We start from the raw sequence: 57671 nt of genomic DNA, 5'->3' as shown, positions 1-57671 counted from the left end.
GTGAGAGAGAAGAAAGAAAATATACAGGAATGTAAAGCCCAAATATTGGGCTTTTTTCTATGTTGTATATCGGTTGAATATGTAAGGAAGAATTATTAAGGATACTAAAATACTACTTATAATACGTAGAATATAGACAAGTAAACAAACCTTTTTCTACTTTCAAACATAGAATATGATGAATACTATTGAAGGGAGAGTCATATTCATGGGAAACAATTGTCGTTGTAGACAGTTCCGGGATTGTAATAGATTTTGGGATGATCTAATGTTTGGAAGATGCAGACGTAGAGATTGTGATGATTGTGGTTGTAAACGAAAACGTCATTGTGATTGTGATGATTGCCGTTGCAATCATAAACGTGACGATGATGACGATAAATGCCGCAAGTGGTAATTGTTTTGAAAGAGTACTTATAAGTAAGTACTCTTTTTTATATGAGCCTTTTACATTCCATCCTGAACTAATTTCCTTTCAATTTCCCATGAATCTCGCTTTTTAATTGTAATAGCGATATTAGTTCCAGTAGATTCCTTATAAAAAATATATCCATTGTTTGCGTTCACATATGTCAATGGTTCACCTATGCAATCTCGTGAACAAGAAGTATTGATAATCTCAATTAATGATAGTTCGCTCGGATCAGTCCTACTTGCATCTACAATAGTATCAATGTCTGTTTTACGATAACCTTGTAAGTTCACATGGAAATTCTGTTCAATTTCACCTGTAATACTAGTATTCATTACTTCAACTGAATTTTTCTTTTCTTGAAGAAATCCGTTCTCATAAAGTAATTTTGTATATCCAAGCCATGCAATTAAAACTAGCATGATAAACATACTACATATTTTAAGTGTTCGAAGTCGTTTACTAACAATTGTTTCTGAGTATTTCATTCAATTTAATCCTCCATTGTTTTTAATTTAAGTTATGCCTAGATACATATTTTTAGAAGAAAGATAGAAGTTAACGAGCCCTTGAACCAAAAAAGAAAGCATCTGAAGTTAGATGCTTTCTTTTTTGAGTATTTTTCACTATCTGTTCGTTACTTGTTTCATAAGTGGTCTTATTTCTTTAACGGGTGGTTTTTTATCATAGGCATCAACGTAAGAAAAGTAGTAGTTTAAGTTTCTGAGAAGTCCTTTTCCTATTTTAGCGCTTAAGAATGGGAATACTTGTCCAGTATAATCATCAAGAGATTTACAGTAATATTTTTCATCTAAATATATACTATATTTACATGTTAGTTCTACTAATGAGTTTCCTTCATCATCAATTACTTCCTTAGAATCAATAATGTCTATTAATGCAAATTTTTCATTCAGATATACCTTCTTCTTTTTCTCGTGCTTATTTGTAAGGATAAATACGAGACCAATGGCGTTAATCAAACTATTTCCTCCTATAAAAAACGGATATTAATAAAATATATCGATATACGTTAAATGTAAAGAGGGGGCGTGAAATATCATTGATAGAAAGCTTAATAAGCCGATTTGTTTTTTCAAATCGGCTTATTGTTATTGAAAAACTTGCGGGAATTGTTTTACGATTGCGTTTGTTATCATATCAGCCATTTCTAATGCTTCTTTTTCAATTTTATCGTATAGTTTTACGCTTGCTTCAAAATCTTTATTTAGGAAGGCAAGCGCTTCTGCTTTCGTAAGTGCTAAATGTTCATAAAACATTTTTCTGAATTCTTCTTTTTCTATATATGGATTGATGCTAGTAAGAAATGCTACAATTTCATCACCGTTAGCGTACCATTTTTTCTCTATAGCGGCAGCTGCATTTTGATCACCAGCTTTTGCGGCTTTAACTAGATCCGCTGCAATGACTAAGTGGTCTTTAATTAGTGCACTATATTTTTTTACAGCATCATCACCATAGAATGGTTCAAGTGATAGTCCCATATGTGTTGCATTTTGAAGAAGACGCCCAACTGTAACGTTAACGTCTGGTAAATTAAAGACAATACTTATAATAGCTAATCTCGTCCAAGCGACATGTTGTTCCCATAAAGAACGCATATAACCTTTTAAAAAGTTCTCGTTTTTACTAATTCGGTAATTACGTACAGATGTATCAAAGTGTACATAAGGGTTATGATAGGGGGAGTAATACGATTGCCAATAAGAATACATAAACGGTAACACTCCTTTGAACATGTATAACTCAAAGTATGATGGGAATTTATTTTTAGTTACGTGTCCTAGATTAATTTCAGAAATAGATATGGAAAAAGATGAAGAATTTTATTGTGGTATATATAAATAAAATGAATATGATATTAAACAAGGCTCTGCAAGGGAAGTTGCAGAGCCTCAAAAGGGTATTGCCGAGATGTCGGACTCGACTAAGTAATGTTATCATAAAATTCTATTAAAAAAACCTGGTAAATGTGTCCAAATGAAAGTGGATCTTTAATAAAGTCAAAGGGATCCGCTTCCCGCAGCAGATCCCTTTAACTAGATAATGTTGATGAGCAAAAACTCATCTGGAGTACTTTTATAGTAACAAGTGAAATTCGTTTTGTGTATTGAGAAAAAAAGAATTACTTCAATAAACGTTTAGAACTTATATTTTACTTCTTGTTATTATCATCATTTGTTGTGAGTGGAGTATGGTTATAAAATGGAGAAAAGAATTGCAAGCATCTAAAAGCGTAATGAAATATATAATAATCAAAAAAGACCTGCTTATATAAGCAGGTCAAATTAAGGGGTTTTATCCAACAGAATATGTCATATGATATCAACTGTATTGTATTAAGTCTATAAGGTTTATATTGAGAAAAGTTTTGTGAATGGATATATTTCGCACACGTATTAACGTTTAAAAAGTTGAGAAAGAAAATGAAAAAGCTTTTTATAAGAAAATAATGGCTGGTATTTATAATACGATTCATATTTCCACGCATCATGATTCGAGAATTGGAGTTGGTTCGGTACTGTTTTCTGATTGATGGAACTAATATTCTGCTGCTTCATATAGTAACCTCCTGAATTCATATGTATAAGATTAGTAGTATTCAAGGAAGAGTAATAAAATGTATATTTATATTGTAATTCATTTTATATTTGCTTTATTTATGTTTTAAAATTTATAAACATAAATAGCCATTAAAACACCGTTGCTAAACAACCTTTAAAACGTAGAGAAGCATAAAATAATGAAAAAGCAAGCTGTTAGTCATGTATTGATTACTTTCAAGTCACATAAGTGATGATATAATAGGAATAGATGAAAGATAAAGAAAAGCAGGTGACTCTTTTTTGTTTACAAAAGCACAAGAACTTTTAGCGTCTTATTTCGGTTATTCGTCATTCCGAAGAGGACAAGATGAAACAATTAAAAATGTATTAGATGGGAAAGATACTGTCTGTATTATGCCTACAGGTGGTGGTAAGTCAATTTGTTATCAAATTCCCGCATTAGTATTCGAAGGAACGACATTAGTTATTTCACCATTGATTTCACTTATGAAAGACCAAGTAGATACATTAGTACAAAACGGTATTTCAGCTACTTATATTAATAGTTCTATTTCGATTGCGGAAGCGAATCAACGAATTCAATTAGCAAAACAAGGACATTATAAGTTACTTTATGTGGCGCCGGAGCGTCTTGATTCAATGGAATTTGTTGACCAACTTATCGATATGAAAATCCCGATGATTGCAATTGATGAGGCGCACTGTATTTCGCAGTGGGGACATGATTTCCGTCCAAGTTATTTACATATACATCGCATATTAGATTATCTTCCAGAAAAGCCGCTCGTATTAGCGTTAACTGCTACGGCAACACCACAAGTTCGTGAAGATATTTGCAACACGCTTGGAATTAATCAAGAAAATACGATTATGACAACGTTCGAGCGCGAGAACTTATCATTTTCTGTAATTAAAGGACAAGATCGTAATGCATATTTAGCGGATTATATTCGTCAAAATCAAAAAGAATCTGGAATTATATATGCAGCTACTAGAAAAGTAGTTGATCAGTTGTATGAAGATTTAATGAAAGCGGGAGTTTCTGTTTCAAAATACCATGCTGGTATGAGTGATAACGATCGAAATGAGCAGCAAGAACTCTTTTTACGTGATGAAGTGAGTGTAATGGTAGCGACATCTGCGTTCGGGATGGGGATTGATAAATCGAATATCCGTTATGTTATCCATTATCAACTGCCAAAAAATATGGAAAGTTATTACCAAGAAGCAGGACGTGCAGGACGTGATGGTTTAGATAGTGCATGTATATTGCTATATTCTTCTCAAGATGTGCAAGTACAGCGCTTTTTAATTGATCAATCGACAGGGAAGTCTCGTTTTTCAAATGAACTTGAAAAGCTGCAAAATATGACTGACTATTGTCATACAGAACAATGTTTACAATCATTTATTTTGCAATACTTTGGAGAAGAGCCGAAAGAAGATTGTGGCCGTTGCGGTAATTGTACGGACGACCGCGAAAGTATCGATGTGACGAGAGAATCACAAATGGTTCTATCTTGCATGATTCGAACGAACCAGCAATTTGGAAAACAAATGATTGCACAAGTTTTAACTGGTTCGAAAAATAAGAAAGTTATTGAATTTAATTTTCATACTTTACCAACATACGGATTACTATCAAATCGTAGCGTAAAAGAAGTCAGTGAATTTATTGAGTTTTTAATTTCAGATGAGTTAATCGCAGTTGAACACGGTACGTATCCGACACTAAAAGTAACGGAAAAAGGGAAAGAAGTGTTAATTGGTAAAGAGAAGGTTTTACGTAAAGAACGAGTAGAGACAAGACAAATTGTTCAAGATCATCCTTTATTTGAAGTGCTTCGCGAAGTACGTAAAGAAATTGCGCAAGGAGAAGGTGTCCCTCCATTCGTTATTTTCTCTGACCAAACGTTGAAAGACATGTGTGCGAAAATGCCGCAAAGTGACTCTGAACTTTTAACTGTAAAAGGGATTGGCGAACATAAACTTGTGAAGTATGGTTCGCACTTCTTACAAGCAGTTCAGCACTTTATTGAGGAAAATCCAAACTATGCTGAAACCATTAAAACAGAAGTAGTGACAGAGCGGAAAAAGTCTGGGAAAGCTTCAGCGAATTCTCATTTAGAAACGTATGAAATGTATAAACAAGCTATTGACCTAGATGAAATTGCGAAAGAACGTGGCTTATCAAGACAAACGATTGAAAATCATTTAATTCGCTCTTTTGAAGATGGAATGGAAGTAGACTGGAACAGTTTTGTTCCTGCAGAATACGAACAACTGATTGAAACTGCTGTGCAAAATGCAGAAGGTGGTTTGAAATCGATAAAGGAACAACTTCCAAATGAAGTAAGTTACTTTATGATTCGTGCTTATTTACAAATTAGAAAGTAGAGACATATAAAGGGGATATGGATATATGCATCACGTTTTCGTGTATGGCACGTTAAGAAAAGAGCAAATGAATGCTCATTTTATGCAAGGTGCAATATGCATCGCAGACGGAGCATGGACGTATGGTAAATTATTTGATACAAACGAGGGGTATCCGGCAATGATTTGTTCAAATGAGGACAAAGTATACGGAGAAGTTTATGAAGTAAATGAGGTTGTTCTGCAAAAATTAGATGAACTTGAAGAATATACAGGTAATGCAGAAAGTGATTTATATGACCGAATCACCGAAACGATTTATTTAGGTGATAGAGAAATACGTGCATTTGTGTATGTTGCTCAAGATAAAGAGATGCTAAAAAAAGTTATCATTTCTGGTGATTGGATGAAGTATCAACAAGGATAATAAAGGCAGCGTAGAAGCAGATAGTGGGAACATCCATTATCTGTTTTTTTAATTGATACTTTCAAAATTCTGATTATTTCGATAAAATGTAAATAAAGGGAAATCAAAAGGAGGATTTTTTCATGGGTGTCAGAGATTTAGTTTTTCACCTGTAGAAGAAAAATCTATTGTAGGAGGAGAATAATAATGAACGAATTAGATGTGAGAGAATTTTACGAAAAACAATTCAAACTATCCAATTACGATATCAATACAGAAAGCTGGTTAGAGCAAGTTGCTAAAGAAGTTAAAGAACAAGTTGGATATCCATTTCAGTCGATGTTGGAACTAGGTGCAGGAAATGGTGGATTCGCAAGGGCGATGGCTAAGTTAGATGTAAAAATGACTACTGTTGAGCTTGTACCAGAGTTAGTTATGTTTGCAAAAAAACATTCTACTAATGATATAGATATTCATTGCGCTGATTTTTATAAAATTAATTTTGAAGAAAAGTTTGATGTTGTTAGTTATTTAGATGGATTTGGTGTAGGAACAGATGATGAACAATTGATTCTATTAAAACGCATTAAAAACTGGATGAAGGATGATGGATGTGCACTTATTGATATGTATCAACCATTGTATTGGAAAAAAGCAAGTGGACAAGAAATGACCTTAAGTGCAGCTATGCGAAAATACGAATATGATAGTATAAATGAAAGAATGTTAGATCATTGGTGGCATCCGAATAATCCCAACGATATAGTTACACAGTCTTTACGATGTTATACGGTAGATGAGATTAGCAATCTATGTGCTGAAGCTGGATTAAGTATTGTAGGGTTCTTCCCAGGCGGAGCATATGATTTTGAAAAATCGCTATATAAAGAGCAAGCTTCTTTGCATGAGTGCTTATCGTATCGTATAAAAGTAAAAAAAAATTAAAGAAAAGATAGAGCTTATCCCTCATACACATTAAGCTAAGTTTATGTGTATGAGGGGAATATTTGGTGTTCATTGTTGGTTGAGTGCTTCCGTACTCATATAAATATATTTGTTAGCTTCTAATCGACTGAAAGGTTGGATGAATGAACTATGAGCTATGTTTTGGCAAAACCAAACACATAGGTTTACTTGTTTGTAAAACGGATCAAATCTTTTTAACTAATCACTTCAAATTATTAGGCGGCACATACGGTTGTGATTTATTTGGAAACTAATACTAGTTCATTAAAAATCGATAAATTTATATTAAAAACGCTATCCTTTATATATATTTCTATAAAAAGGATAGCGTTTTTTTGTTATGTGGATACAAATTTACATTATCTTGATAATAGTATTAGGACGAGAATACTATGTGTAACCAATAATAAAATGTCACAATTGACAATACTAGTATCGGTGTTATAATAATACATTGTTATCAAGGTAACAATGTAATACTTGCGTTAAGGGTGTGGAATTATGAAACAAAATAATGAACAAATAAATGAAAAAAATACAAAAATTAAAGTTGAACGTGTGCAAACTGGTATTAGGATGGAAAAAAGAATGGTAAAGGTTTTGAAAGCAATGGCAGAATATCATGACATTTCGCTAGGCGTTCTTCTTGAAAGAATCGTTCTACATTCTTTTGAAAATAAACCTGTGTTTAGCGATGCAAGTCTTGAAAAAGTTAAAGCTATAAAAGAAGTTTACGATATGGATTATGGCCTAGAAATAAGTCGTCAGTGGAATGATTCAGATAACTAGAATGATTATTTTTATATACAGTGCCATTTAGGTATTTTGTAAGCAATCTATGAAGTGAAGAAAATAAAGAGAGAGAACACATTGTTTTAAGGATTATTCAAAATTTTAGATAAAAAGGTATATTTTTTCTTATTTCGGAAAATTCTAAATCAAACTATTGACTTTACGAATGGATTTTTAATACAATTGTATCTCGACTGAAAAATTAGAACGGACAGGAGGGAATCATCAAATGAACAGCATTTTTGAAGAAGAGTTACAAAAAATGAAAGATACGTTAAGTACGATGGATGATCAATTAGAAAAACTTGAAAAAATTCCAGTTTATTATGGGGAAGATTTTAAAGAACAAATTCTAGAAAGTATGAGAGAATCTAATAGACAAAACTTACGTATTGGAGTGCATGAGCCATACTTTGGAAGACTAGACTTTCAAGAGGATGGCAAGGAAGAAGTTATGCCGATCTACATCGGTAAAGTAGGTGTTTCACATAAAGATACGATGAAACCAATTGTAATTGATTGGCGGGCACCTGTCGCAAGTATGTTTTATTCGTTTACCGGTGGTGACGAATTAGCGTTTTATCAATCGCCAGACGGATTAGTAGAAGGTGATGTGTATTTAAAGCGAAACATTTCTATCCGAAAAAGAGAACTAGAACGTGTTGTTGATACATATGTGAAAGGAAATGAAGATGTATCGCATGCCGATGATTTTCTTCTATATCGATTAGGTGAGAATAAAGATAACAAATTGAAAGATATTGTTTCAACGATACAATCGGAACAAAATGATATTATTCGTGCGGAAAGAAACTTACCATTACTTATTCAAGGGGTTGCAGGAAGCGGAAAAACAACGATCGCTTTACATCGCCTTGCTTTTTTAATTTATGAATATCGTGAACAGCTAGAAGCTGAGAGAATGATTGTATTCGCTCCGAATAGTCTGTTTTTAGACTATATTTCGAGTGTACTACCTGAATTAGGTGTAGGGAATATTAGTCAAACAACATTTCCAGATTGGGCATTACGTACGTTAGATGATTCGGTGAAACTGAAGCAGACAGAAGAAAAGTTGAAAGAAGCCTTTTCAATTAATCGTGATGAAAGAAAGGTTATGCTCGGTAAATTGAAAGGTACGCTGGAATTTAAGTCGTTCATTGAAGAGAGAATGGTTCAATTTGAAAAAGAATTAGTACCAACAAGTGATTTTGAGGCATGGGAAAAAGGTATTATTCCAGTGGAAGACATAAAAAAATGGATGCAAGTGGAATATAAACATTATCCATTAAAGAAAAGAAGAGAAAGATTAGTCGGCCGAATGAAGCGCTGGATTGAAATTGAACTGAAAAAGTATGGAGAAACAAACGAGAAGAAATTATTAAAAAAAGAAGCGACAAAGAGATTGAACACTTATATGAAGTTTTGGCCGAAAATGAGCCCACTTTCACTATATAGTTCAATATTGAAAAGTAAAGAAATACTCGAAGTATTGCCTGAAGAACTTGTGAAAGAAACTGAAAAGAATTGTCGTAAAAAAGAAGTGTATGGAGAAGATTTACCAGCTCTAATTTACATACATCATCGAATAACTGGAATTGAAATCGGACAGAAGTTTCATCACGTCGTTATTGATGAAGCGCAAGACTTCTCACCATTCCAAGTTTATGTACTAAAAGAAATTACACTAGGTAATTCTTTCACTATATTAGGTGATTTATCTCAAGCGATTTATGATTATCAAGGGATTGAAGATTGGGGTGCTTTTAAGGAAGTGTTCCAAGAAACAGGTTATTATGAATTGACGAGAAGTTATCGTTCTACAAAAGAAATTATTGAATTTGCGAATGAAATAATAAAGAATGCGGAAATACCAGTAGGACTTGCTACACCTGTTTTCCGTAGTGGTGAAGAAGTAAAGGTAATTCATGCAGAGGATCAATTTACTGAAGTTTTGAAGACATTACAGCATTTGCAAAATGAAGATGTGAAAACAATTGCAGTAATTGGAAGAACGGATGAAGAGTGCCGACAAATGTATGAGAAATTAACAAATGCAGGATTGACTGTTAACGTCATTGAAGCAGATCAAAGCAAATATGAAGGTGGTATTTCGGTAGTACCTGTATACTTGGCGAAAGGGTTAGAATTTGATGCAGTACTTCTAATCGACGTTGATGAGGAGCATTATAAAAATACAAAACATGATGCGAAGTTATTGTATGTCGGATGTACAAGGTCGCTGCATGATTTATGGCTTTTCTATAGTGGGGAAGTATCTCCGTTAATTAAGAGATAAAAATATATAACAAATTCAAGAGGTTTTTCTAGTGATGAACAGAAAATCCTCTTGTTTTTCTATATAAAGATAGGGGAGAGAATGAGTATGATTACAAAAGTAATAACAAAAAGAAATTGGGAAATCGCAAAAACAATTGGAGAGATTAATGAAGCCTCCCTTAAAGAAGAGGGATTTATTCATTGTTCATTATTAGACCAAGTTTTAGAAGTTGCTCAAAAACATTTCAATCATGAAAAAGATGTTTTATTACTTACAATTGATCCATCTCGAGTAAAAGCAGAAATAAAATATGAACTTGCTTCTAACGGTCAAGAATATCCGCATGTATATGGAGTAATTCATATTGCGGCAATTGTAGATGTTACCCCATTTACTAAAGAAAAAGGAGAGTTTATATTATTAGAGGTACAAAATTAAGATTGTAATAGCCGTTTAAATTAACAAAAAAAGCACAAATAATATAGTTTGTGCTTTTTTATTATCTATTTTTTGTAAATACGCATTGTTTTTATCACACTAATACTGTACGATACATAGTATAAAACATATACTGTATGACATATAGTAATGGAAATGAGGTGAGTGAATGGATGCTTTATTAAATTCGTTAATTACTGAATTAAGAAGAGGTACATTAACATTAGCGGTTTTAAGCCAGTTAAGAACACCGCAGTATGGGTATTCACTTGTCCAATTATTGGAGCAATCAGGGATCACAATCGATCAAAGTACTTTATATCCACTACTTCGCCGATTAGAAAAGCAAGAGCTAGTGACGAGTAGTTGGGATAAAACGGAGAGTAGACCTCGTAAGTATTACGTTTTAAGTGAATATGGATTAGAGATATTTTTGCAGTTAAAAAAGGAATGGATAAAGGATTCGAAAGAACTTTATAACCTATTAAAGGAGGAGGACAAGAATGAACTTGATTGATATGTATGTCGAGGAAGTAGCGAAGAGATTACCTGAAAAAAATCGTGAAGATATTATTCTTGAACTACGGTCAACTATCGAGGATATGTTACCTGATGAGTATAATGAGGAAGATGTAAAGAGTATCCTTGAAAAATTGGGAAGCCCAGTTTCATTGGCTAATGGGTATTTGGATAGACCGATGCATTTAATTGGACCACGTTATTTTGATGTATATACGACGTTATTAAAAATGATTATACCAATTGCAGCTGTAATCGCACTCATTGCAATGGTTGCAGAAAATTTTGTAGGATATAATGGTGAGCAAGCGGTATTAAATGTTATTTTAAATTTGATAGGTAAAGGAATTGGGGAAATTGTCGAAGTAGGCCTCCATGTATTTTTCTGGTTGACACTTGTATTTGCAATTTTAGAAAGAACAGATAGAGACAAAGGAACCCAACCGTTGACGACAAGTTTAAAAAAATGGACGCCTGATGATCTGAAAAATACTTCGTATATTCCAAAGAAAAAATCAATCTCAAAGTTTGAAGTTTTTGGAGGTTTGATGTGGACTGCAATATGGGCCACACTGTACTTTTATGCGAATCATCTTGTAGGTGTATATCATGGTACAGAAAGCGGATTGAAGTTTGTCGCGCCAACTTTTAATCAAGATGTGTTACTTCAGTATTGGCCAATCGTTGTAATTATGATCGTGTTTGAAGTAGGTATATCTCTTTATAAGTTAGTACAAGGACAATGGACGAAAAAGTTGGCAATTGGGAATGCTATACTCCAAATAGCTGGAACAATAGTATTCATTGTAATTGTAGTAAATCCGCATTTATTTAACGAAGGATTTATTTCGTATATGGCAAATGTGTTTACTACTTCTCCAGAGGAAATTAAAAAGTGGTTAATTGGTGGAGGTATTCTTATTTATATAGTATCTGCTGCATTAAACATTTATGATGGCTTCCGAAAAGCTAGTGTTCGTGTAACGAATAGGTAGTAAAAAAAGATAACGTATATGAAAGGAAGAAAACTATGATAAGGGAAGCAACGGAAAAAGATATAACATATATTTTAGATATTTATAATGATGCCATACTGTATACAACAGCCGTATATACGTATAAACCTGTAACCCTTGAAAATAGAATAGATTGGTATGAACAAAAAAAGGCTGATGGCTATCCGATTTTTGTATACGAACTAGATAATAAAGTAGTAGGATTTGCGACATTCGGGCCGTTTAGAGCTTGGCCTGCCTATAAATATTCAATTGAGCATTCTGTGTATGTTCATAAGGAATATAGAAAAAATAAGATAGGAACTTCTTTAATGAAGGCATTAATCACAGTTGCAAAAGAAAGGGAATATATGACCTTAATTGCTGGAATTGATGCTGAAAATGAGAAAAGCATTGCCTTACATGAAAACTATGGATTTGTTCATGCGGGGACAATAAAGAAGGCCGGTTATAAGTTTAATAGGTGGTTAGATTTAGCTTTTTATCAATTGGAGCTTAATGGTCCTAAAAAGCCTACGGAAGAGTAGATGTTTGCGTTATGCGTAATATTTATTTTATAAAGGTAGCATGAGGAAATTTCATGCTATCTTTTTTATTGTATGCATAAATATCATGTAACAAAAAAGGTTTTTTATATTCTATATCGAATTTTGAGAAGACGATAAAACAATATAAAAAGAGGTATGAATATGCAAACGATGATAGAAAAAAATGAAAGAAATACAATGTGGTCAACTTGGAGTGGTTGTGTACTCAAAAAAATATGATAATATAATTACTCCTATAATAATGAACTGCATGTTCCTTTAGCATCAGCAGTAAAAGTGGCAAGGGGTGAGAGGTTGAAAAGAAACTTAAAGACATCAACAATCATTATATTAATTTTAACAATTATCGCTTTGGAAGTTGGAATCTCGATTTACGATCATACTCTGTCAATAGATACGATTTACTTTGCAGCGATACTTATTTGTATTGTATTGCTTTTTGGCACACGTGTTTCTGAAGAGAAAGAAAGTACATCGAAAGAGAGACGAAGAAAAACAGCTCTTATATTTTGGCCATCTATTTTATTGTCTATCGCTTGTTTTGCCGTTATTAGTTATATAAGAACAGGTTATGTCTCTGTGCCAGGGATAATTGGTTTTTCATGCTTTGTTACTTATGGTGGATTCGTGTTTATTAGTATTTTAAAAAGGAAAAGTAAAAATTAAAGGTAGCTTACTAAGTTGAAAGGAAGAAATATATGAAACGCATAGAGAATGGTACTAGAGCTGAAGGAGAATACATAAAAAATAAAGTAATTCAATATAACATGTCGATTTTAACAGATGAAGCAAAACAGCCGATGGAGCAAGTAAGTTTCGTAGTAAAAGATGAGGATGGAAAAATATTTGGTGGAGTAACAGGAACGATGTATTTTTATCATCTTCATATAGATTTTTTATGGGTTGATGAAACAGTTCGTCATGATGGTTATGGCAGTCAATTGTTACATAAAATCGAAGACATTGCGAAGGAAAAAGGGTGTAGATTAATATTATTAGATTCATTTAGTTTTCAAGCCCCAGATTTTTATAAAAAGCATGGCTACCGAGAATATGGTGTTGTTGAAAATCATCCTAAAGGACATAGTCAACACTTTTTAGAGAAGAGGTTATAGTTAGTTTCCGTGTTCTACAAGGAAATTGGATTTTAAAGGCATCACCAAACAAGGTGATGCTTTTTAAAATTTAAAGCAACTACTCAAGCTGATGTAATTATGGGGACAAATAGTACGATTCGTATAGCTATGATTTTCTTTTTTAATGGAAATGAGTTACTGTCTTTGTAGAAGACACTTGTCGTATTTACTATATGTACTAGCAAATACTATTGAATTTTTAGGAGAGGAAGAGCAATAAGACGAGCTCTGAATATAATACTAATAAAGGAGGTGTTAAGCAATGGGTTACATTGTAGATATTTCAAAATGGAACGGTAACATTAACTGGGATGTAGCCGCTCCACAACTAGATTTCGTAATCGCTAGGGTACAAGATGGGTCAAATTATGTAGATCCTTTATATAAAAATTATGTCCAAGCAATGAAAACTAGAAATATTCCATTTGGTAACTATGCATTCTGTCGCTTTATTTCAATTGCTGATGCGAAGAAGGAAGCACAAGATTTTTGGAATCGTGGTGATAAGAGCGCTACAGTTTGGGTGGCTGATGTAGAAGTAAAAACAATGGATGATATGAGAGCCGGTACACAAACTTTTATTGATGAATTACGTCGATTAGGTGCTAAGAAAGTTGGTTTATATGTTGGTCATCATGTATATGAGCCTTTCGGTATGGCGAACGTAAAAAGTGATTTTGTATGGATTCCTCGATATGGCGGCAATAAACCAGCATATCCTTGTGATATTTGGCAATACACTGAGACTGGTAATGTACCTGGTATCGGTAAATGTGATTTAAACCAATTGATAGGAAATAAGCCGCTTTCCTGGTTTACTGGAGCAGTACCTAAACAAGAAAATGTACAAGCACAAGTCTCTAAACAAAATGTTATCCAATCGGGTGCCTTTTCACCATATGAGGCTCCTGAAGCTATGACGGCTTTAACATCAGTAAAAATGACTGCGACTTTCATTTTACAATCAGATGGCTTAACGTATTTTATTTCTGATCCAACTAGCGATGCGCAATTAAACGGTATGAAAGGTTGGCTTGATCGGAAAGGTTGGTGGTATGAAGTTAAATAATAAAAAAATAAAATGCTACTATTTGTGCAAAAAAAGAGACGTCCTGTTGGAGGGCTCTTTTTTTCTATTCAAATAGCTTATTCATTAAATCTTGGATTTCACGTCTTCTTTTATCTGTTTCGTCCTTATCAATTGTATACTTATCATCCTTGATTATAAGAACATCACCTTCTTTTGCAGTGGAAGGGAGTAGGTACATCAATTGTTACGTTATTCACTTCAATAACTGCTAGTTCGCCTTCAAAACGGTCAATAATACCTCTTTTCATAATTATCTCTCCGTTCTTACAGAAATATTTGAACCATCACTATTAATTACTACAGTTCCATTTAAATCTGTTCTATATACCTTAACAGACATTGCATTTAACTTTGCTAAAGTTTCCTGTGTAGGATTGCCATAGCGGTTACCTGCACCGGCACTGATCACAGCGATACTTGGTTTCACTGCATCTAAAAATGGCTGAGAAGAAGATGTCTTACTTCCATGATGACCTGGTTTTAATACATCAGATTTTGGGTTAGAACCATGTGCTGCAACCATATCTTTTTCACTTTTAGATTCAGCATCACCAGTAAATAAGAAAGATTTGCTACCGTGTGTTATTTTTAATACCGCACTCCACTCATTTAAATCGTTACTATATTCTTTAACGGGAGCTAAAAATTGTGAGTTTAAACCGTTGATTGGTAAAGTTACTCCAGATTTCGCCTCTTTAATTGTTAATCCTTTGTTAGCTACTGCAGTTAGGAAGTCTTTAAACGTTTGTGTCGTATGACTTACTTTATGGGCGTAAACGTTTTTTACATTCATAGAATATAGGACTTCATCTAATCCACCTACATGATCAGCATCAGGGAAATTGACATCGGCACCTGTAGGTTTCAAATCAAAAGTTTTAACAAGAACTACTGCCATTTCTGCACGAGATAATGAACGATCCGGGAAGTAATTTTTTTCACGTTGTACAATATTGTTGTGTGCTAACTTATGTACAGAATCGTAATAATAGATACCTTTAGTTACATCAGAAAAAATATGATTATAACTAGATGGTTTTTCTAATTTTAAGGATAAATCTAGCATTAAAGCCATTTGCCCACGCGTTACATGATCGCTTGGCTTAAAATATCCTTCTGGAGTACCATTAATAATACCTTTATCCGATAAATAGTTAATTTCTTTAACTGCCCAATGATTAGATTGGACATCTGGAAAAGCTTTAGCACTTGTAAAATTAGGGATGCATAACGATAAGATTATGACAAATGCTGTTAGTAATAAACTAAACTTTTCAAAAAATCGCCACACTTTATGTATTTTTTACGTAATTAACTTTACCAGTTCTTGAAAGAAATTCAAAGTTTAATAGATAAATATCTTAAGTAATTGTTTATATTCACAAATTCATCAAATTTAAACATAATAATGAATTAGAGGAAATATGGAATAGAGCCGGGAACTATATATATTGCAATTGTAAAATTTGTATTATAAATTAATCTTATGAAAGTTTGGTAACAGTTTGGATTCCAAAACTATATAGTGAAGGAAGGGAAGTAAGGAAAAATAAATACGAGGAGAAACTGCACTGTGTAGATCGTATTGAGGAATTCGCTGAAATATAATTGTAGTTACTTAATGAAAAGTGCTAACAAGTATGCAAACGAACTTGTTAATATTGAATTTAAATATTCATAAAATTAATTATAATAATTTATATTCTATTTAATGGGAGAAAGAACATGTACACGTATAAATTACAATATGAAAAACCAATCTGTGCAGAACAATTAAAGAAGCTTTACGATTCTGTCGGTTGGTGGCCAGAAAGAAAAGAAATCGATATTGAAAAAATGTTAAAGAATAGTATAGCAATTGGGGTATGGAAAGAAAATGAGTTAATTGGGTTTGCTAGAGTTGTGTCTGATGGTGTTTTTCGAGCGTACATAGAAGATGTTGTTGTACATGAGAGTGTGAGAAATCAAGGCATTGGGGAGAAGATGCTTATAATGTTGCTTCAAGAGATATCTCATGTTCATATTGTTAGTCTATTTTGCGGAGAGAAACTAATAAAGTTTTATGGTGAACAGCAATTTCAAACGACGAAGCAAATTGTGATGCATCGTAATCAAATAGGGAAAGAATAAGAGGTGTGAATTAGAATGAATGCAACAAGAGCATATTGTTTATCGAAAAGAAAAGCGACAGAAGATTCACCAGATGGTTGGAATGCAACATGTATGAGGCTCAACAATAAAATATTTGCGATAGTAAGCCATGAAGAAGGAGAAAAAGCGGCAATTACATTAAAATGTGATCCAGAACTTGCAATAAGAATAAGAGACGATTATCCAGATGCAATCATTCCAGGCTATCATATGAATAAAAAACATTGGAATACAGTTTATATACATAAGGATGTAGAGCAGGAGCAAATTCATAAGATGATTGATTGGTCATATGATTTAGTTCTACAGTCATTTTCAAAGAAAAAACAGCAAGAGTTATTAAATTAATATGTATGAGGGGTGGATATATTGAAAGACACGATCAAAGATACATATGATAAATTAGCAAGTACATATAAAGAAAATGTAGATGTGGCAAATCCATATAACAGTTATTATGAAAGACCAGCGATGATGGAGATGATTCCAAAGAATTTAGAAGGGAAGAGTATACTAGATGCTGGATGTGCAGCTGGATGGTATACTTCTCAATTTATAGAAAGAGGAGCATATGTTACTGCAATTGACGTAAGTTCTGAAATGGTAAAAGCAGCAAAGGAAAGTATGGGTGATAATGCAACGTTTCTTTGTCATGACCTGCAAGAAGTATTACCATTTGAAGATAATACATTTGATATTATTGTAAGTTCGTTAACGCTGCATTACTTAGAAGATTGGAAGAAAGTATTTAATGAGTTTCGCCGAGTATTGAAGCCTGGTGGAAAATTTATATACTCCATTCATCATCCTTTTATGGATTTTACAAAGTTTACTAGTAAAAATTATTTCGAAAAACAATTATTAGTAGATACTTGGGTTAAACCAAATATTACAATAGAAGTTAGATTTTTTAGAAGATCACTCCAAGATGTAATTAATGAAACAACAAATTATTTTGTGCTAGATAAAATGGTAGAACCGAGGCCTGTTGAAAAGATGAAAGAAGTAAACGAAAAGTCATATCATTATTTAAATACAAATCCACATTTTCTTATTATGAAAGCCATTAAAAAATAGGTAGTAAAATAATTATATTTTACTACCTATTTACAATTTAAGATTACATATTAGGAGATCTTGAGATGAAAACGAAACGAAATAGGCTATTATATGCACTGTTTACTATCGTTGTAATTATTTTAGGGCTTTGTTCTAGAAAATTTGCATTTGCTTTACCTCATTTATTAAACGAGTACTTAGGCGATGCTTTATGGGGATTGATGATTTTTACTGGATTTGGATTTTTATTTCCTAAAATAGAAACGAAGAAATTGGCTTTTATTAGTTTGCTATTTTGCTACGGGATTGAAGTGAGCCAATTGTATCATGCTGAATGGATAGATAGCATTCGTGCAACGACTTTAGGTGGACTCGTATTAGGTTACGGATTTTTGTGGAGTGATTTAGTTGCTTATACAATTGGTGTTGGGATTGGAATGTTTTGTGAGTTTATGTTAAGGAAGAAATAAAAGATGTAAAAAGGGGTATTTATGAAAAAAAAAATATTAATAGGTTCTGGTGGTTCAGGGAAATCTACATTAGCAAAACAGCTAGGAAATAAACTAAATATTAAAGTGCATCATCTTGATGCACTTTTTTGGAAACCGAATTGGGAAGGTGTACCGAAAGAAGAGCAAAGAAAGGTTCAAAATGAATTAGTTAAAGAAGATGAGTGGATTATTGATGGGAATTATGGCGGGACAATGGACATAAGAATGAACGCAGCTGATACAATTATCTTACTTGATATTCATAGAACAATATGTGTTTATCGTGCTTTTAAAAGGATTGTACAATATCGGAATAAAACAAGACCGGATATGGGTGCTGGATGTGAAGAAAGATTTGATTTGCAATTTTTTAAATGGATATGGGAATATCCTAAAACGAAACGGCCTTCAATTTTAAAAAGGCTAAATCAATTGAGTAAGGAAAAAGAGGTTATTATTTTAAAATCTTCAAATGAAGTAAGACAATTTTTAGAGAAGTACGATACCATAGATAGTTAAATTATAAAAAGAAGTAACATGGGGGGATAGGATTGAATAGATTCATTGGCCCGGTTGATTCTAATATGGTGAAAATTCCAGCAGGAAAAGTAGAATTAAGAGATGATCGAATAAAAAAACAATGGCAAGTTCAAGTTAAACCGTTTCTTCTTGCAAAGTATGTTGTAACGATGGAATTATATGATGCTATTGTGGATAATAAACCAAGTTTATTGAAAGATAAAAATAAACCAGCTGTAAATATCTCATGGAATGATGCCATTATGATTTGTAATTTACTTTCAAAAAAAGCGGGATTAAAAGAATATTATTCTATTAGTGACGGTGGTCAAATTGTTAGTTGTAATTTAGATTCAACTGGCTACCGATTACCTTCAGAAGCAGAGTGGCAGTATGCATGTAAAGCAGGAACTACTGGATACATATATGGAGAACTGAAAGAGATTGCCTGGTATAATGAAAATTCAGATGGACATATTCATGAGGTCGGAAAAAAAGAACCGAATGCATGGGGACTGTATGATATGTTAGGAAACGTTTGGGAATGGTGCTATGATTTGTATGATGAAAAGGTATATGGATCATACCGAATTTTTCGAGGTGGTAGCTGGGCTGAAGCAGCTAGAGGTTGCGGTGCGACTTGTCGCCGGCGTAGCCATCCAACATTTCATATAGATGATCTTGGGTTTAGGCTTGCAAGATCAATTTAATAAAAGCATGTTATATATAACAAAGATTTTGGAGAGTAACCATATTCTTAACAGTATAGAAAAGATTTGACGTAAGGAGTGTTTAAAGTGGCACGTGTGTTATTCATTAATACAGGATCAGAAGGTCATATAAATCCAACGTTGCAAGTTGTAGAAGAATTAGTTTCACGCGGTGAAGAGATCGTTTATTTTTCAATAGAAGCTTTCAGAGAGCGAATTGAGAAGACAGGTGCGACGGTACGAACAATTGATGATCAAAAATTTATAAAAGCTTTTCTCTCTGGTGGCCGAAATTATTTACCAGAAAGAATAAATGGTCTTTTATATACAGCAGATGTTATTATACCAGGTGTTCTTGAGCAAATTGAAGGCGAACATTTTGATTACATCATTCACGATTCGATGTTTGGCTGCGGTCGTATAATTGCTCAAATTCTAAAGCTTCCAGCAATAAATTCTTGTACATCCTTTGCACAGGATGAAAAATCATTTGAACAAATGTTAGACCACATGTCTAAAAATATCCCACTGGAAATTCAAGATAGAATACATAATGATTTTCAAACCTTAACAAAAGGAATTGCAGAAAAATATAGTGTTGAAATAAACTCACCGTACGAAGTTTTTTGTAACCCAGCACCACTCACTATTGTGTATACAATTAAGGAGTTCCAACCTTTTGGGGATACATTTAATGAAACATTCAAATTTGTGGGTCCATCTATCTCTACACAAGTGAAAAATGAAGGTTTTGATTACACTTCAATTGAAGAAAAAAGCCTGATTTACATTTCATTAGGTACTGTTTTTAATGAAGCGCTTGATTTTTATAAACTGTGTATGAAGGCGTTCGAGAATAGTAAGCATACAATTGTTATGTCTATTGGCAAGAAAATGGAAATAAGTGATTTAGGTAATATCCCTAAAAACTTCATTGTGAAAAACTATGTACCACAAACTGAACTTCTCAAATATACGAAACTATTTATTACACACGGCGGTATGAACAGTACGCATGAAGGGATATATAACGGTGTTCCACTCGTTGTAATTCCGCAAAGTGCAGATCAGCCAGTAATCGCAAAGCAAGTGGAGAATCTAGGGGCAGGAGTTAAATTGCAAATGCAAGGATTAACTGCGGATCAACTAAGTGAAAGTATAGAAATAGTATTAAATAATCCGTCATGTAAAGAAGCTACTTTGAATTTGAAGGAGTCTCTCCGAAAATCAGGTGGGTATAAGCAAGCAGTTGATGAAATTTTTAAATTTACAGGCTGTTATTAAAACTATACATGTGAAAGGGTGTCTATATTAAATGATATAGACACTTTTATGTTATATGAAGCGAGGAATTGATGAAATGGAAAGAATGAAAATACTAGATGTAAATTTTTCTGACATGACAGCTACACCATTTTTTCAAGTGGAGGCGAAAAATAAAATTAGATTCGATATAGAATTATTTGAGGGTAATTTGAGAGGGTTAAGAGGGATTTTGACTGAACTTTTTAAAAGTCCTGATACAATTGATGTTTCATTTATTTCCGGTTACATAACATATGGTAAAAGTAAGAGAATAAATGAGAAAACAAAAATTGGAAGGTTCATGAAGATTAAGAATTGGGCAGAAACGAAAGTAGACGTTGATGATCTTGAAAGTACAATCATATTTACTACGATTAAAGGTGTACATGAAGATGAAGTATATAAGTATTGCAAGTATGCCGTTAATGGTGGTTAGCAAGCGTATATTTCTTTTTATAACGATACTTATTTATTGTATATAAGTACAGACGTTATTGACATTATTTCACCAGATACAAGTTTAATAGAAAAATTAAAAATCCAATACTGTGAAGAATATGATAAGTTTTATGAAACTATATTGACGGATTCGGAAATGTTTACAACTGATAAGTAATTTCAAAGTATTGATAGAAAGATATATGGAAAATGGAGATGGCACGTTGTTTTAAAATAATGTGATTTCACATTGCCATGCGTTTTAAGTTAACGATGAAGGGTTTCAAGACGACTTGGTGCAATTCATCCATATATATACCTAAAATTTTTCATTACAAGTACTACAATTTCTATTGCTTACTTTTACTTTATAAATTTAGGATGTAGTTTTACGTGTTAGTAGTAATTTCACTGTTTCTGCACAACTTCTGCACACGTTTAGGTGATTTCTATGTCATGATATATTCAGTAAGTGAAATATATCACAAGAAATGAAATGTTTCTTTACGACGGTGTATGCATATTTACGCATACACGAAATAAGATTGTCTCTTGTTATTCTTTTACATCAAAGCCCACATTACACTACGAAGTATAACAAGAAGGGGACAGGAACATGAATAATCGATTTATAAAACAACTACAAAACATGAAAATGAACAAAAAAAGTCTAGGAGCTGTTGCATTAACAGCTGGAATTATTGGCATGACACTTATTCCTCAAAACGCATACGCGCACGGTTTTGTTGAAAAGCCTGGCAGCCGATCTGCTTTATGTAGTCCAACCTATGGTGCACTAAATGTAAACTGCGGAAGCGTTATGTACGAACCACAAAGTTTAGAAGCTCCAAAAGGTTTCCCGCAAGGTGGCCCAGTTGATGGGCAAATCGCTTCTGCAGGTGGTAAATTTGGTGGTATTTTAGATCAACAAACAGCCGATCGTTGGTTTAAAAATACAATCACTGGTGGAGAAAATACATTTACTTGGAAGTATACAGCGCCTCACTTAACGAGCAAATGGCATTACTATATTACCAAAAAAGGATGGAATCCAAATAAAGCGCTCACAAGAGCAGATTTTGAACCAATTGGAACTGTACAACATGATGGTTCTGCGGCCTCAAATCATTTAACTCACAAAATCAATGTACCTACTGATAGAAGTGGATATCATGTGATTTTAGCAGTATGGGATGTAGCTGATACAACAAATGCATTCTATAATGTAATTGATGTTAATCTCATCAATGATGTGAAACCAGATACAGAAACTCCGAGTATTCCAAATGGAATTCAGGCACAAAAAGTAACAGCGAATAGTATAGAACTAGCATGGAACGCTTCTATGGATAATGTAGGGGTAAAAGGATATCAAATCTTCCGTAACGGAGAGATGATTGATACAGTACTAGGCACTCATTTTATTGATAAGAAATTACAACCAAGTACAGAATACTCTTATACTGTAAAAGCAATTGATGCAGCTGGCAATGTATCGAAAGAAAGTACAGCGCTTACAGTGAAAACAACAGTTGAGGCTCCTGATACAGAAGCACCAACACAACCAAAAGGGTTACATAGTATGGGAACAACAGCGTCAAGTGTGGATCTAATGTGGAGTCCTTCTGACGATAATATTGGTGTAGACCATTACGATATTTATAGAGAAACAGAAGGATTAATGAAAAAGATTGCAACATCCAATACTACTTCTTATATGGATAAAAATTTACTCCCTAATACTACTTATAAATATGTAGTGAAAGCAGTGGATGTAGTTGGAAATGAATCCGTACAAAGTGATACGTTCACAATTACTACAAAAACTGAAAGCGCTTCATATGAAGCGTGGGATGCAAAGAAAGCATATAAAAAGGGAGATAGAGTTTTACACGAGGGAAAAGTGTATGAAGCAGTCCAGAATTATGAAGGTCATGGGGATCCAAACTGGATTTTTGCTTTATCCTTATGGAAAACAGTGTAAGCTTTACCTCAAAATGAAATGAAAGATGATGGGCTTTGATGCAAAAGGAAATCTTGAAAATTCACTTTTCTATTAATAAAAAAGGGTAGTATATGAATACAGAAAGTAGTTTCATATACTGCCCTTTTTATAATGATAACATTTTTGTCATAAGTATATGTGGAATACCATCTTCCATAAATACATCAGAAGAAGTTTGATAACCTAGTTTTTTATAAAATCCCTCAGCTTGTGTTTGACCATGTAATTTTACTTTTGTAGCATCTTTGTTGCGAGCAATTTCTTCCAACGCTTGAATGATTACTTTTCCTAATCCATATTTTCGATAGTCTTTTAAAATACAAATGCGTTCCAATTTTCCTGCGCCGTCAACAAATCGTATACGACCTGTACCTACAGGAATTTCATTATAATAAACTAAAATATGTATACATTTCTCTCCGATTTCATCAAACATATCGAATTCATCTTCAAGAGGGACATTTTGTTCTTTTACAAATACTTCTTTTCGAATGTGAAAGGCAGTTTCTAAATCTGTAAGTTCTGTTATAAGTTTGGATTGCAATTTGTTCAGTCCTTTCTAGTGTGAAGTGCTTTTGTTTTCATAGTATATCATAATGTTACGTAATAAAGAGAAAATATAAAAAGCTGACTGTAAGAGTCAGCTTTCATTATAATTCCTTAATACCATTTTTTGTTCCAATAATCGCCTTACTAGTCATATTAACAAACAATCCGGTTTCAACTACACCGGTAATCATTTTTAATTGTTTGTGTAAATCGGAAGGAGTAAGTATATGATTAGGGAATATACAATCGACAATCATGTTATTATTATCGGTTATAAACGTTTCATTATTTTTTAAGCGTAATGTTGTTTGACATCCTAAAGATTGGATTTTACTTTCGGTTTGTTTCCATGAAAAAGGTATGATTTCAACAGGTAATGGAAAAGTACCTAAATGTGTTACTAGCTTCGATTCATCAGCAATTATAATTAGTTCCTTGGATGAAGTGGCAACAATTTTCTCGCGAAGTAATGCGCCACCACCACCTTTTATAAGTTGTAAATTTGAATCAATTTCATCTGCTCCATCAATTGTGAGATCGAGTATATCAATTTCATTTAAGGAGATTAATGGAATTGATAGTTGTTTAGCTAAAGCTTCCGTTTCTTTTGATGTCGGTACAGCTTGAAATGATAATCCTTCTTTTACACGCTTACCTAATTTTTGTATCGTCCAATATACAGTAGAACCTGTGCCAAGCCCAACTGTCATTCCATCTTTTACAAAGTTGGCAGCATAGTCACCTGCGAGTTGTTTTAGATTCATCGCTTTATTCCGCCGGACGTGGTCCAGCATCAAGACCTGAATTCTCAACTGTAAGTACCGGACGAACGACTAAATCTTTATGTACACGCATTTGACAAGATAATCGTAAATGATCCTCAATCCCTTTTTCCGTCATCGCATTTTTTTCATTCGCACTCGCTTCACAAAAATCACCCGCTATAATTTCTACTCTACAAGTTGTGCAACGTGCTTTTCCGCCGCAACGATGGAGTATGTTTATACCGTTGTCTTCAATCGCTAATACTAACTTTGTGCCTTCTTTTACATCAAAAGTTCCTGCACCTTCAATTGTTAATTTTGGCAAATTTGTTCCTCCTCACGTAAAATTGTACATAACATATTTATGACCGCGAATTCTTGAACATAAACATTATTTTTTTAATGCCCCGTAACTTTTTCGTTTCATCAATCGTTTATTAAGTAAGCGCTGAAAAGGAGTGGTTATTTTGTGCACAAAAGTAACTCGTATTTTTAAAAATCATATCGATATGAATCATTCAAATATAAACTTTTTAATTGAGCAATATGGTGAGTTGAAAAGGTATTGTACATTTTTAACGAAAGATAAATGGGACGGCGAAGATCTTGCCCAAGAAACAATTTGCAAAGTTCTTCAAAAATATAGTAATAAAGATATTTGTATGACGCTTGTATATAAAATAGCTCGAAACCGTTGGATAGATCAGATGAAATCAAAATCAGTTCATGAAAAAATAAAGGAACAAATTACTTTTGAAGAACCACAAGAAAATATTGCAGATTTGCATGAAATGGTAGGGAAAGTATTAGCGTCACTAAATGTACAACAATCCACAATTTTATTATTAAAGGATGTTTTTCAGTATAGTATCGCTGATATTGCTAAAATATGTTCCGTATCGGAAGGTGCAGTGAAAGCTTCTTTATTTCGGAGTAGAAATAGGCTGAAAACTGTAAGTGAAGAAGGGATTGAGATAGTCGAATTCACAGATGATATTGAAGTTGTAGTAACGTCTATTCGTGAAGAAAGACCGGAATTATTAACCAAACTTCTTCCGACAATTGATTTTACTAAGTTACCATCTAAACAGCCAGTCTTATTATTTAATGCGAAAAACCCTTCTTCCTACAGTTGTATGCTTTGCACGGCATAACAATTATTGGAGGGATTTAAAATGAATGCAATTCCATATGTAGTAGAACAAACGAAATTAGGAGAACGTACCTATGATATATATTCAAGATTATTAAAAGACCGAATTATTATAATCGGTTCAGAGATTAATGATCAGGTTGCGAGCAGTGTAGTAGCGCAATTATTATTTTTAGAAGCGGAAGACGCGGAGAAAGATATATTCCTGTATATTAATAGTCCTGGCGGCTCAACGACAGCGGGATTTGCAATATTAGATACAATGAATCTTATTAAACCGGATGTGCAAACGCTTTGTATGGGCTTAGCAGCATCATTTGGTGCCCTTTTACTATTAGCTGGCGCAAAAGGAAAAAGATTTGCGCTTCCTAATAGTGAAATCATGATTCATCAGCCACTTGGCGGTGTAAAAGGGCAAGCAACAGAAATCGAAATTACAGCAAAAAGAATATTGAAATTAAAGCATGACATTAATAAAATTATTGCTGACAGAACAGGACAGCCAATCGAAAAAATAGCACATGATACGGAAAGAGATTATTTTATGACAGCAGAGGAAGCTAAAGAATATGGGATTGTTGATGGGGTCGTTGAGAAAAAATAACATAAAACAGGCTAGAGAATATGCTAATTCTCTGACCTGTTTTTTTTAATCTTTAATCCATTCATCAACTAACGATTGATTCTTTTTAATCCATTTTCGCGCCGCTTCTTCGGGATCTTTCGTTTTATTTAACTCGACCATTAATGTACCAAGTTGTTCATCATTCATTTTCCATTTGTCAAAATATTTTATGATATCCGGATGATCTTTTTCGAAACCTTTACGAACAGAGTAATAAATGTCATCTTTTTCACCATATACTTTCTTAGGGTCTTTTAAATATTTTAAGTCAAATTCCGAAAAGCCCCAATGCGGATTCCAAAGCGTGACAGCGATTGGTTTCTTTTTCGTATATGCTTTCTTTAGTTCACTCATCATCGCAGCTTCAGAAGACTGGACAAGTTTTAGTTTAATATCATATTCCTTCATTGCTTTATTTGTTAAATTCATAAGACTGCTGCCAGGTTCGATTCCGACAATTTTGTTATCTAGCTCATCTTTATGCGCATTTAAATCCTCAATACTGTTAATATTTTTCATATAAGAAGGGACGACGAGGCCAAGTCCAGTTCCTTCATACCATTTTGATTTTAAGACAATATCATCTTTATAACGATTATTTAGTGGTTTATCCGTAACGGGTAGCCACACTTCTAAATTAGCATCAACATCACCACGAGCGACACCAGTCCAAATTGCCGCTTTTTCTAAGTACATGAGCTCAACTTTGTAACCTTTTTGTTCTAATAAAACTTTCCACATGTTTGCCGTTGCAATATTTTCTTTCCAACTTGTTACACCTAGTTTAATTTTTCCTTTCGAATTTGCATTTGTTGCATTACACGAGGTAAAAATCATAGTAATAAATAATGCAAGGCATATAAGCCATATTTTCTTTCTCATTGAAAACCTCCTAAGGAACGTTTGCCTTTTTAAATAAATGTATAAGTAAGCATTCTTATTATGAACGGAAACGAGAATTTTAAAGAAATCTTATGAATGTCATTTTTATGTAATATTTCTTTGCAAAATCGCAACACTATGTGAATAGATGGGTAGAAAAGGAGTAGTGACATGGATAATACAAAGGTGCGTGTTGAAAACGTAACAAAAGTATTCGGGAAACATCCGCAAAAAGCGCTTACCTTATTAAAAGAAGGAAAAAGTAAATCGGAAATTTTAAAAGAGACAGGAATGAACGTTGGTGTAAAAAAAGCAACGTTTGAAGTATACTCTGGAGAAATTTTCGTTATTATGGGTTTGTCTGGTAGCGGGAAATCTACACTAGTTCGTATGTTAAATCAACTGATTAAACCAACCGCAGGTCATATATACATAGATGGTGAAGACATCGCAACGATGGGAAAAGAAGAGTTACGGAGAGTAAGAAGAACGAAAATGAGTATGGTATTTCAGAAGTTCGCTTTATTTCCTCACCGTACAGTGATACAAAACGTTGCGTACGGGTTAGAAATTCAGGGAGTTCCAGTTGAAGAGCGAGAGAAAAAAGCGTTAGAATCGCTACAGTTAGTAGGACTCGATCATCATAAAGATAATTATCCGAGTCAACTTAGTGGTGGTATGCAGCAGCGCGTTGGAATCGCAAGGGCACTAACGAATGACCCAGATGTTTTATTGATGGATGAGTCATTTAGTGCGTTAGATCCACTGATACGAAAAGAAATGCAAGATGAGCTGTTAGAGTTACAAGATAAAATGGAAAAAACAATTATTTTTATTACGCATGATTTAGATGAAGCGCTTCGAATTGGCGATCGAATTGCATTAATGAAAGATGGAGAGGTTGTCCAAATTGGAACGCCGGAAGAAATTATGATGAGTCCTGCGAATGAATTTGTAGAGAAATTCGTGGCGGACGTAAATTTAGGAAAAGTAATTACGGCGGAATCTATATTAAAACGACCAGAGACATTATTAATTGATCGTGGACCTCGTGTAGCACTTCAAATTATGAGGAACGCCGGCGTTTCAACTGTATATGTTGTTAATAAAAAGTATGAGTTTTTAGGTATATTAACTGCGGATGATGCAAGTAAAGCCGTTCAAAAACAGTGGCCAATTGCCGATTTATTACTTAATGATATTCCACACGTGTATTTAGATACTTTACTGGAAGAAACGTATGCAAAAATGGCGGAGATGAAATATCCGTTACCAGTAATTGATGAGAAGAAAAGGCTAAGAGGAATTATTAAACGCGAAAGTGTCATTCAAGCTCTTGCAGGTAATATTGAGGAAGAGGTGAAAGACGATGAGTAGTATACCACGTATCCCATTAGGCGAATGGGTCGATTCATTTGTTGCAAGTTTATATGAGCACTTTGAAGGCTTATTCCGAGGGTTCTCTTATATTATTGGCGGATTCGTTGATTTACTCACTAATTTTTTAACAATAATACCTGCCATATTGATGATTATTATCTTATGTTTCCTCATTTGGTACACAACGAGGAAAGTATCTTTAGTCATTTTTACGCTCATCGGATTATTATTTATTTTAAATATTAACTACTGGGCACAAACGATGCAAACATTAGCACTCGTCCTTACATCTGTTATTATTTCAATCATTGTAGGAATCCCAATCGGAATTTTAGCTTCTCAAAATGAACGTTTTTCAAAATTTTTAAAACCGACATTAGATTTTATGCAAACAATGCCGGCTTTTGTATATCTTATTCCTGCGATTACATTTTTTGGAGTAGGTGTAGTGCCTGGGATTATTGCATCGGTAATCTTTGCAATGCCGCCGACAATTCGCTTTACAGACCTAGGGATTAGACAAGTTCCAGAAGATTTAATTGAAGCAGCGAATGCATTTGGATCCACAGCATCACAAAAACTATTTAAAGTACAATTACCACTCGCAACTGGAACGATCATGGCTGGAGTGAACCAAAGTATTATGCTTTCTTTATCTATGGTAGTAACAGCATCTCTTGTAGGAGCACCAGGTCTTGGGGTTGATGTATACCGCTCTGTAACACAAGTAAATATCGGAATGGGATTTGAAGCCGGACTAGCTATTGTTGTCATTGCGATTATATTAGACCGTATTACACAAGGATTTCATCAAAAAAGAAGATAAAAAGAAAACACACTTTATTATACAAAGTGTGTTTTTTGTTTGAAAAGATTACATACGAACAATAACAGAACCGCCAGCTGGTGCACAAACTTGGTTTTGCTGTTGTTCCATTGATTTTATTAATTGATTATTTTCTTCTATTAATGAGATTAGTTTCGCTAACTGACTTTCAAGACTTGCAATACGCTGCATCATATATTGTGAATCAGGATGCAGTGTATTCCTTACGAGATGGGGGGAATACACGTATTGTTGATTTAAATTTGGATTCCAATGAGGATGCATTTAAATCGTTCCTCCTTTAATAAATTAAGAAGCTTTCTTATAGTAAATGCCTATATATATTCAATGGTTACTTGAATTTTTTCATTATAAAAGGAGTATGTACAGAAAATGAAAAATATTATATGTGAAGTTAAAGTACATTTTTTGAAATATTCAAGTGAGATAGTGAATATATTAATACATTCAAGTAAATGTATGTTATTTAGGGAGAAAAGATGGGAGGAGATGCAATTTTGGCTAAAAATAATAAAAGAAATGATGCCTTGGCAATAGGTATCGGTATAGGGATTGTAATCGGTGTGTTTCAAGGGTATTTTACTAATAATTTAGTAATCGGAATTGTGATAGGAATTGTAATTGGGATTGCGTTTTTGAAGAAATAATGAGTTGTAAATTTATTTAAAAAATCGCCTCGTTAAAAGAATGAATTTTCGGAATATAAATCCTGTTTTTCCTTTTTTTATGATATTATATATAAAAAGGATGGTGATAAATATGTCAACAAACAATCAAGTAGAACGAAACTGCTTTATTTGCAAAAAACATAAAGGAAACATTACAGTTCCAGGTGGAGCTATTTATGAAGATGAACTCGTTTACGTTGGACATGTCCATTGGGATAGCGAAGAAACATACCTTGGTTATGTAATGATAGATATAAAAAGACATGTACCTGGCCTTGCTGAACTAACAGATGAAGAAGCGAAAGCGTTCGGGCTAATAACAAGTAGAGTAAGTAAAGCACTAAAGGAAAATGAAGGTGCAGAGCATATTTACACTTTTGTTTCAGGGAATGGTGTACCACATATGCATATGCACATCATACCGCGTTATCCAAATACACCTAAAGAGTTTTGGTCACCAACTGAAGTAGCGAAATGGACTGGTGCGCCATATGGAGACGCAGAGAAAATCAAAAAACTATGCGAAAGAATACGAAAGTATATGATGAATGAGTATGCATAAAACAAATAATAGACATAATTCATGGATTGGAAATAGGGAAATGTGTTTAGACGAAATTTCAGTAAAACAATATGGTGACATCATGCTCGGTAAATATGGCGGGAATATAAGCGCCGGAGCAAAAAAGAACGAAGATGGTGCGTTAGTTTGGTCGAATGGTGATTGGGAATTTGCGGTTATATTAGACGGACATAATAGTGCAGAAAGTGTTGATCTAGTAGTAAATACAATCGAAAAAGAATATGAAAATATCAACACGATTATGAAAGAACCAATTGAAACAGTTTTTCGATTTGTTGAAAATCATATACTCACAATTTTTCAATCACAATCATTTAAAGAAAAGTGCAAAAGAGTAAAAGGTGAAACAGCTTGCTTACTATGTGTAAGAAAAGAAAATTACATATGGTGGCTTTCTATCGGTGATTGTTTAGTGTATGTATTTCATGAAGAGTTCCATGAATTAGGACAATATGCATTAAATCAACGTCATTTTTACGAGTGGATTGGTAATGTTAATACATTTAATTTACCTGTTCCTTGCTATTCATCAGGAATTCGTGAATTACGCACTGGTAACAATCGAATTGTAATGGTGACAGATGGAGTATTAGAATGTGGGGAACGAAGATATGAAACTCCTATAAATCTGTATAGTGCTATGAATAGAAATAATAAAACACTTAAAGAAAATATTCACAATGTTTTAGAACACGTGCATCATCAGTTAGGACGAGATAGTGCGACAATTATTAGTTGGGACGTTGAAAATAAAAGGAATGCTACGTATCCGAGTGATCAGCCGGATAAAGGGTAAAGGAGGAGACATCACTGTTTTTAGTTAAAGTAATTTTATTAGTATTATGGATCATATTTGTAGTTATTTTGGAAAAAGTAGTGAGAAAAAAATTAAATATACCGAAACAAATAGACCTGAATAAATATGTAAACAACGCTCATAAATGGGGTACTAGGGCTCTTATCATTTCTTATATAATTGTTACGATGATATGTGCCACTTTAAATCCCATTTATATTAGTAATTTACCCCTATTATTTTTAATAACTTTATACTGCTTTCAATCATATATGGAGTGGAAATATGATAAAGAATCGAGAGAATATGTCATTTCTTTAGGAACAGTTCCGTTATTAATAATAACAGGAATTATGTTTAATCTCTTCTTTTATAGTTATTGGATTTAATCATATGTGGAATGAACGGAGTGACAAAATGAAAATACCTAAATTACGTACTGAAGTAATGATTTTAAATGAGGATCATGCTGAAGTACTTGTACAATGTGATTTAAGTGAAACATTTTATCGTTTTCCAGGCGGTTCTATTGAATTTGGTGGAACAACGAAAAAGGACATCATTGCACATTAATACATTGGGGAACGGTTGAAGAGATAATTACAAATGAAATAAGACATAAAGAACATGAAGATATTATATTAATTTGGAAAAGTCTAGACGAATTGAAGGAGAAACCAACATATCCTGAAGGAATTGTAAGTTATTTAGAAGAGAATAACCGAAATATAGTCCACTTTATTTCTAAAAACAAATAAAGCAATGGGAGGGGGATAACAATGGGTACCTCTACAATCTTGATTATTATTATTGGACTGGGTATAGGTGGTTACTTTTTAGAACAGTTTTTAAGAAGAAAATTGAATATGGAGAAAAGAGGTTTCTTTGGATATAAGCATGCGAATAGTTTACATGTAAAATTAGAAATAGGACTTATTATTATTTATGTAATAGGCAGTTGTTATTATATGTTTAAATTTGAAAACTCTAACATGGCTTATGTCATGTTCACTTATTTAGGGATATCATGTACTTTAAGAGCATGGATGGAATGGAAATATGATAGAGAATCAAAAGAATATATACTTTCGATAATGGGAATGGTTGCTTTTATATTGATGCTCTCAATACTATTTTATTTCGTTCCAACTGCTACATAAAATGCAAGAGATATACGGAGATGAAAATCATGAGATAACTAATAAATAAGAAACCATTTCCTACTAAATGGTTTCTTATTTAAATTCATCATTTATTTTGGCTAATATGGATGTAACGAAATTTGTTTTATCCTCTGCATATTGATGTTTATCATTAGGGTTAGCTTTTGAAAGTTGAATCTTTAACTGTTCATATTGTAGACGAGAAGTTTTATTTTCTATTAAGTAATCTCTGAATTGTAATTGTTCTATTAAATATGTATTCCCTTGTTCATACATATGAATTTGATGAGTTCTTGGCTCGCCTTTATTAAAATAGTATCTTTCAGGCAGTACATCTTTTCTATATTTATAATTTAGTAGTTCTAACTCTTTAATACATTTTAAACCGTCCGTATAATCTTTTAATTCGATTGCAATATCAATGATCGGCTTTGCCCTTAAATGTGGAATAGAAGTACTACCAATATGGTGTATCGCTACAATATTTTCACTAATTTGTTCCTCAATGAATTGTTTTTCTTTTATAAACTCATTTGCCCATTCTTCAGTCCACGGAACTAAAAATACTTTCCCGTACGGTAAACCTAGCATTTGTTTAGCACCTCTTTCAAAATGGTTTGAAAAAGTCTATTACATCTTCTTAAAGCTTCTCAAAACAAGATATTCCCACAATCTCCAAGGAAGAATCTTCTTCGCAAAGATCATAAATTTTACACCTTTTCCAATTGGATATCGTAAATTCGTACGCTTAGATTCAGCAATTTCTACAATTTTATTAGCAACATCTATCGGGTTTCCTAATGTATCGCTTCCGCTATTAATATGTTTTTGAATTTTATCCATATATTCTTTGTAAGGAGAGGTTGTATCAGATTGGTTTTCAGCTAATTGTTTACCAACTTCCCATATGTTCGTGTTATAAGAACCAGGTTCAAGTAAGGCAACGTCTATTCCGAAAGGTTTTACTTCTAAGCGAAGCGATTCACTCCAGCCTTCTAATGCATATTTTGAAGATACATAAGGGGATAAACCAGGAAATCCAACTTGGCCACTAATACTGCTTATATTAATGATTTTTCCACCTTTCTGCTTTCTCATATATGGTAAGACAAGTTGAGTGATTGATATAGCGCCAAAAAAATTTGTTTCAAATTGTTTACGGTATTCCTCCACTGGGATTTCTTCTACAAAGCCTCCAGTTGCATATCCTGCATTATTAATGAGAAGGTCTACTTTGTTTATTCCTTTTAAAAATAATTGAAAGTTATGTATAGAGTTTTGATCGGTTACATCTAATTGTTGAATTTTTATATTTTGTTGTAAGTTGAGTTTAGTAGCTTGAGATATTAAATCTTCTTGCTTATTAATGTTTCGCATTGTGGCGATAACTAAATAGTCTTTTTTCGCAAGCTCAAGTGTTGTTAAAAGTCCGAATCCACTTGAAGCCCCAGTAATAACAGCGATTTTTTTATTCATTTTTTACTCGCTTTCTTTTTCTTTTATCATAACGAATTGTATAGCGAATAGCTATTTATTAAAGATATTTGTTATAATTGAAAAGTATTATCAATTAATTAATGGTTTATTTATAAAAGGAGTGTGGATTTCATGAGGACTAACGGTTTTCATGATATTTTTCATAAATATTTTCATGGATTACAGATGGAAGATGAGAGACATATGTATGTACCAAATATATTAGGTAAAGGAGAAGTACGAAGATGGACGTCGTTTTCTGGAATTGAAATTGTATTATCAAACTTTCAATTCCATAATAATCACCATATTCAGTTTGCATCAGATGCAGCAATGGTGGAACTTAATTTTTGTTTGCAAGGTTTTGCGGAGGTGCAAGTAGGTCATTCTTCGTATGAATTAAAGACTGGAAATAGCTATTTATATTTTATGAATGATTTTGAAGTGTTATTTGAATATGAAAAAGAGAAGCCTCTATATTCATTAGCTATTGGAATCCCTGTACCATTATTTAATCATTTTATGTTGGATTATACGGATGAAGGAATGCTTAATTTTCACGCTATATTAGGTAATAACTCATTTAAAAAGTTGCAAAGTCCAATTGATTCTCTATCAGCTAATATTATTTCAAAAATGATAGATTTTCCACATCAAGATCGTATATATCAACTAGAAATGGAAAGTAAAGTGCTTGAATTACTCTCCATACATTTTGGTAGGTTTTTGTTAAAAAATCGTAATGAAATAAAAAGAAGAGTTTTATCAAAAAGTGATATAAATAAAATAAAACATGCTGAAGAAATATTAGTGCAGCGGATGGAATTACCACCATCATTATTAGAACTAGCTAAGTTAGTAGAGTTAAATGATTATAAATTAAAACTGGGATTTAAAGAGTTATTTGGTACATCTGCATTTGCATATTTAAGGGAACAGCGAATGGAACGGGCAATGTTTTTATTACGTTCTGGAACTAGTAATGTAACTGAAACGGCAATCGCTGTTGGGTACAAAAATATTAGTCACTTTTCAGAGTCCTTTAAAAAGAAATATGGGATAAAACCTTCTGAAATTTTACGTATATATTAAAAATCCGCTATACCGTAAACTCCTCCGTTATTTGGTAGTTGTATTTTGTAATGGTCAGTATAATTACAATCAACATCCAATTGTAATTAACTATTTATGGAGGAATTTAAATGAATGAACGGAATGAACATCACTTTTGGGTATTTGTATTAATAGGAATGTTCCTTATTATAACAACAACCGGTTTTGCACGTATGGCATATGGAATTATATTGCCATTTATGCAAGAGGGACTTCACTTATCTACATCTCAATCAGGTATGTTAGGAACTATACTTTTTTTAGGCTATTTATTAACTGTAGGAACATCTGGAATATTTACTATCCGTTTTGGCGCAAAATCCGTTTTATTAATAGGGAGTTGGCTTGTTGTTGTAAGCTTATTGGGATTATCTTTTGTTTATTCAATTTGGCTAGTCGCTATTTGTATGCTATGTGCTGGAGCTGGTAGTGCTTTAGTATATACGCCACTCATGTCAATAACGGTAGGGTGGTTTCCAGGCAAAAGAGGAACTGTAATGGGGCTGTTATTAAGCGGTGCTGGAATAGGTATGCTATTTAGTGGAATAATTGTTCCTTATGTAGTACGTGCATTTCCTGAGTATAGTTGGCGCGGTGTATGGTTTTTGTTTGGGGTTATTACATGTATCGTAGTATGTATCGCTTCAATTATTTTGAAAAATCCTGATGTAACCGAAGATGAGGAAAAAAGGAATCATAAATCGTTTTTATGGAAAACAAAAGAACTATATGTTATTGCATGGATGTATTTTATTGTGGGCATTGTTTACTTAATTCCGAATTTATATCAAACTAGTTTTATGATTGATAGTGGTATCTCGGCATCAATGTCAGGAAGCATTTATGCAATTGCCGGTATGTTTTCAATAGTAGGAGCTCCTATCTGGGGATTGATTTCAGATCGGATTGGCATAAAGAAAACGTTATGTATTGCACTTTTATTAGCAGTAATAGGTGATGTGATGCCAATCCTTTTTGAAAACATAATGGGTTTTATCGTATCGGCAATAATTTGGGGTTCTAGCCTCGGCGGTATCCTTTTATTAATACAAGTTGCAGCATCAAAGCAAGTATCCCGAAAGTATGTATCAATGGCAATTAGTTTTATTTCTGTTTTTTATGCAGTTGGTCAAATGATTGGACCAGGACTTGCAGGCTGGATTATTGGAACAAGTGGCTATACAGCTGCTTATGGATTAGGTGCGTTCGGTTTCTTTATATGTATATGTATGGGATTGCGTTTAAAAAGAGGAAAACTTACAAATTCAGCGTATTTAGAGAAGTGAGTATTGTCATAAAATGAATCTTTTTAAAGGGGGGACGTAAAGTGGTACATGTGAAAGATGTATTAGCAGATCAATTGTTGGCGAATGCAAACGATCCTAGTTGGTATATTCCATTTTCAGATGCAGTGAAAGATTTATCTGAGAGAGAAGCTTTCTGGAAACCGAATGAAGAGAGTAATAGTATAGCTGAAATTGTACAACATTTATTGTATTGGAACTCAACGTGGCAAACTAGGTACAAAGAATCGAATGTGAATGCCGTGCCCGCTATTGGTGATAATAACAAAAGTTTTATGCTTTCAGATAATCAATCTTTCGATGAGTTAAGAGAAAAACTACTAGAGAAACTATTACAATGGCAAAAGCTTATAAATGAAGAAAAGGTTGAAAGTGATGTAGTTGGATTTCCTGTTTCTGCAAAGTGGTGGGAAGTGCTAGCAAATGTAACAACTCATAATGCGTATCATATTGGTCAAATTATTTACATCCGGAAGTTACAGAAGAGTTTTGATAATGAATAACATAATAATTCTCAAATTAGGTGAACAAAAGTGGACAAAACGAGACATATGTCTCATTTTGTCCACTTTTTTATTTTGAAAGAAAAGAGAAAATCGATGAAATCAAGGTTTAGAATTTGGCATAGTATTTGCAATATAAAAGATGAACAAGAAAATAGGAGGGCTGGACATGTTAAAAACAACTGAAAGTAAAGGGAATGAAATTACGAAAGAACAAGCTCGTTGGATGTATGAAAAAATGTTAGAGATTCGTAAGTTTGAAGATAAGGTACATGAATTATTCGCGCAAGGCGTTCTGCCAGGTTTCGTTCATTTATACGCAGGTGAGGAAGCGGTAGCAGTTGGTGTATGTGCCCACTTAACAGATAGTGACAGTATTACAAGTACACATAGAGGTCATGGGCATTGTATCGCAAAAGGTTGTGATTTAAATGGTATGATGGCTGAACTTTTCGGGAAAGTGACAGGTTTATGTAAAGGTAAAGGCGGATCCATGCATATTGCCGATTTAGATAAAGGAATGCTTGGTGCGAATGGAATTGTAGGCGGCGGTTTCCCACTTGCTTGCGGTTCAGCATTAACAGCTAAATATAAAGGAACAAAAGATGTAAGTGTTTGCTTCTTCGGTGACGGTGCGAATAATGAAGGGACCTTTCATGAAGGGCTTAACTTAGCGGCGATTTGGAAGTTACCAGTTATTTTTATCGCTGAAAATAACGGTTACGGTGAAGCAACGACATTTGAATATGCTTCAAGTTGTGATTCCATTGCAGATCGAGCGAAAGCTTACAATATTCCAGGTGTTCAAGTGGATGGGAAAGATCTACTTGTAGTATATAAAGCCGCGGAAGAAGCGATAGAACGTGCGCGTAATGGCGGTGGGCCAACGATTATTGAATGCATGACATATCGTAACTACGGTCATTTTGAAGGTGAAGCGCAAACATATAAAACTTCAGAAGAAAAAGAAGAGCATTTAAATGAAAAAGATGCAATTGTGCATTTCCGTAAGCATTTAATTCATGAAGGATTATTAACAGAAACTGAACTTGTAGATATGGAAAAGGCAGTAGATGAAGCAGTACAAAAATCAATTGAATTTAGTGAAAATAGTCCATATCCAGAGGATGCAGAATTATTAAAAGATGTATACGTTTCTTACAAATAAGAGGAGGGTGAAAAATAATGACTAGAACAGTAAGTATGTCAACCGCAATTAATGAAGCGATGAAAATATCAATGCGTCGTGATGAAAATGTAATTTTAATCGGAGAAGATGTTGCAGGTGGTGCGCAAGTTGATCATTTGCAAGATGATGAAGCATGGGGCGGTGTACTTGGCGTGACGAAAGGACTTGTACAAGAATTTGGCCGAAATCGTATTTTAGATACGCCAATTTCAGAAGCGGGTTATATGGGAGCGGCGATGGCAGCTGCGGCAACAGGTTTACGTCCAATAGCTGAATTAATGTTTAATGATTTTATCGGTAGTTGTCTTGATCAAGTATTAAACCAAGGTGCAAAGTTCCGCTATATGTTCGGTGGTAAAGCGAAAGTACCCGTTACAGTACGTACAATGCATGGCGCTGGTTTTAGCGCAGCAGCTCAGCATTCACAAAGTTTATACGCATTATTTACGAGCATTCCAGGTATAAAAGTTGTCGTTCCTTCTACTCCGTATGACGCAAAAGGCTTATTGTTAGCGGCAATTGAAGATGACGACCCAGTAATTTTCTTTGAAGATAAAACACTCTACAACATGAAAGGTGAAGTGCCAGAAGGGTATTATACAATTCCTTTAGGTAAAGCAGATATGAAACGTGAAGGTTCTGATGTAACAATTGTCGCAATTGGAAAACAGGTTCATACCGCTCTTGCAGCTGCTGAACAATTATCAAAAAAGGGACTTGAAGTAGAAGTTATTGATCCGCGTTCTTTATCACCACTAGATGAAGATACAATTTTATCATCTGTTGAGAAAACAAATCGTCTTATCGTTATTGATGAAGCAAACCCAAGATGTAGCATAGCAACTGATATCGCAGCAATCGTAGCGGATAAAGGATTTGATTTATTAGATGCACCTATTAAACGAATTACAGCACCACATACACCAGTTCCGTTCTCACCACCACTTGAAAAATTATATTTACCAACGCCAGAGAAAGTAATTGAAATTGTATCAGAAATGATCGGAGACCAATCTTTATTACATGTGTAATGAAACGATGAGAAGGGAGAGAGAAACATGGCTGTAGAAGTTGTAATGCCGAAGTTAGGTATGGCGATGAAAGAAGGTATTATTACAAACTGGAATATTAAAACAGGCGATCATGTAGCAAAAGGAGAACTAATTGCTAGTATTAACTCAGAAAAAATTGAAACGGAAATAGAAGCACCAGCTGATGGAACTGTACTTGATATAGCTGTAAGTGAAGATGAAGGAGTTCCACCTGGCACTGTAATTTGCTACATCGGTAAACCGAATGAAAAAGTAGACGTTCATGAAAGTATACATGTTGTAGAAGAAAAAACATCTAATATAGAAGTACAAAATATACAACATCCAGAACCCTACGCGAAAGAAGTGGCGAAGCAAAGAATCAAAATATCTCCGGTAGCGAAAAAAATTGCAATAACTGAAAATCTTGATATCAAGGCATTAGTTGGTACAGGTCCTGGTGGAAGAATTACCAAGGCAGATGTATTAAAAGCGCTTGAAATAAGAGTGAACGTTCCAGAAGTACTTAAACAAGAAAAAGAAAACAGTAAAGTAATTCCTGTTACTGGTATGCGGAAAGCAATCGCAAACCGTATGCATGCAAGCTTACAAAATAGTGCGCAATTGACATTAACGATGAAAGTAGATGTTACAGATTTAGTTGCTTTGCATAAAGAAATAGCGGAAGTTGTACAAAAACGATACGATAACAAACTAACCATTACGGATTTTATTTCTCGTGCTGTTGTATTGGCGCTTGGGGAGCATAAAGAAATGAACAGCGCTTATATAGATGATGCAATTCATCAATTTGAACATGTTCATTTAGGCATGGCAGTCGCATTAGAAAAAGGGTTAGTCGTTCCAGCTATTCGCTTTGCTAATAATCTATCTTTAGTAGAGTTGTCTAAAGAAATTAAGAATGCGGTTCAAAAGGCACGAACAGGCAGTTTAAATAGTGATGATATGCAAGGGACAACATTTACAATTAGTAATTTAGGTAGCTTTGGGATTGAATATTTTACACCGGTATTAAATACACCTGAAGCTGGTATTTTAGGCATAGGTGCTATTGAACATGTTCCTGTATATAAAGGAAAAAAATTAAGAAAAGGAAGTATGTTACCTTTAAGTTTAACATTTGATCATCGTGTATTAGATGGTGCACCAGCAGCTGCATTTTTACGTACAATTAAACGTTATTTAGAAGAACCTGTAACAATTCTTTTATAAAGAGAAGGTGAGAGAATGAGTAAATTAGTTGTTATTGGAGGCGGACCTGCTGGCTATGTAGCGGCAATTACCGCGGCTCAAAATGGAAAAGATGTCACTCTTATTGATGAAGCTGATCTTGGTGGGACTTGTTTAAATGTGGGGTGCATGCCTACAAAATCATTGTTAGAAAGTGCAGAAGTGCATGATATTGTGAGAAAAGCGAATCATTATGGAGTTACGCTTAACGAAGGAAGTATTTCAGTTGATTGGAAGCAAATACAGGTGCGGAAATCACAAATCGTAACGCAGCTCGTCCAAGGAATTCAATATTTAATGAAGAAAAATAAAATAAAAGTTATACAAGGTAAAGCGAGATTTGAAACGGATCACCGAGTGAGAGTTACACACGGTGATAAAGAGACTGTAGTAGATGGAGAACAGTTCATTATTGCGGCAGGTTCAGAACCGACTGCATTATCTTTTGCTCCATTTGATGGAGAGTGGGTTTTAAATAGTAGCCATGCGATGTCCCTAGAAAATATACCGAAATCATTATTAATTGTTGGCGGTGGTGTAATAGGTTGCGAGTTTGCTAGTATTTATAGTCGTCTTGGAACAAAGGTTATGATTGTTGAAATGGCACCGCAATTATTACCTGGTGAAGACGAAGATATCGCACATATTTTAAGAGAGAAACTAGAAAAAGATGGTGTAGAAATATTTACAGGAGCAGCTTTAAAAGGATTAAATAATTATAAGAAGCAAGCTTCATTTGAATATGAAGGAAGTATCCAAGAAGTTAATCCAGAATTTGTTCTCGTTTCTGTCGGCCGAAAACCACGTGTACAACAATTAGATTTAGAAAAAGCAGGCATTCAATATTCAAATAAAGGGATTTCTGTGAATGAACATATGCAAACCAATGTATCACATATTTACGCAGCAGGTGATGTGATTGGTGGAATCCAGCTTGCTCACGTAGCCTTCCACGAAGGAACGACAGCAGCATTACACGCGAGTGGAGAAGCTGTAAAAGTAAACTACCATGCTGTACCGCGCTGTATTTATACAGCACCAGAAATTGCAAGCGTTGGTTTAAACAAAAAAGATGCAAGAGAGCAGTACGGTGACATACAAATTGGAGAATTTCCTTTTACAGCAAACGGAAAAGCGCTTATTATGGGAGAACAAACGGGTAAAGTAAAAGTCATTGTTGAACCTAAATATCAAGAAATTGTAGGGATTTCTATTATCGGTCCTCATGCAACCGAACTAATCGGACAAGGAACTGTAATGATTCATACGGAAGTTACCGCTGATATTATGAGAGATTATATTGCAGCGCATCCAACTTTATCTGAAGCAATTCACGAAGCGTTATTGCAAGCGGTAGGACATGCTGTACATGCTTAAATGGAATTATAATAAACCACTATTCTCTAAATGAATGAGAGAATAGTGGTTTGAATTTTTACAGAAGAAATTGAATATCCTATTATTTTTTTACGTCAATCGCTGAAGTAATATCGTTCCAATCAGCAGCTAAATTAGCAGTTTTACCGTACCAATCAGCGTGTTTAAATACAACACCTTTTCCATATCCTTGTGTAGAAGTATGCTCCCAAAGTGTCGTCGAATAACTTGCAGAAGGTGATGCTGTACTTACAGAGGAAATTCTGTCGTTCCAGCTAGATGGTAAATTTTTAAAACCGCTACTCCAGTAAATATATTGACCACCTTTATCTTTATGTTCATAAAAATCAGTACTACCAGCGCCGCTACCTAAAGGATTAATTTTATTTTTAATTACTTTTTTATCCTTTTCAATATAAGCATCTAATGTATCACGGCTAGTAAAACCATAAGCTAGCCAATCTCCATTTTCATTTTGCTCTGGTAATACCATAGTAATTTGGATGTCTTTCTTATCCTGATCACTTAATTTTGTAAATGAATTAACATTCTGTTCATCCACTTTTAAATAATCAAAAGACTTAATTGTGTTACCTTTTTCTTCAGCACTTGCTACTCCTAGTCCTCCAGTTAATGCAAATCCCGCTACTAATGTACCTGCTACTAATTTCTTCAACATATAACCATCCCTTTTTGTTTAGATTTTTGTACAGGTGAATCTTTGTACTAGTAAAATGTATTCTAATTACTCATTATTGTAAATATTCTGAAGTTTTAGAAATAAAAGGCGGAATATTTACAGTTTTGCATTTTTTCTTTAGAAAAAATAGTTATTGGAATGATATAATAAATAGATATATCGCTTTTGCTGGATGTTAAAATGTTTTAGGAGGAAAGCCATTGAAGTATTTCAATAAAGATTGGTATAAAGAAATACAAATTATAGAATTTGTAAGTTTTATAGAGTCTATAAAAGAATGGTTAGAAATGGATATACAAAGTTTAATAGATGAAATAAAGGAAAGGAAAACAGATTTATTAAAATTCCTTCCTGAATCCATACATCCATTTATTCATAGCACCACAATTAATTCAGAATATCCTTCTAGTGAATTGAAAAAGCTTATGAAAGAATGGATAGAGGATTGTGAGAAAAGAAGGGCTCATTTAGAACGATTCTACTTAGAGCACTTCCATTCGATTAAGAAAAAACTCCCAACACATGTTATTCAGTTACATGAATACTCACTACATGACAGTGTAGTCGAATCAGTAGAGAGAAGATCAAAAGATACGCTAATTATAACTTTAGATTGCAGTGGTACTTTTAGTGGATTTGATAAACTTCAAGTAACTTTTACAGGAGTTTCGAAATGTTCTATCCCAGAAAATTTTGAAGGTGCTTGGTGGTTATGTCATGAAATAGATCTTACTAATGAAGGTTTTGAATTGGGTGTTTTATTTGATTGCCCATTTGAAGAAGTGACGATTTGTGCAAAAGATGTATTTCTTGAGAAAAGTAACTAGTAAACTTTATAACTTTACAAATAAAAAACAGTCTTATATGACTGTTTTTTATTTAGATGCTAAATTATCAAGTTTCCAATATGTATCTGTTAACGGCGCAGCTTTGCTATCTATATATAAATACATATTATTTAAATCTTTTGGTGAAGTTTTCATATTAAATTCAATGTCGGTAGTTAAAGAGAATTCAGATGGAACCTTTTTAGCATTTTCATTTTGTATAACTTCACCTTCGTATTTTTCACCCGTTTTGTCATCTTTTATGAAATATTTTATTTCTGAAAGATCTATCGTTTGTCCGTCAACACGAGCGTTATTTATAGTAACGCGAGCTGTGAGGCGCCACTCTTTGTCTATTTTTTCGAATTTAGCATTTTCAACAGTTGCTCTATAGTATTCGTTTTTAAATATTTCCCCATAGTGCATTGCATTCTTTTCAAGAGCGCTCTTTTCTTGTTTTGGTGCAGTATTCCCATTACATCCTGCCATCAGCCCTGTAAATAATAATGCTGTACAAGTTACTTTAATTATAGATTTCATAGTAATTCCTTTCTGTGTTAAAAAGTAAAACATAGGAATAATTTTACAACAACAAGGAGGTAAATGGAAGTATTTTAATAGAATATACAAATATGTATTTATTCGGTGTTGAATGTAATGGGATAGAAAGAAGGAGAAAACCTGTACAAAGCTGAAAGAATAAGAATTGAAAATATTGTAAAACAGAAAAAGCATGCATATAATGAAAATACAGATTAATTTTTTGAATCTTCAATAACGGTGGTGTGAACATGTTTACTGAAGAGCGTAGAGAGAAAATTTTAGAGTTACTTAAGAAAGATGGAAGGGTAATTGCTAAAGATCTTGCGGAAAGTTTCGATATGTCTATTGATTCTATAAGAAGAGATTTGTCTATTATGGAGAAGGATGGCTTGTTAAAAAGAACACATGGAGGTGCAATCGAACTTGCTAGAGTAAGGAATTTAGCTGCCGAACCATCAAAACGTTATCGTGATAGTTCACTAGATGAAGGAGCGATTGCGAAAGTTGCTGCATCATTCATACAAGAAGGAGATTCCGTTTTTATTGGCGGGGCATCTATTCATTATGCGATGTTAAAGTATTTACCTGAAACATCATTTACAGTTGTTACAAATTCTATAGAAATTGCTAGTACGTTACGGGAATATAAGAATATTGATACGTATTTAATTGGAGGAAAGGTGAAACCATCAGGAAATATGACAGATACACTTGCCTCAGAATTGATAAGTCAATTCTCAATTGATCTGTATTTTTCTACAAGTGGCGGCATTTCATTGAATGGTATAAGTACTGCAACGCCGGAAGTTGCTTATTTTAGTAAAACAGTAAGTAAGATTGCTAGAAGAAACATTTGTTTAGCGCCTCATACTAAACTCGGAATAGACTGCTTTATAAAAGGAGAGTCACTGAGAGAAATTGATCTTATAATAACAGATGAAGAGGCTAGTAAAGAAACGATTCAAGAATTTGAGAAACAAGGTAAAGAAATTGTAATCGCATCAATAGACTGCATTTAAAAGGAGTTTGAAATGATTATAAAAGGACAAGAGTTTCATATAAATGGATTAGCTTATACAATTCGTTCTGCAGCTGAAACGGATGCTGAGCAATTATCGAAGATTAGAGTTCAGATCGATGGCGAAACTGAAAATATGGATAGAGAAGCTGGAGAGGGATTTATAGATAAGATAGGGTTTCAAAAAATAATAAAAACAGATAGTGAAGAGACAAAGAATCTGTTTTTAGTTGCAGAAGTGCACAATCGAATCGTTGGATTTTCAAGATGTGAAGGGTCAAATTTGAAAAGATTATCCCATAAAGTAGAGTTTGGCGTTTGTATTTTAAGAGAGTTTTGGGGATATGGAATGGGCAAGAGTCTTTTGCAACAATGTATTCAGTGGGCTGATGAAAATGAAGTAAAAAAGATATCATTACAAGTGTTAGGGACAAACGAAAAAGCCATTCAACTTTATAAAAGATTAGGTTTTGAAGTAGAAGGTGTTTTGAAAAATGATAAAAGGCTGTCGGATGGGAAGTATTATAATACGGTAGTAATGGGAAGATTTATTCATACATTTCATAAAAGAGGTGTAGTGGAATGTTTTACAGAAGAAAGTACTATATAGTAGAGAATAAATTTGTAGAAATATTTAATGAGCATTTTACTAACACGAACTTACCTAATCAGTTAAAGCATGGTTCCAGACTAATAGGACGCTGGATGAAAGATAATAATGATGGTACAACAGAAATATTCGCCATATGGGAATATGATAGTTATGAACAGTATAAAGAAATTGAATCAAAAATTAGAAGTGACGAGATGCATGTTAAAAGAATACAGGATTGGTATGAAAAACATGGCGGGAAAGAATATGTTTTACAGAAGTACATAGTAGAGTTAAAAAATGAAGAGTTAGTATGTACTGTAAAGTGATAGAGGAGTGAGAGATTATGAGAATTAAAACAAAATTATATTTTAGTTTAGCGTCTACCATTTTATTTGCAATAGCGGTGACAGTTTTCTTTATAAACGGCACTCCACAAAAGTGGTTTTGGTTATGTATTTTCTTTGCGTCCATTATACAAAATATAGTTCTACTAAAAAAGAATAAAGAAGTTCATTAATATATTCTAATTATTAACATATTTGTGTCGTCTTTCTAGTTTTGTTGAAAACGCTTTTATTCAGTTTTATAATAAAAGTATGTTTTTACAGATCTCCAAAACAATGAATAGGGAGATGATACGATGTTAGCTTCACCGTTTTACTTACATACATGGAAAAAGTTTATTGATGAAGGTGTCCTTGATTCGAACCGTATAAACGAAAGAATTTCAGAGTCATGGCATCGATGTAAACAAGCAAATGTGAACCCTCATATGAATAAAGGTCAGAAAATTTTGTCTTCTAATATTTTTCACGATCAAAAGAAAAAGAGTGAAATCTTCCTTGATATAGCAATACCTCAATTACAAAATATGAGGAAAACTATTGACGAACTGCAAATGATGGCATTATTAATTGATCCAGACGGTTACGTTCTATCGCTAAGTGGAAATCAACAAACGTTAAAACGAGCGAAACATATTAACTTCATTGAAGGTGTGAAATGGACGGAAGCAGCTGTTGGTACAAATGCGATAGGAACCGCGTTACAGATTGAAGAGGCTATTATGATAAGTGGTACAGAGCATTATTCTGTCGCATCTCATAGCTGGAGTTGTGCGGCCGCTCCCATTCATAATGATGATGGGAAATTAATAGGGGTTCTAGATTTCTCCTGTCCGATTGAGTTTTCTCATCCATATATGCTCGGGATGGTAACTTCGATTGCACATGCGATTGAACGTGAATGTAGTATTCGAGTGCATCAAAATGAACTTCATTTAATCCATCGTTTTTTAGATGTAATTGACAGTGATGAACAAGTTGTTATTTGTAATCATCGTGATATTATCGTTTCTGCGAGCAAGAGAATTCGTGAACGAGTATGTAATTGGTCACGAATGAAACTTGAAGATTTAATGCACAATGGATTGAAATCTAAGTTAGAAGTACCAGTATACAGTAATAACAGAATGATTGGGAAATGTATTTATTTAAAGGAAAATAAACAAGAAAATGCACTCTATACTTCCTCATTTATAAACGGAATTACTTTCCCTGGAGTTATTGGGACGAGCAGTGCATTTCAACATACTTTAGAAGAAATTAAGCTTGTATCACCAACTGATGCTAGTGTATATGTTTGTGGTGAAACAGGTGTAGGGAAAGAATATGTTGCGAGAGCGATTCATGAAAATAGTCCAAGAAAAAATGGCCCTTTTATAGCTGTTAACTGCGGTTCATTACCAAAAGAATTAATGGAAAGTGAATTATTCGGTTATGCTGAAGGTGCGTTTACAGGTGCGCGGCGCCAAGGGTATAAAGGGAAATTCGAACAAGCAGACGGAGGAACAATATTTTTAGATGAAATTGGTGAAGTGCCGCCAAAGATGCAAGTAGCATTATTGCGTGTTTTACAAGAGCGAACAGTAACTCCAATTGGCAGTTCAAAAGAGGTACCAGTAAATATTCGTATTATTACTGCGACACATAAAGATTTACTGCGATTAGTAGAAGAAGGGAATTTCCGTCAAGATTTATATTATCGTTTACATGTTTATCCGCTATATGTTCCATCGTTAATGGAAAGAAAAGAGGATATTCCGTACTTCATACAACATTTTTGTGAACAAAAAGATTGGAATGTTGTATTTCCAAAGAGCATTTGTAATCAATTTTCACAACATGCATGGCCCGGAAATATTCGGGAATTATTAAATGTATTAGAACGTATTTACATTTTGTCGCAAGGACGGGAAATATGCGAAAAACAAATCTCTTTTTTATTACAAACTATGATGGGAAATCAACAGCAACTTGCATTGCAAGTAGAAAACAAAACGGAGCATACATTAAATTTCCGTGAAAAAATACAGCGTGATAGTATGATTGAAGCGCTAGAAAAGACGAATGGAAATGTTTCGTTAGCTGCAAAACTTTTAGATGTACCTCGAAGTACATTTTATAAACGAATGCAAAAATATAAGCTATAAAGTAGATTTTTGTAATCTACTTTTTCTTTGTGGGCTCATGTTCTGTCGGAATATGCGCTTACCGGGGAAATAATAGAATAGTTAGAAATTAATTTCCGGAAGGAGGACTTATGTGAAGTATATTGAAATTGGCATCGGAAATAAGTGGTTTGTTCGAACAGAAACCGAAAATAAAGATGGAACTGAATTTGAAGAAAGAGGAATTATAAAACCTATTTATTTTGAGTCTTTATATGTACGAATGTGGTTTCGGAAAACGTGTTTAATTTTTGATACGAAAGAAGGCTTTAAAAAAGTAAGGAAAAGTAGAGCTGAGTATAAGTTTATTGTTGGAATTGTAAGTAGGTTAAAACAATCGAATTAAATAGGGGGTGTTTTTATGATTAGAATTACCACATTCATACTCGCTATTATTGTAATGGGCTATTCTATTTACAGTTGGAATGATGATTCGAAGCAAAGTATGCTTATTTTGCAATTATTATTAGGTTTTATGCTTGCTGGTATGGGGATACAAAACATTAAGAAAGATGAAAAAGAGAATAAGAATATGGGACTATTGCTTTTACTTACATCGCTAATTTGTATCATTGTATCGGTAATAAAATATTTAAAATAACCTGTTACTTAATATGTTGAGTAACAGGTTATTTTTTTGAAGTTCGCTCATTAAAAATTGTAATAGTTGTTTGGTACATCTTTCTATCAATACAAAATCTTTCTGTCATCCAATAAGCAAGTTCAGAAGAGGTAAGGTTACGTTCTCTTTTCTTACCTTGGAAATATCGTTTTAAAACATTTCCGTTAATAGAAGTTGGAATGCCATCGATATAACCGAAGATTTGAATTTTCTTTAATACAGGAGATGTACGCCAATCATTAGAATTAGTAATGAGTTTTTTCATACTTAATAAATGTATTGGCTCTGTATTTAGAATTTTTGCTGGACCTGGATCTCTAGTAATTTCAATACTATTATTTGAGACTTCATAAGTAAAAGTTTCTCTTACATTACTTACTTGAAATGATTCATGAAGTGGATAAGCGGCGATCTAAAATTGATAGATGGTGAATCTTTAAAACTACAATATTTCTCTTTATCTGAAAAGCCACCACTAGCGTTACCGTACCCAGATAAAATATTTTTATAGATGTAAAATAGCACACCTTATTTATTGAAGGTGTGCTATTTATATAATCCCGTCGTATACATTTCGGTCAATGTATGTACTATTTCTTCTAACTCTAAATTATTATTATTTTTCACAATCGTCCAAAGAAACATCTCATTCATCGCGAACCAAGCACGCGCTACAATTTCTTCATTCAATTCAGGCTGTGCTAATCCATTTTCTTGAGAGTATGTAATATCTTGCGTAATATTGTTTATAAAGCGTTCCCGTATCTCATTCCATTTTTGACGTATCTCTTTTGATAATCCAATTGCTTCTTGTACAACTTGCAATATAGCTCGTTCTTTCTCTGCTAATTGTAGGAATGCTCTAACTTGATTTTGAATCATTATACGTGCTTCTTCTTTCGTTTGAGGCGAAAAGGAGCGCTCAGCAATATCATAAAATTGAATCATGACATCTTCCATTAAAACAATGAGGAGATCATCTTTGTTTTTAAAGTATACATATGCCGTTCCATAACCAGTTTCTGCGTGCTTAATAATTTGTGTAATTGTCGTTTTTTGAAATCCGTTATGTATAAAAATCGTGTAACCAGCGTGTAATAGTTTCTTCTTAGTTTCTAAGGAGCGGTGTTTTCTTGTTGAAAGAGTACTATTTTTCAAAGAATCACCTCTTTATACTGAAATATCTGAAAATATAACTGTATTGTAAAAGAAATTCACATATAAAGTCAACTGACATAATATCATTGACGTCATATCAACTAAGGTGATATATTTCAATTAGTTAGAATAAAAAGAAAATTAAAAGAAGGTGACACCATGTATAAAGAACCATTTCAACCAACTTATGAATATGCGCTTGAATGTGATAAACATGATGAACTGAAAGATTTTCAAACTGAATTCTATAAAAAACAAGGAACGATATATTTAGATGGAAACTCATTAGGTCTGCTTTCAAAAAGGGCAGAGAAGTCATTACTTACTTTACTAGATTCATGGAAGGAGTATGGCATTGACGGCTGGACTGAAGGAGAGCATCCGTGGTTTTTCCTCTCGGAGAAATTAGGTGAGTTGACTGCACCTCTTATTGGAGCTTTACCAGAAGAAACTATTGTAACCGGTTCCACTACGACAAATATACACCAAGTGATTGCGACATTTTATGAGCCGAAAGGAATACGTACAAAAATTCTTGCTGATGAATTAACATTCCCGTCAGATATATATGCACTTCAAAGTCAAATTCGTTTAAAAGGATTAGATCCAGAAGAGCATTTAGTACGAGTAAAGAGCCGGGATGGTAGGACACTTTCTGAAGATGATATTATTCACGCAATGACAGATGATATCTCGTTAATTTTATTGCCTTCTGTACTATATAGAAGCGGCCAAATTCTTGATATGAAACGTTTAACAGCGGAAGCGCATAAGCGTGGTATTCATATCGGATTCGATTTATGTCATTCAATCGGTTCTATTCCGCATTATTTCAAAGAATGGGATGTTGATTTCGCTATTTGGTGTAATTATAAATATTTAAATGCAGGACCTGGTGGTGTTGCGGGGCTTTATGTACATAAAAAGCATTTTAATAGACTTCCAGGATTATCAGGTTGGTTTAGTTCTAGAAAAGATAAACAGTTTGATATGGAACATACATTAACAGCTGCTGATCATGCAGGTGCTTATCAAATTGGTACACCGCACGTATTAAGTACTGCGCCGTTAATTGGTTCTCTTGAAATATTTAAAGATGCTGGTATAGAACGTTTACGTGAAAAATCGCTACATATTACAAGATACATGCTGGATTTAATTGATCATGAATTAAAAGATTTTGGATTTACAATTGGCAATCCATTAGAGGATGAAAAACGAGGTGGACACATTTATTTAGAGCATGCAGAAGCAGCACGCATATGTAAAGCGTTAAAAGCGAATGGAGTTATCCCTGATTTCCGTGCACCTAATGGAGTAAGACTCGCGCCAGTTGCTTTATATAACACATACGAGGAAGTATGGAATTCTGTTCAAATTTTAAAGAGAATTATGAAAGATGAAGAATATAAGCAGTTTGAAAATAAGCGAGAGGTTGTGGCATAAACATGAAATCATCAGAGTGGATTGATATTTCACAACCGCTAAATAATGATATTGCCACTTGGCCAGGGGATACACCATTTTCGTATGAAGTTTCATGGTCAAAAGAAGAAAGTGGGTCAGTAAATGTCGGAAAGTTAACGATGAGTATTCATACAGGTACTCATATTGACGCACCGTTTCATTTTGATAATGATGGAAAGAAAGTAATAGATTTAGATGTTCAAGTTTATGTTGGTCCAGCGCGCATCATAGATGTTTCTAATCTTGAAAGCATTGGGAAAAAGGAATTAGAAAACTTTCATTTAGAAGGCGTAGAAAGATTGTTGTTACGCACATCTTCACATAGTAAAACGAATGAATTCCCAGATATAATACCGCATTTACGTGCTGATATCGCACCATTTCTTTCAGAGAAAGGTATTCGTTTAATCGGGGTAGATGTACCATCAGTAGATCCATTAGATGATAAAGAATTAGCAGCGCATCATCAATTGTTTAAACATGGCATACACATTTTAGAAAATGTCGTACTAGATCATGTAGCAGACGGTGATTATGAATTAATCGCATTACCACTTGCCTTAACAGAAGCAGATGGAAGTCCAGTTCGAGCAGTTATTAGACCAATATAAGTAGAATTATATAAAAGGGGCGTTTGGTTAATATGAAAGAAAACGAAAAGGTAATTATGGAAAAAGGGATTCATACGGACTTTAAAGAGAATATGACATACGGGGAGTATTTACAATTAGATAGTTTACTCTCTTCTCAAAAGAGATTATCAGACCATCATGATGAAATGTTATTCATCGTGATTCACCAAGCAAGTGAACTTTGGATGAAGCTTATTTTACATGAGTTAAACGCAGCAATCGAATCTATTAAACAAGATAAACTACAACCAGCTTTTAAAATGTTAGCACGTGTATCAAAAATTCAGTCGCAAATTATTCAATCTTGGGATATTCTTGCGACATTAACGCCATCAGAGTACATTGAGTTTCGTGATTCACTCGGTCAAGCTTCTGGTTTTCAATCGTATCAATATCGTATGATTGAGTATGCACTTGGCTATAAAACGCCTCACGCATTAAAAATTTATGAAAAAGATCCAGAATTACACGGTCGCCTTCATACAGCGCTACATACACCAAGTTTGTATGATGTCGCAATTCAAGCTCTCGTAAAAGAAGGATTCCCGATACATAAAGATGTATTAAATCGTGATATTACGCAGCCTTATGAAGAAGATGCAACAGTAGAAGCAGCTTGGATTGAAGTGTATGCGGATGTGAAAAAATATTGGAATTTATATCAACTCGCTGAAAAATTAATCGATATTGAAGATTGGTTGCAACAATGGCGTTTCCGTCATATGAAAACAGTAGAACGCATTATCGGACATAAAATGGGAACAGGCGGCTCTTCTGGTGTATCTTATTTAAAGCGAGTACTTGATCAACGATTCTTCCCAGAGCTTTGGAATGTTCGCACGAAATTATAAAAACAAACCTGTCAGTTCATTACTGACAGGTTTGTTTTTTATTTGAACACAAGTATGTTTTAATTGAAGTTACAAGATATAATAAATCAAGTAATGATTTAATTTGGAGGTAAAGTTTTGGATTTCAAGCAACTAGAAAATAAATTTGAAAAGAAAAAAGTAAATACATTTCTTGTTTATCAAAAAGGTGAGTTAACAACTGAGTATTATAAAACGTTAGAATGTGAAAATAATCTATTTAAAGTAAATTCGATTACAAAAAGCATTGTATCTATATTAATTGGTATTGCAATCGATAAAGACTATATAAATGATATACATACACCGATTACAGAGTGGATTGAAAATGTATCTGAGGAAAAGCAGGATTTGACTCTGTATCATTTATTAACGATGACTACAGGTGAGGATTGGAAAGAGTTTGGAAATGGAGTAGTGTTCCCAAATGATTTTGTAGAATCGGAAAACTGGGTGCAGTACATATTAGAAAAACCAATAATTGAAGAACCGGCTACAAAAATGAATTATAACTCAGGTTCTTCGCATTTGCTTAGCTACATTATCCAAAAGGCTACTGGAATGTCGACAGAGCAGTTTGCGAAAAACTACTTATTTGATCCGTTAGAAATTACCGAGTATGAGTGGCAACAAGATCCCCAAGGAATACATGTCGGCGGATTCGGTATGAAAATGAAGTCTAAAGATTTATTAAAGCTCGGAATATTATGTTTGCAGAATGGATATTGGCAGGGTAATGAAATTGTATCCTCGAAATGGTTAGAAGAATCAAGTACAGCTCTATTTGAAACGTATGAACATGTTGGGGCGTATGGATATCACTGGTGGGTATTGAATAACGAAAGATTTCACATACCGTATTATATATATTTCGCTATGGGATACGGCGGACAATACATCGTTACCATTCCGCAGTTAGAGCTTGTTGCTGTAATAAGTAGTCATATGCCAAAACGTGGACTCGTTCCATTGAAATTATTTATTGAGCATGTACAGGAGAATGATAAGTTTAAATAAAAAGAGGAGAGAATGTATGAAAGGTGTAAAAACATTATCTTTATTTAGACTATGTTTAAGTCTTTTAGCATGTAGCGCGATTATTACGCAATTTATAATACGATCACAAGTGAAACCATTCAATCCAGTTAATTTTTTTAGCTTTTTCACGATTGAAAGTAACATCTTAGTAGCAGTTATCCTCCTTCTTAGTAGTATAGGAACTGCTACATTTGGTCGATCAGAGCAGTTTGGTATACTTCGTGGCGCGGCAACTGTATATATACTTACGACAGGACTCATTTATTTTTTGTTATTAAGAGGATTAGAAGAATCACTTCAAACCGCAATACCATGGGTAAATACGGTGCTACATTATATCATGCCAATTGCAATGCTTTTAGATTGGATTTTAAATCCACCTAGTAAGAAAATCACTTGGAAACAAGCTGTGAGTTGGCTCTTATTCCCGTTTTTTTACGTTGTGTACAGCTTAATACGTGGCCCGATTGTGAATTGGTATCCTTATCCGTTTTTAGATCCGAGAATAGGGGGATATGGTAGCGTACTTTTATACAGTATAGGGATAGCGGTTGTAATTGGCGCTATTTGTATATTGGTAAGATTTTTAGGGAATCGAAAATTTAGGGAAGAATTTTAAAAATGAAAGAAACCCCCACTGTTCATATGTTAAACAGTGGGGGTTTCATTTTATCTACTCGTCTTCTGAAACGACAACTTTATAAATTTCTCCGTCTTCGTTTCAAATTCTACATCAACAAAAACACCATATTCTTTTCCATCTTCACGAAGCCACAATTTAAATTTTTCGACTGTTATTTGAACAGTTTTTGGTTTTCTACCGATATGAAGATAATCAATAATCTCAGCTTTTGGATATTGTTCTTTCGTCTTTTCTACAGCAAGTTTCCCCCATTTGGCATACGGAGGTTGCGCATGAACAATTGATGGGCCAGTATATACATTTGAACATGTTGTTATGAACATAACGACGATTGCGATACGCTTTAACAATTTCTTCATGATGAACTCCTTTTATTCTTTTTATATATTGTTTACATATTTTTTCAACGATATGAGTTTGGATTTTTTTGTCTTCTTTACATAAAAGCGAGGCTTTTACAAAACATAACCAAGAAATCATTTCCGTAATTAAGGAGGGAACAATATGCGTCAAAAAGCTATTTTTAAAATAGCAGTTTTACTTGCATTCATAGGACTATCTTTGATGGTAAGTAGTATACAACTAAAAAATGTTGAAGCTTTTTCTAATCAAGTCATTCAAAGAGGAGCATCTGGCGAAGATGTCATTGAACTGCAATCTCGTTTGAAATATAACGGATTTTATACGGGAAAAGTGGATGGTGTTTTCGGATGGGGTACATACTGGGCACTTCGAAATTTTCAAGAGAAATTCGGATTACCTGTTGATGGTTTAGCTGGAACTAAAACGAAGCAAATGCTCGTGAAGGCAACGAAATATGATAAGTCAACTGCTAATAAAGGAACGACAACAAATAAAGGAAATAGTGGTGGTACTGCACAAGAAAATAAACCACCTCAAAATAAAGGGACAAATGTTCCAAATGGTTATTCTCAAAATGATATTCAGCTCATGGCAAACGCAGTATATGGAGAATCTCGTGGTGAGCCGTACTTAGGGCAAGTTGCAGTAGCTGCGGTTATTTTGAATCGTGTTACAAGTGCATCGTTCCCAAATACCGTTTCGGGTGTAATCTTTGAGCCAAGAGCATTTACAGCAGTAGCAGACGGACAAATATATTTAACACCAAATGAAACAGCGAAAAAAGCTGTATTAGATGCAATTAATGGATGGGACCCAACAGGAAACGCATTGTATTATTTCAATCCGGATACCGCAACAAGTAAATGGATTTGGACTCGTCCACAAATTAAAAAAATCGGGAAACATATTTTCTGTAAATAGAGCGGAGGTGGAACTATGTTACGAGGTATTATAATCGTATTATTAACAGTCGGAGTAGTTGGAACAGGATACTGGGGCTATAAGGAGCATCAAGAGAAGAATGCAGTATTAATTCGAGCAGAAAATAGCTATCAACGTGCATTTCATGATTTGGCGTACGAGGTTGATTTGTTGCACGATAAAATTGGAACAACGCTTGCGATGAATTCACGTGCATCTTTATCACCAGCATTAGCAGACGTATGGCGTTTAACATCTGAAGCGCGTTCGGATGTAGGACAATTGCCTTTAACATTAATGCCATTTAATAAAACAGAAGAATTTTTAGCAAATATCGGCGATTTTAGTTATCGTGCAGCCATTCGTGATTTAGAAAAAGAACCGTTAAATGATCAAGAATACAAAACGTTGGAAACTTTATATTCAAATGCAGGAAATATACAAGATGAGTTACGAAAAGTACAACATCTTGTTTTGAAAAATAATTTACGCTGGATGGATGTTGAGATGGCACTCGCATCAAATCGTGATCCTGCAGACAATACAATTATTGACGGATTAAAAACAGTAGAGAAAAACGTAACATCGTATTCATCTACAAACTTCGGACCGACCTTTACTAGTGCACAAAAAAATAAAAAAGGAGGATTTGAAGCAGAAGGGAAAGCAATCTCTAAAGATGAAGCAGCGAAAATTGCAAAATCGTTTTTGAACTTAAAAGGAAATGAAAAAGTAGATGTTGAGAAAAGCGGAAAAGGTGCGAAAGAATCTTTCTATAGTGTGAAAATTAAAGATAAAGCAACGAATAACGAGTTTCATATGGATATTACTGGAAAAGGCGGATATCCAATTTGGGTAATGAATAATCGAGAAATTAAAGAGCAGAAAATTAGTTTAAACGATGCTGGAAGTAAAGGTTTGACATTTTTAAAGGACCATAAGTTTAATAATATGGAGCTTTATGATAGCTCGCAATATGATAATGTTGGTGTATTTACGTATGTAGTAAATGAGAATGGCATACGAATTTATCCAGAAGCAATCCAAATGAAAATTGCTTTAGATGACGGTTCCATCGTTGGGTTTTCTGCAAAAGAATATTTAGCATCACACCAAAAACGAACAGTTCCCTCAGCAAAGCTAACTGCAGCAGAAGCAAGAAAGAAAATCAATCCAGATGTTAAAGTTATGGAAGAACGTAAAGCTGTCGTAGTAAATGATTTGCATAATGAAGTACTTTGCTATGAATTTGTAGGTACTTTAGGGAAAGATACGTACCAAATTTTCATTAATGCAAATAGCGGGGCAGAGGAAAAAGTGAAGAAAATGCAAGCTGTTGAAAAAATTTATGATTAAACTTTAATAGTAAAGTGGTGAGAATAATGAAGATCCTAATATATATGTTGATGCTTTGCTTTTTTATAACAGGATGCAGTATTGGAAAAAAGGAAAATCCAAACGAAAAACCAGAGCAAAAAAATGTTTCGACGAAAAATGTTAATTATACAAACAAACCAAATAAGCCAAATGAAAAAGCGGCGGACCATTTAGCATCTTTAGCCGCAAGTGTGCCAGGTGTAAATGATGCAACAGCGGTAGTTGTGGGGAAATATGCTATTGTAGGTATTGATGTAAAAGCGAAACTCGATCGAACTCGCGTGGAGTCCATTAAATACTCTGTAGCAGAAAGTTTAAAAAACGATCCGGATGGTGCTAATGCAGTCGTTGTAGCGGATGTTGATACGTATGAACGACTCAAACAAATTGGAAAGCAAATTAAAAAAGGAAAAACAGGTGAAGGTATACTTGATGAGTTAGCAGCAATTGTTGGCCGAGTAATGCCACAGGTTCCAAACGACATGATTG

The 57671-nt window shown here is 33.8% G+C and carries 69 protein-coding genes and 5 pseudogenes (1 of these 74 cut by a window edge); 56 read left to right on the top strand and 18 right to left on the bottom strand.

The genetic code is table 11. The annotated features are described in order from the left end of the window. Positions 1-208: 208 nt before the first annotated feature. Positions 209-397 (top strand): hypothetical protein, encoded by a 189-nt coding sequence (locus tag KVT31_RS30350; protein ID WP_088096646.1) that lies wholly within the window; start codon positions 209-211, stop codon positions 395-397. A gap of 50 nt (positions 398-447) precedes the next feature. Here the strand turns inward: KVT31_RS30350 and KVT31_RS19200 are convergent, their stop codons facing one another. The 4 genes from KVT31_RS19200 to KVT31_RS19185 all read right to left on the bottom strand — a co-directional run bounded on the left by KVT31_RS19200 (position 448) and on the right by KVT31_RS19185 (position 2994). After that, on the bottom strand, positions 448-900 hold the full coding sequence (locus KVT31_RS19200; RefSeq protein WP_088096645.1) for a hypothetical protein: 453 nt from the start codon (positions 898-900) through the stop codon (positions 448-450). Positions 901-1038: 138 nt separating this feature from the next. Beyond that, entirely contained in the window at positions 1039-1395 is a 357-nt protein-coding gene (locus KVT31_RS19195) for a hypothetical protein (protein WP_000606238.1), read from the bottom strand. Positions 1396-1524: 129 nt separating this feature from the next. Then, complete coding sequence (locus KVT31_RS19190; protein WP_140392473.1) at positions 1525-2148, bottom strand: acetylglutamate kinase; 624 nt, start codon at positions 2146-2148, stop codon at positions 1525-1527. Between the two features lie 684 nt (positions 2149-2832). Continuing rightward, positions 2833-2994, bottom strand: a complete 162-nt coding sequence (locus KVT31_RS19185) for a hypothetical protein (RefSeq protein WP_170930141.1) — start codon at positions 2992-2994, stop codon at positions 2833-2835. Positions 2995-3279: 285 nt separating this feature from the next. Here KVT31_RS19185 and recQ point away from each other — a divergent pair, with 285 nt between their 5' ends. From recQ to KVT31_RS19125, 12 genes are all read left to right on the top strand, one after another. Continuing rightward, positions 3280-5397, top strand: a complete 2118-nt coding sequence (recQ, locus tag KVT31_RS19180) for a DNA helicase RecQ (RefSeq protein WP_088096643.1) — start codon at positions 3280-3282, stop codon at positions 5395-5397. A gap of 25 nt (positions 5398-5422) precedes the next feature. After that, entirely contained in the window at positions 5423-5803 is a 381-nt protein-coding gene (locus KVT31_RS19175; protein ID WP_088096642.1) for a gamma-glutamylcyclotransferase family protein, read from the top strand. 186 nt (positions 5804-5989) lie between these two features. Beyond that, the gene (locus KVT31_RS19170; protein ID WP_088096641.1) at positions 5990-6727 is read left to right on the top strand and encodes a class I SAM-dependent methyltransferase; all 738 of its coding nucleotides are present in this window, start codon (positions 5990-5992) and stop codon (positions 6725-6727) included. Between the two features lie 522 nt (positions 6728-7249). After that, positions 7250-7537, top strand: coding sequence for a hypothetical protein (locus KVT31_RS19165; protein WP_070143359.1), 288 nt, complete (start codon positions 7250-7252; stop codon positions 7535-7537). A gap of 232 nt (positions 7538-7769) precedes the next feature. Further along, positions 7770-9839 (top strand): HelD family protein, encoded by a 2070-nt coding sequence (locus tag KVT31_RS19160; protein ID WP_088096640.1) that lies wholly within the window; start codon positions 7770-7772, stop codon positions 9837-9839. A gap of 87 nt (positions 9840-9926) precedes the next feature. Beyond that, complete coding sequence (locus KVT31_RS19155; RefSeq protein WP_098342059.1) at positions 9927-10259, top strand: DUF952 domain-containing protein; 333 nt, start codon at positions 9927-9929, stop codon at positions 10257-10259. A gap of 169 nt (positions 10260-10428) precedes the next feature. Next, on the top strand, positions 10429-10776 hold the full coding sequence (locus KVT31_RS19150; protein WP_060486712.1) for a PadR family transcriptional regulator: 348 nt from the start codon (positions 10429-10431) through the stop codon (positions 10774-10776). Continuing rightward, the gene (locus KVT31_RS19145; protein ID WP_088096638.1) at positions 10763-11773 is read left to right on the top strand and encodes an HAAS signaling domain-containing protein; all 1011 of its coding nucleotides are present in this window, start codon (positions 10763-10765) and stop codon (positions 11771-11773) included. The genes KVT31_RS19150 and KVT31_RS19145 overlap by 14 nt, the downstream gene beginning before the upstream one ends. A 35-nt stretch (positions 11774-11808) precedes the next feature. Beyond that, a complete protein-coding gene (locus KVT31_RS19140; protein ID WP_088096637.1) occupies positions 11809-12321 on the top strand; it encodes a GNAT family N-acetyltransferase in 513 nt (170 codons plus the stop codon). Between the two features lie 315 nt (positions 12322-12636). Then, positions 12637-13008 (top strand): hypothetical protein, encoded by a 372-nt coding sequence (locus tag KVT31_RS19135; RefSeq protein WP_088096636.1) that lies wholly within the window; start codon positions 12637-12639, stop codon positions 13006-13008. A gap of 32 nt (positions 13009-13040) precedes the next feature. Next, positions 13041-13457, top strand: a complete 417-nt coding sequence (locus KVT31_RS19130; protein WP_088096635.1) for a GNAT family N-acetyltransferase — start codon at positions 13041-13043, stop codon at positions 13455-13457. Positions 13458-13740: 283 nt separating this feature from the next. After that, positions 13741-14547 (top strand): GH25 family lysozyme, encoded by an 807-nt coding sequence (locus tag KVT31_RS19125; RefSeq protein ID WP_088096634.1) that lies wholly within the window; start codon positions 13741-13743, stop codon positions 14545-14547. Between the two features lie 64 nt (positions 14548-14611). Here the strand turns inward: KVT31_RS19125 and KVT31_RS19120 are convergent. Next, positions 14612-14816, bottom strand: a pseudogene (locus KVT31_RS19120) (DUF3006 domain-containing protein). A gap of 2 nt (positions 14817-14818) precedes the next feature. Further along, entirely contained in the window at positions 14819-15859 is a 1041-nt protein-coding gene (locus KVT31_RS19115) for an S-layer homology domain-containing protein (protein WP_088096633.1), read from the bottom strand. A 434-nt stretch (positions 15860-16293) separates the two neighbouring features. Here KVT31_RS19115 and KVT31_RS19110 point away from each other — a divergent pair, with 434 nt between their 5' ends. The 9 genes and pseudogenes from KVT31_RS19110 to KVT31_RS19070 all read left to right on the top strand — a co-directional run bounded on the left by KVT31_RS19110 (position 16294) and on the right by KVT31_RS19070 (position 23225). Beyond that, on the top strand, positions 16294-16698 hold the full coding sequence (locus tag KVT31_RS19110) for a GNAT family N-acetyltransferase (RefSeq protein WP_088096632.1): 405 nt from the start codon (positions 16294-16296) through the stop codon (positions 16696-16698). 15 nt (positions 16699-16713) lie between these two features. Beyond that, positions 16714-17067 (top strand): MmcQ/YjbR family DNA-binding protein, encoded by a 354-nt coding sequence (locus tag KVT31_RS19105; protein WP_088096631.1) that lies wholly within the window; start codon positions 16714-16716, stop codon positions 17065-17067. Positions 17068-17088: 21 nt separating this feature from the next. Then, positions 17089-17796, top strand: coding sequence for a class I SAM-dependent methyltransferase (locus KVT31_RS19100; protein ID WP_140392472.1), 708 nt, complete (start codon positions 17089-17091; stop codon positions 17794-17796). 65 nt (positions 17797-17861) lie between these two features. Further along, positions 17862-18248: a ribosomal maturation YjgA family protein gene (locus tag KVT31_RS19095; protein ID WP_088096630.1), complete on the top strand. Its 387-nt coding sequence runs from the start codon at positions 17862-17864 to the stop codon at positions 18246-18248. A 21-nt stretch (positions 18249-18269) separates the two neighbouring features. Next, positions 18270-18788 carry a DNA topology modulation protein gene (locus tag KVT31_RS19090; protein WP_088096629.1) on the top strand — a complete coding sequence of 173 codons (519 nt, stop codon included), beginning with the start codon at positions 18270-18272 and terminating at the stop codon, positions 18786-18788. 65 nt (positions 18789-18853) lie between these two features. Further along, on the top strand, positions 18854-19498 hold the full coding sequence (locus tag KVT31_RS19085) for a formylglycine-generating enzyme family protein (protein ID WP_088096936.1): 645 nt from the start codon (positions 18854-18856) through the stop codon (positions 19496-19498). 87 nt (positions 19499-19585) lie between these two features. Beyond that, positions 19586-20782 (top strand): macrolide family glycosyltransferase, encoded by a 1197-nt coding sequence (locus KVT31_RS19080; RefSeq protein ID WP_088096628.1) that lies wholly within the window; start codon positions 19586-19588, stop codon positions 20780-20782. Between the two features lie 76 nt (positions 20783-20858). Next, a pseudogene (locus KVT31_RS19075) lies at positions 20859-21419 on the top strand (phosphatase). A gap of 438 nt (positions 21420-21857) precedes the next feature. Beyond that, positions 21858-23225, top strand: a complete 1368-nt coding sequence (locus KVT31_RS19070) for a lytic polysaccharide monooxygenase (protein ID WP_088096627.1) — start codon at positions 21858-21860, stop codon at positions 23223-23225. Between the two features lie 127 nt (positions 23226-23352). Here KVT31_RS19070 and KVT31_RS19065 read toward each other — a convergent pair whose 3' ends face one another. The 3 genes from KVT31_RS19065 to KVT31_RS19055 all read right to left on the bottom strand — a co-directional run bounded on the left by KVT31_RS19065 (position 23353) and on the right by KVT31_RS19055 (position 24884). Continuing rightward, positions 23353-23790 (bottom strand): GNAT family N-acetyltransferase, encoded by a 438-nt coding sequence (locus tag KVT31_RS19065; protein WP_088096626.1) that lies wholly within the window; start codon positions 23788-23790, stop codon positions 23353-23355. 106 nt (positions 23791-23896) lie between these two features. Beyond that, positions 23897-24559, bottom strand: a complete 663-nt coding sequence (rpiA, locus tag KVT31_RS19060; RefSeq protein ID WP_088096625.1) for a ribose 5-phosphate isomerase A — start codon at positions 24557-24559, stop codon at positions 23897-23899. Positions 24560-24563: 4 nt separating this feature from the next. Then, positions 24564-24884 carry a 2Fe-2S iron-sulfur cluster-binding protein gene (locus KVT31_RS19055; protein WP_088096624.1) on the bottom strand — a complete coding sequence of 107 codons (321 nt, stop codon included), beginning with the start codon at positions 24882-24884 and terminating at the stop codon, positions 24564-24566. 142 nt (positions 24885-25026) lie between these two features. Here KVT31_RS19055 and KVT31_RS19050 point away from each other — a divergent pair, with 142 nt between their 5' ends. Continuing rightward, a complete protein-coding gene (locus KVT31_RS19050) occupies positions 25027-25713 on the top strand; it encodes an RNA polymerase subunit sigma-70 (protein ID WP_088096623.1) in 687 nt (228 codons plus the stop codon). Positions 25714-25734: 21 nt separating this feature from the next. Continuing rightward, positions 25735-26316: an ATP-dependent Clp endopeptidase proteolytic subunit ClpP gene (gene clpP, locus KVT31_RS19045; RefSeq protein ID WP_088096622.1), complete on the top strand. Its 582-nt coding sequence runs from the start codon at positions 25735-25737 to the stop codon at positions 26314-26316. Between the two features lie 45 nt (positions 26317-26361). Here clpP and KVT31_RS19040 read toward each other — a convergent pair whose 3' ends face one another. Continuing rightward, positions 26362-27219: a glycine betaine ABC transporter substrate-binding protein gene (locus KVT31_RS19040; RefSeq protein WP_088096621.1), complete on the bottom strand. Its 858-nt coding sequence runs from the start codon at positions 27217-27219 to the stop codon at positions 26362-26364. A gap of 171 nt (positions 27220-27390) precedes the next feature. Here KVT31_RS19040 and KVT31_RS19035 point away from each other — a divergent pair, with 171 nt between their 5' ends. Together KVT31_RS19035 and KVT31_RS19030 are read left to right on the top strand one after the other, a co-directional pair. After that, positions 27391-28596 carry a quaternary amine ABC transporter ATP-binding protein gene (locus KVT31_RS19035; protein WP_088096620.1) on the top strand — a complete coding sequence of 402 codons (1206 nt, stop codon included), beginning with the start codon at positions 27391-27393 and terminating at the stop codon, positions 28594-28596. After that, entirely contained in the window at positions 28589-29425 is an 837-nt protein-coding gene (locus KVT31_RS19030; protein WP_073515292.1) for an ABC transporter permease, read from the top strand. Before KVT31_RS19035 ends, KVT31_RS19030 begins: the two co-directional genes overlap by 8 nt. 48 nt (positions 29426-29473) lie before the next feature. On the opposite strand, the gene KVT31_RS19025 is transcribed toward KVT31_RS19030, so the two are convergent. Beyond that, complete coding sequence (locus KVT31_RS19025) at positions 29474-29710, bottom strand: hypothetical protein (protein WP_140392471.1); 237 nt, start codon at positions 29708-29710, stop codon at positions 29474-29476. A gap of 215 nt (positions 29711-29925) precedes the next feature. Here KVT31_RS19025 and KVT31_RS19020 point away from each other — a divergent pair, with 215 nt between their 5' ends. From KVT31_RS19020 to KVT31_RS18995, 6 genes and pseudogenes are all read left to right on the top strand, one after another. Then, on the top strand, positions 29926-30093 hold the full coding sequence (locus tag KVT31_RS19020) for a glycine zipper domain-containing protein (protein WP_088096619.1): 168 nt from the start codon (positions 29926-29928) through the stop codon (positions 30091-30093). A 40-nt stretch (positions 30094-30133) separates the two neighbouring features. Beyond that, entirely contained in the window at positions 30134-30676 is a 543-nt protein-coding gene (locus KVT31_RS19015; RefSeq protein WP_170930140.1) for an HIT family protein, read from the top strand. Next, positions 30669-31493 carry a PP2C family serine/threonine-protein phosphatase gene (locus KVT31_RS19010; protein WP_140392470.1) on the top strand — a complete coding sequence of 275 codons (825 nt, stop codon included), beginning with the start codon at positions 30669-30671 and terminating at the stop codon, positions 31491-31493. The genes KVT31_RS19015 and KVT31_RS19010 overlap by 8 nt, the downstream gene beginning before the upstream one ends. Positions 31494-31561: 68 nt before the next feature. Further along, positions 31562-31882, top strand: coding sequence for a DUF4181 domain-containing protein (locus tag KVT31_RS19005; protein WP_088096617.1), 321 nt, complete (start codon positions 31562-31564; stop codon positions 31880-31882). Positions 31883-31910: 28 nt separating this feature from the next. Then, positions 31911-32251: pseudogene (locus KVT31_RS19000) on the top strand (NUDIX hydrolase). Between the two features lie 21 nt (positions 32252-32272). Beyond that, positions 32273-32653 carry a DUF4181 domain-containing protein gene (locus KVT31_RS18995; RefSeq protein WP_088096616.1) on the top strand — a complete coding sequence of 127 codons (381 nt, stop codon included), beginning with the start codon at positions 32273-32275 and terminating at the stop codon, positions 32651-32653. A gap of 75 nt (positions 32654-32728) precedes the next feature. Here the strand turns inward: KVT31_RS18995 and KVT31_RS18990 are convergent, their stop codons facing one another. Then, positions 32729-33247: a GrpB family protein gene (locus KVT31_RS18990; RefSeq protein ID WP_088096615.1), complete on the bottom strand. Its 519-nt coding sequence runs from the start codon at positions 33245-33247 to the stop codon at positions 32729-32731. A gap of 39 nt (positions 33248-33286) precedes the next feature. After that, positions 33287-34132, bottom strand: coding sequence for an oxidoreductase (locus KVT31_RS18985; RefSeq protein WP_088096614.1), 846 nt, complete (start codon positions 34130-34132; stop codon positions 33287-33289). A 132-nt stretch (positions 34133-34264) separates the two neighbouring features. On the opposite strand from KVT31_RS18985, the gene KVT31_RS18980 reads away from it, so the two are divergent. From KVT31_RS18980 to lpdA, 7 genes are all read left to right on the top strand, one after another. Further along, entirely contained in the window at positions 34265-35224 is a 960-nt protein-coding gene (locus KVT31_RS18980) for a helix-turn-helix transcriptional regulator (protein WP_088096613.1), read from the top strand. 110 nt (positions 35225-35334) lie between these two features. Further along, positions 35335-36531 (top strand): MFS transporter, encoded by a 1197-nt coding sequence (locus KVT31_RS18975; RefSeq protein ID WP_088096612.1) that lies wholly within the window; start codon positions 35335-35337, stop codon positions 36529-36531. A 41-nt stretch (positions 36532-36572) separates the two neighbouring features. Further along, positions 36573-37052, top strand: a complete 480-nt coding sequence (locus KVT31_RS18970) for a DinB family protein (RefSeq protein WP_088096611.1) — start codon at positions 36573-36575, stop codon at positions 37050-37052. Positions 37053-37221: 169 nt separating this feature from the next. Beyond that, positions 37222-38220 (top strand): acetoin:2,6-dichlorophenolindophenol oxidoreductase subunit alpha, encoded by a 999-nt coding sequence (gene acoA / locus KVT31_RS18965; RefSeq protein ID WP_088096610.1) that lies wholly within the window; start codon positions 37222-37224, stop codon positions 38218-38220. Between the two features lie 17 nt (positions 38221-38237). Beyond that, positions 38238-39272, top strand: a complete 1035-nt coding sequence (acoB, locus tag KVT31_RS18960) for an acetoin:2,6-dichlorophenolindophenol oxidoreductase subunit beta (RefSeq protein ID WP_088083808.1) — start codon at positions 38238-38240, stop codon at positions 39270-39272. A 27-nt stretch (positions 39273-39299) separates the two neighbouring features. Further along, positions 39300-40505, top strand: coding sequence for a dihydrolipoamide acetyltransferase family protein (locus KVT31_RS18955; RefSeq protein WP_088096609.1), 1206 nt, complete (start codon positions 39300-39302; stop codon positions 40503-40505). Positions 40506-40520: 15 nt separating this feature from the next. Further along, positions 40521-41900, top strand: coding sequence for a dihydrolipoyl dehydrogenase (lpdA, locus tag KVT31_RS18950; protein ID WP_088096608.1), 1380 nt, complete (start codon positions 40521-40523; stop codon positions 41898-41900). 82 nt (positions 41901-41982) lie between these two features. On the opposite strand, the gene KVT31_RS18945 is transcribed toward lpdA, so the two are convergent. After that, the gene (locus KVT31_RS18945; RefSeq protein WP_088083806.1) at positions 41983-42579 is read right to left on the bottom strand and encodes a hypothetical protein; all 597 of its coding nucleotides are present in this window, start codon (positions 42577-42579) and stop codon (positions 41983-41985) included. 221 nt (positions 42580-42800) lie between these two features. Here KVT31_RS18945 and KVT31_RS18940 point away from each other — a divergent pair, with 221 nt between their 5' ends. Beyond that, entirely contained in the window at positions 42801-43427 is a 627-nt protein-coding gene (locus KVT31_RS18940) for a DUF4085 family protein (protein WP_088096607.1), read from the top strand. 48 nt (positions 43428-43475) lie between these two features. Here KVT31_RS18940 and KVT31_RS18935 read toward each other — a convergent pair whose 3' ends face one another. Then, positions 43476-43967: a hypothetical protein gene (locus tag KVT31_RS18935; protein ID WP_088096606.1), complete on the bottom strand. Its 492-nt coding sequence runs from the start codon at positions 43965-43967 to the stop codon at positions 43476-43478. Between the two features lie 251 nt (positions 43968-44218). On the opposite strand from KVT31_RS18935, the gene KVT31_RS18930 reads away from it, so the two are divergent. The 7 genes from KVT31_RS18930 (at position 44219) to KVT31_RS18900 (ending at position 48693) form a co-directional block, all read left to right on the top strand. Beyond that, a complete protein-coding gene (locus KVT31_RS18930) occupies positions 44219-44989 on the top strand; it encodes a DeoR/GlpR family DNA-binding transcription regulator (RefSeq protein ID WP_088096604.1) in 771 nt (256 codons plus the stop codon). Between the two features lie 12 nt (positions 44990-45001). Beyond that, the gene (locus tag KVT31_RS18925; protein ID WP_088096603.1) at positions 45002-45598 is read left to right on the top strand and encodes a GNAT family N-acetyltransferase; all 597 of its coding nucleotides are present in this window, start codon (positions 45002-45004) and stop codon (positions 45596-45598) included. Then, positions 45571-45909: an NIPSNAP family protein gene (locus KVT31_RS18920; protein ID WP_088096602.1), complete on the top strand. Its 339-nt coding sequence runs from the start codon at positions 45571-45573 to the stop codon at positions 45907-45909. The genes KVT31_RS18925 and KVT31_RS18920 overlap by 28 nt, the downstream gene beginning before the upstream one ends. A gap of 17 nt (positions 45910-45926) precedes the next feature. Beyond that, on the top strand, positions 45927-46100 hold the full coding sequence (locus tag KVT31_RS18915) for a hypothetical protein (RefSeq protein WP_088096601.1): 174 nt from the start codon (positions 45927-45929) through the stop codon (positions 46098-46100). Between the two features lie 123 nt (positions 46101-46223). Beyond that, a complete protein-coding gene (locus KVT31_RS18910) occupies positions 46224-48074 on the top strand; it encodes a sigma-54-dependent Fis family transcriptional regulator (protein WP_088096600.1) in 1851 nt (616 codons plus the stop codon). 112 nt (positions 48075-48186) lie between these two features. After that, on the top strand, positions 48187-48438 hold the full coding sequence (locus KVT31_RS18905) for a DUF3977 family protein (RefSeq protein WP_088096599.1): 252 nt from the start codon (positions 48187-48189) through the stop codon (positions 48436-48438). 15 nt (positions 48439-48453) lie between these two features. Continuing rightward, positions 48454-48693 carry a DUF3953 domain-containing protein gene (locus tag KVT31_RS18900; RefSeq protein ID WP_088096598.1) on the top strand — a complete coding sequence of 80 codons (240 nt, stop codon included), beginning with the start codon at positions 48454-48456 and terminating at the stop codon, positions 48691-48693. A 28-nt stretch (positions 48694-48721) separates the two neighbouring features. Here the strand turns inward: KVT31_RS18900 and KVT31_RS18895 are convergent. Continuing rightward, positions 48722-49120 (bottom strand): annotated as a pseudogene (locus tag KVT31_RS18895) (hypothetical protein); the annotation flags it as partial. Here KVT31_RS18895 and KVT31_RS18890 point away from each other — a divergent pair. After that, positions 49118-49225 (top strand): annotated as a pseudogene (locus KVT31_RS18890) (NUDIX hydrolase); the annotation flags it as partial. The pseudogenes KVT31_RS18895 and KVT31_RS18890 overlap by 3 nt on opposite strands. Positions 49226-49260: 35 nt before the next feature. Here the strand turns inward: KVT31_RS18890 and KVT31_RS18885 are convergent. Continuing rightward, positions 49261-49872 carry a TetR/AcrR family transcriptional regulator gene (locus KVT31_RS18885; RefSeq protein WP_088096597.1) on the bottom strand — a complete coding sequence of 204 codons (612 nt, stop codon included), beginning with the start codon at positions 49870-49872 and terminating at the stop codon, positions 49261-49263. A gap of 159 nt (positions 49873-50031) precedes the next feature. Between KVT31_RS18885 and kynU the strand changes: the two genes are divergently transcribed. The 5 genes from kynU to KVT31_RS18860 all read left to right on the top strand — a co-directional run bounded on the left by kynU (position 50032) and on the right by KVT31_RS18860 (position 54497). Then, positions 50032-51318 (top strand): kynureninase, encoded by a 1287-nt coding sequence (gene kynU / locus KVT31_RS18880; RefSeq protein ID WP_088096596.1) that lies wholly within the window; start codon positions 50032-50034, stop codon positions 51316-51318. 2 nt (positions 51319-51320) lie between these two features. Next, on the top strand, positions 51321-51950 hold the full coding sequence (gene kynB / locus KVT31_RS18875; protein ID WP_088096595.1) for an arylformamidase: 630 nt from the start codon (positions 51321-51323) through the stop codon (positions 51948-51950). Between the two features lie 32 nt (positions 51951-51982). Next, on the top strand, positions 51983-52822 hold the full coding sequence (gene kynA, locus KVT31_RS18870; RefSeq protein ID WP_088096594.1) for a tryptophan 2,3-dioxygenase: 840 nt from the start codon (positions 51983-51985) through the stop codon (positions 52820-52822). A 117-nt stretch (positions 52823-52939) separates the two neighbouring features. Further along, complete coding sequence (locus tag KVT31_RS18865) at positions 52940-53857, top strand: serine hydrolase domain-containing protein (RefSeq protein WP_088096593.1); 918 nt, start codon at positions 52940-52942, stop codon at positions 53855-53857. Between the two features lie 16 nt (positions 53858-53873). After that, entirely contained in the window at positions 53874-54497 is a 624-nt protein-coding gene (locus KVT31_RS18860; RefSeq protein WP_088096592.1) for a Pr6Pr family membrane protein, read from the top strand. A gap of 50 nt (positions 54498-54547) precedes the next feature. Here KVT31_RS18860 and KVT31_RS18855 read toward each other — a convergent pair whose 3' ends face one another. Then, positions 54548-54880 (bottom strand): DUF3889 domain-containing protein, encoded by a 333-nt coding sequence (locus tag KVT31_RS18855; protein WP_088096591.1) that lies wholly within the window; start codon positions 54878-54880, stop codon positions 54548-54550. Between the two features lie 145 nt (positions 54881-55025). Here KVT31_RS18855 and sleB point away from each other — a divergent pair, with 145 nt between their 5' ends. The 3 genes in view from sleB to KVT31_RS18840 are tightly spaced (at most 26 nt apart) and all read left to right on the top strand, a layout consistent with a single transcriptional unit that may run on beyond the window. Then, positions 55026-55805 (top strand): spore cortex-lytic enzyme, encoded by a 780-nt coding sequence (gene sleB / locus KVT31_RS18850; RefSeq protein ID WP_088096590.1) that lies wholly within the window; start codon positions 55026-55028, stop codon positions 55803-55805. A gap of 15 nt (positions 55806-55820) precedes the next feature. Continuing rightward, a complete protein-coding gene (gene ypeB / locus KVT31_RS18845) occupies positions 55821-57161 on the top strand; it encodes a germination protein YpeB (RefSeq protein WP_088096589.1) in 1341 nt (446 codons plus the stop codon). A 26-nt stretch (positions 57162-57187) separates the two neighbouring features. Further along, positions 57188-57671, top strand: the 5' portion of a protein-coding gene (locus KVT31_RS18840; RefSeq protein WP_088096588.1) for a YhcN/YlaJ family sporulation lipoprotein. It continues 113 nt past the right edge of the window; the window shows 484 of its 597 coding nt (coding positions 1-484); its start codon is at positions 57188-57190; its stop codon lies off the right edge, out of view.

The sequence above is a fragment of the Bacillus sp. GbtcB14 genome (assembly GCF_019091205.1).
GTDB classification, from domain to species: Bacteria; Bacillota; Bacilli; order Bacillales; family Bacillaceae_G; genus Bacillus_A; species Bacillus_A cereus_AG.
The sequence above is the reverse complement of the archived record's forward strand: the minus strand, read 5'-3'. Positions and strand labels throughout refer to the sequence as shown.

Coding starts and splice junctions, on each gene's coding strand:
- KVT31_RS18915 (WP_088096601.1), top strand. CDS start 45,927: ATGAGAATTAAAACAAAATTATATTTTAGTTTAGCGTCTACCATTTTA.
- KVT31_RS19165 (WP_070143359.1), top strand. CDS start 7,250: ATGAAACAAAATAATGAACAAATAAATGAAAAAAATACAAAAATTAAA.
- lpdA (WP_088096608.1), top strand. CDS start 40,521: ATGAGTAAATTAGTTGTTATTGGAGGCGGACCTGCTGGCTATGTAGCG.
- KVT31_RS19070 (WP_088096627.1), top strand. CDS start 21,858: ATGAATAATCGATTTATAAAACAACTACAAAACATGAAAATGAACAAA.
- KVT31_RS18925 (WP_088096603.1), top strand. CDS start 45,002: ATGATTATAAAAGGACAAGAGTTTCATATAAATGGATTAGCTTATACA.
- KVT31_RS18930 (WP_088096604.1), top strand. CDS start 44,219: ATGTTTACTGAAGAGCGTAGAGAGAAAATTTTAGAGTTACTTAAGAAA.
- KVT31_RS19155 (WP_098342059.1), top strand. CDS start 9,927: ATGATTACAAAAGTAATAACAAAAAGAAATTGGGAAATCGCAAAAACA.
- KVT31_RS19040 (WP_088096621.1), bottom strand. CDS start 27,219: ATGAGAAAGAAAATATGGCTTATATGCCTTGCATTATTTATTACTATG.
- KVT31_RS19030 (WP_073515292.1), top strand. CDS start 28,589: ATGAGTAGTATACCACGTATCCCATTAGGCGAATGGGTCGATTCATTT.
- KVT31_RS19105 (WP_088096631.1), top strand. CDS start 16,714: ATGAATGCAACAAGAGCATATTGTTTATCGAAAAGAAAAGCGACAGAA.
- KVT31_RS18920 (WP_088096602.1), top strand. CDS start 45,571: ATGTTTTACAGAAGAAAGTACTATATAGTAGAGAATAAATTTGTAGAA.
- kynB (WP_088096595.1), top strand. CDS start 51,321: ATGAAATCATCAGAGTGGATTGATATTTCACAACCGCTAAATAATGAT.
- KVT31_RS18975 (WP_088096612.1), top strand. CDS start 35,335: ATGAATGAACGGAATGAACATCACTTTTGGGTATTTGTATTAATAGGA.
- KVT31_RS19085 (WP_088096936.1), top strand. CDS start 18,854: ATGGTGAAAATTCCAGCAGGAAAAGTAGAATTAAGAGATGATCGAATA.
- KVT31_RS30350 (WP_088096646.1), top strand. CDS start 209: ATGGGAAACAATTGTCGTTGTAGACAGTTCCGGGATTGTAATAGATTT.
- KVT31_RS19170 (WP_088096641.1), top strand. CDS start 5,990: ATGAACGAATTAGATGTGAGAGAATTTTACGAAAAACAATTCAAACTA.
- KVT31_RS18980 (WP_088096613.1), top strand. CDS start 34,265: ATGAGGACTAACGGTTTTCATGATATTTTTCATAAATATTTTCATGGA.
- KVT31_RS19095 (WP_088096630.1), top strand. CDS start 17,862: ATGAAAACGAAACGAAATAGGCTATTATATGCACTGTTTACTATCGTT.
- KVT31_RS19130 (WP_088096635.1), top strand. CDS start 13,041: ATGAAACGCATAGAGAATGGTACTAGAGCTGAAGGAGAATACATAAAA.
- kynU (WP_088096596.1), top strand. CDS start 50,032: ATGTATAAAGAACCATTTCAACCAACTTATGAATATGCGCTTGAATGT.
- KVT31_RS18990 (WP_088096615.1), bottom strand. CDS start 33,247: ATGCTAGGTTTACCGTACGGGAAAGTATTTTTAGTTCCGTGGACTGAA.
- KVT31_RS19200 (WP_088096645.1), bottom strand. CDS start 900: ATGAAATACTCAGAAACAATTGTTAGTAAACGACTTCGAACACTTAAA.
- KVT31_RS18860 (WP_088096592.1), top strand. CDS start 53,874: ATGAAAGGTGTAAAAACATTATCTTTATTTAGACTATGTTTAAGTCTT.
- KVT31_RS19185 (WP_170930141.1), bottom strand. CDS start 2,994: ATGAAGCAGCAGAATATTAGTTCCATCAATCAGAAAACAGTACCGAAC.
- KVT31_RS18985 (WP_088096614.1), bottom strand. CDS start 34,132: ATGAATAAAAAAATCGCTGTTATTACTGGGGCTTCAAGTGGATTCGGA.
- kynA (WP_088096594.1), top strand. CDS start 51,983: ATGAAAGAAAACGAAAAGGTAATTATGGAAAAAGGGATTCATACGGAC.
- KVT31_RS18910 (WP_088096600.1), top strand. CDS start 46,224: ATGTTAGCTTCACCGTTTTACTTACATACATGGAAAAAGTTTATTGAT.
- KVT31_RS19010 (WP_140392470.1), top strand. CDS start 30,669: ATGCATAAAACAAATAATAGACATAATTCATGGATTGGAAATAGGGAA.
- ypeB (WP_088096589.1), top strand. CDS start 55,821: ATGTTACGAGGTATTATAATCGTATTATTAACAGTCGGAGTAGTTGGA.
- KVT31_RS18900 (WP_088096598.1), top strand. CDS start 48,454: ATGATTAGAATTACCACATTCATACTCGCTATTATTGTAATGGGCTAT.
- acoB (WP_088083808.1), top strand. CDS start 38,238: ATGACTAGAACAGTAAGTATGTCAACCGCAATTAATGAAGCGATGAAA.
- KVT31_RS19020 (WP_088096619.1), top strand. CDS start 29,926: ATGGGAGGAGATGCAATTTTGGCTAAAAATAATAAAAGAAATGATGCC.
- KVT31_RS19140 (WP_088096637.1), top strand. CDS start 11,809: ATGATAAGGGAAGCAACGGAAAAAGATATAACATATATTTTAGATATT.
- KVT31_RS19125 (WP_088096634.1), top strand. CDS start 13,741: ATGGGTTACATTGTAGATATTTCAAAATGGAACGGTAACATTAACTGG.
- sleB (WP_088096590.1), top strand. CDS start 55,026: ATGCGTCAAAAAGCTATTTTTAAAATAGCAGTTTTACTTGCATTCATA.
- KVT31_RS19015 (WP_170930140.1), top strand. CDS start 30,134: ATGAATTTTCGGAATATAAATCCTGTTTTTCCTTTTTTTATGATATTA.
- KVT31_RS19090 (WP_088096629.1), top strand. CDS start 18,270: ATGAAAAAAAAAATATTAATAGGTTCTGGTGGTTCAGGGAAATCTACA.
- KVT31_RS19025 (WP_140392471.1), bottom strand. CDS start 29,710: ATGCATCCTCATTGGAATCCAAATTTAAATCAACAATACGTGTATTCC.
- KVT31_RS19150 (WP_060486712.1), top strand. CDS start 10,429: ATGGATGCTTTATTAAATTCGTTAATTACTGAATTAAGAAGAGGTACA.
- clpP (WP_088096622.1), top strand. CDS start 25,735: ATGAATGCAATTCCATATGTAGTAGAACAAACGAAATTAGGAGAACGT.
- KVT31_RS19035 (WP_088096620.1), top strand. CDS start 27,391: ATGGATAATACAAAGGTGCGTGTTGAAAACGTAACAAAAGTATTCGGG.
- KVT31_RS18955 (WP_088096609.1), top strand. CDS start 39,300: ATGGCTGTAGAAGTTGTAATGCCGAAGTTAGGTATGGCGATGAAAGAA.
- KVT31_RS19175 (WP_088096642.1), top strand. CDS start 5,423: ATGCATCACGTTTTCGTGTATGGCACGTTAAGAAAAGAGCAAATGAAT.
- KVT31_RS18855 (WP_088096591.1), bottom strand. CDS start 54,880: ATGAAGAAATTGTTAAAGCGTATCGCAATCGTCGTTATGTTCATAACA.
- KVT31_RS19190 (WP_140392473.1), bottom strand. CDS start 2,148: ATGTATTCTTATTGGCAATCGTATTACTCCCCCTATCATAACCCTTAT.
- KVT31_RS19160 (WP_088096640.1), top strand. CDS start 7,770: ATGAACAGCATTTTTGAAGAAGAGTTACAAAAAATGAAAGATACGTTA.
- KVT31_RS19110 (WP_088096632.1), top strand. CDS start 16,294: ATGTACACGTATAAATTACAATATGAAAAACCAATCTGTGCAGAACAA.
- KVT31_RS18995 (WP_088096616.1), top strand. CDS start 32,273: ATGGGTACCTCTACAATCTTGATTATTATTATTGGACTGGGTATAGGT.
- KVT31_RS18935 (WP_088096606.1), bottom strand. CDS start 43,967: ATGAAATCTATAATTAAAGTAACTTGTACAGCATTATTATTTACAGGG.
- acoA (WP_088096610.1), top strand. CDS start 37,222: ATGTTAAAAACAACTGAAAGTAAAGGGAATGAAATTACGAAAGAACAA.
- rpiA (WP_088096625.1), bottom strand. CDS start 24,559: ATGAATCTAAAACAACTCGCAGGTGACTATGCTGCCAACTTTGTAAAA.
- KVT31_RS19145 (WP_088096638.1), top strand. CDS start 10,763: ATGAACTTGATTGATATGTATGTCGAGGAAGTAGCGAAGAGATTACCT.
- KVT31_RS18945 (WP_088083806.1), bottom strand. CDS start 42,579: ATGTTGAAGAAATTAGTAGCAGGTACATTAGTAGCGGGATTTGCATTA.